This window comes from Streptomyces sp. NPDC048277, from assembly GCF_040652235.1.
Lineage (GTDB): Bacteria > Actinomycetota > Actinomycetes > Streptomycetales > Streptomycetaceae > Streptomyces.
Window position 1 is genome coordinate 113,057 of the sequence record NZ_JBEZLQ010000002.1, and the last position, 55,889, is coordinate 168,945.

The 55,889-nt window shown below is 71.3% G+C and carries 54 protein-coding genes and 2 pseudogenes (2 of these 56 running past the window's edge); 17 read left to right on the top strand and 39 right to left on the bottom strand.

Annotation, left to right across the window (positions count from 1 at the left end):
* The 3 genes from AB0D85_RS05165 to AB0D85_RS05175 all read right to left on the bottom strand — a co-directional run.
* Positions 1–158, bottom strand: the beginning of a protein-coding gene (locus AB0D85_RS05165; protein ID WP_362313804.1) for a PDR/VanB family oxidoreductase. Its footprint begins 871 nt before the window's first position; the window shows 158 of its 1,029 coding nt (coding positions 1–158); it begins with the start codon at positions 156–158; its stop codon lies off the left edge, out of view.
* Positions 158–1,063 carry a metal-dependent hydrolase gene (locus AB0D85_RS05170; RefSeq protein WP_362313807.1) on the bottom strand — a complete coding sequence of 302 codons (906 nt, stop codon included), beginning with the start codon at positions 1,061–1,063 and terminating at the stop codon, positions 158–160. The genes AB0D85_RS05165 and AB0D85_RS05170 overlap by 1 nt, the downstream gene beginning before the upstream one ends.
* A 95-nt stretch (positions 1,064–1,158) precedes the next feature.
* Positions 1,159–3,087, bottom strand: coding sequence for a hypothetical protein (locus AB0D85_RS05175; RefSeq protein WP_362313810.1), 1,929 nt, complete (start codon positions 3,085–3,087; stop codon positions 1,159–1,161).
* Between the two features lie 178 nt (positions 3,088–3,265).
* Between AB0D85_RS05175 and AB0D85_RS05180 the strand changes: the two genes are divergently transcribed.
* Entirely contained in the window at positions 3,266–3,673 is a 408-nt protein-coding gene (locus AB0D85_RS05180; RefSeq protein ID WP_362313813.1) for a hypothetical protein, read from the top strand.
* Positions 3,674–3,748: 75 nt separating this feature from the next.
* Here AB0D85_RS05180 and AB0D85_RS05185 read toward each other — a convergent pair whose 3' ends face one another.
* The 10 genes and pseudogenes from AB0D85_RS05185 to AB0D85_RS05230 form a co-directional block, all read right to left on the bottom strand.
* A complete protein-coding gene (locus AB0D85_RS05185; protein WP_362313816.1) occupies positions 3,749–5,293 on the bottom strand; it encodes a DUF1996 domain-containing protein in 1,545 nt (514 codons plus the stop codon).
* A 174-nt stretch (positions 5,294–5,467) separates the two neighbouring features.
* Positions 5,468–6,118, bottom strand: a complete 651-nt coding sequence (locus tag AB0D85_RS05190; RefSeq protein WP_362313819.1) for a response regulator transcription factor — start codon at positions 6,116–6,118, stop codon at positions 5,468–5,470.
* Positions 6,103–7,377: a sensor domain-containing protein gene (locus AB0D85_RS05195; protein WP_362313822.1), complete on the bottom strand. Its 1,275-nt coding sequence runs from the start codon at positions 7,375–7,377 to the stop codon at positions 6,103–6,105. The genes AB0D85_RS05190 and AB0D85_RS05195 overlap by 16 nt, the downstream gene beginning before the upstream one ends.
* Before the next feature lie 148 nt (positions 7,378–7,525).
* Complete coding sequence (locus AB0D85_RS05200) at positions 7,526–8,536, bottom strand: SDR family oxidoreductase (RefSeq protein WP_362313825.1); 1,011 nt, start codon at positions 8,534–8,536, stop codon at positions 7,526–7,528.
* Positions 8,537–8,601: 65 nt separating this feature from the next.
* Complete coding sequence (locus AB0D85_RS05205) at positions 8,602–9,204, bottom strand: winged helix-turn-helix domain-containing protein (protein ID WP_362313828.1); 603 nt, start codon at positions 9,202–9,204, stop codon at positions 8,602–8,604.
* A gap of 331 nt (positions 9,205–9,535) precedes the next feature.
* Positions 9,536–10,486 (bottom strand): hypothetical protein, encoded by a 951-nt coding sequence (locus AB0D85_RS05210; RefSeq protein ID WP_362313831.1) that lies wholly within the window; start codon positions 10,484–10,486, stop codon positions 9,536–9,538.
* A gap of 74 nt (positions 10,487–10,560) precedes the next feature.
* A complete protein-coding gene (gene glnII / locus AB0D85_RS05215; RefSeq protein ID WP_362313834.1) occupies positions 10,561–11,592 on the bottom strand; it encodes a glutamine synthetase in 1,032 nt (343 codons plus the stop codon).
* 300 nt (positions 11,593–11,892) lie between these two features.
* Positions 11,893–12,573: a hypothetical protein gene (locus tag AB0D85_RS05220; protein WP_362313837.1), complete on the bottom strand. Its 681-nt coding sequence runs from the start codon at positions 12,571–12,573 to the stop codon at positions 11,893–11,895.
* Positions 12,574–12,693: 120 nt separating this feature from the next.
* On the bottom strand, positions 12,694–13,062 hold the full coding sequence (locus tag AB0D85_RS05225; RefSeq protein ID WP_362313840.1) for an arsenate reductase family protein: 369 nt from the start codon (positions 13,060–13,062) through the stop codon (positions 12,694–12,696).
* Between the two features lie 205 nt (positions 13,063–13,267).
* A pseudogene (locus AB0D85_RS05230) lies at positions 13,268–13,660 on the bottom strand (helix-turn-helix transcriptional regulator); the annotation flags it as partial.
* 301 nt (positions 13,661–13,961) lie between these two features.
* On the opposite strand from AB0D85_RS05230, the gene AB0D85_RS05235 reads away from it, so the two are divergent.
* Together AB0D85_RS05235 and AB0D85_RS05240 are read left to right on the top strand one after the other, a co-directional pair.
* The gene (locus tag AB0D85_RS05235; RefSeq protein ID WP_362313843.1) at positions 13,962–14,276 is read left to right on the top strand and encodes a hypothetical protein; all 315 of its coding nucleotides are present in this window, start codon (positions 13,962–13,964) and stop codon (positions 14,274–14,276) included.
* Positions 14,277–14,471: 195 nt separating this feature from the next.
* Positions 14,472–15,849 (top strand): annotated as a pseudogene (locus AB0D85_RS05240) (DUF2252 domain-containing protein).
* A gap of 1 nt (position 15,850) precedes the next feature.
* Here AB0D85_RS05240 and AB0D85_RS05245 read toward each other — a convergent pair.
* The gene (locus AB0D85_RS05245; protein ID WP_362313846.1) at positions 15,851–16,567 is read right to left on the bottom strand and encodes an alpha/beta hydrolase; all 717 of its coding nucleotides are present in this window, start codon (positions 16,565–16,567) and stop codon (positions 15,851–15,853) included.
* A gap of 230 nt (positions 16,568–16,797) precedes the next feature.
* Here AB0D85_RS05245 and AB0D85_RS05250 point away from each other — a divergent pair, with 230 nt between their 5' ends.
* Entirely contained in the window at positions 16,798–17,085 is a 288-nt protein-coding gene (locus AB0D85_RS05250; protein ID WP_362313849.1) for a hypothetical protein, read from the top strand.
* Positions 17,086–17,103: 18 nt separating this feature from the next.
* Here the strand turns inward: AB0D85_RS05250 and AB0D85_RS05255 are convergent, their stop codons facing one another.
* The 8 genes from AB0D85_RS05255 to AB0D85_RS05290 form a co-directional block, all read right to left on the bottom strand.
* Complete coding sequence (locus AB0D85_RS05255) at positions 17,104–17,688, bottom strand: hypothetical protein (protein ID WP_362315167.1); 585 nt, start codon at positions 17,686–17,688, stop codon at positions 17,104–17,106.
* A 2-nt stretch (positions 17,689–17,690) separates the two neighbouring features.
* On the bottom strand, positions 17,691–18,611 hold the full coding sequence (htpX, locus tag AB0D85_RS05260) for a zinc metalloprotease HtpX (protein WP_362313852.1): 921 nt from the start codon (positions 18,609–18,611) through the stop codon (positions 17,691–17,693).
* Positions 18,612–18,758: 147 nt separating this feature from the next.
* Positions 18,759–19,016, bottom strand: a complete 258-nt coding sequence (locus AB0D85_RS05265) for a hypothetical protein (RefSeq protein WP_362313855.1) — start codon at positions 19,014–19,016, stop codon at positions 18,759–18,761.
* A 61-nt stretch (positions 19,017–19,077) separates the two neighbouring features.
* Positions 19,078–20,319, bottom strand: coding sequence for a cytochrome P450 (locus AB0D85_RS05270; RefSeq protein WP_362313858.1), 1,242 nt, complete (start codon positions 20,317–20,319; stop codon positions 19,078–19,080).
* A complete protein-coding gene (locus tag AB0D85_RS05275; RefSeq protein ID WP_362313861.1) occupies positions 20,316–21,299 on the bottom strand; it encodes an amidohydrolase family protein in 984 nt (327 codons plus the stop codon). The genes AB0D85_RS05270 and AB0D85_RS05275 overlap by 4 nt, the downstream gene beginning before the upstream one ends.
* Complete coding sequence (locus AB0D85_RS05280; protein ID WP_362313864.1) at positions 21,296–22,183, bottom strand: NAD(P)-dependent oxidoreductase; 888 nt, start codon at positions 22,181–22,183, stop codon at positions 21,296–21,298. The genes AB0D85_RS05275 and AB0D85_RS05280 overlap by 4 nt, the downstream gene beginning before the upstream one ends.
* Positions 22,180–22,518: an antibiotic biosynthesis monooxygenase family protein gene (locus tag AB0D85_RS05285; protein WP_362313867.1), complete on the bottom strand. Its 339-nt coding sequence runs from the start codon at positions 22,516–22,518 to the stop codon at positions 22,180–22,182. Before AB0D85_RS05285 ends, AB0D85_RS05280 begins: the two co-directional genes overlap by 4 nt.
* Before the next feature lie 242 nt (positions 22,519–22,760).
* A complete protein-coding gene (locus AB0D85_RS05290; RefSeq protein WP_362313870.1) occupies positions 22,761–23,942 on the bottom strand; it encodes an Ig-like domain-containing protein in 1,182 nt (393 codons plus the stop codon).
* Between the two features lie 607 nt (positions 23,943–24,549).
* On the opposite strand from AB0D85_RS05290, the gene AB0D85_RS05295 reads away from it, so the two are divergent.
* Positions 24,550–25,596, top strand: a complete 1,047-nt coding sequence (locus AB0D85_RS05295; protein ID WP_362313873.1) for a glycoside hydrolase family 19 protein — start codon at positions 24,550–24,552, stop codon at positions 25,594–25,596.
* 125 nt (positions 25,597–25,721) lie between these two features.
* Here AB0D85_RS05295 and glnA read toward each other — a convergent pair whose 3' ends face one another.
* A complete protein-coding gene (gene glnA / locus AB0D85_RS05300; protein WP_362313876.1) occupies positions 25,722–27,131 on the bottom strand; it encodes a type I glutamate--ammonia ligase in 1,410 nt (469 codons plus the stop codon).
* Between the two features lie 211 nt (positions 27,132–27,342).
* Here glnA and AB0D85_RS05305 point away from each other — a divergent pair, with 211 nt between their 5' ends.
* A complete protein-coding gene (locus AB0D85_RS05305; RefSeq protein ID WP_362313879.1) occupies positions 27,343–27,810 on the top strand; it encodes an RDD family protein in 468 nt (155 codons plus the stop codon).
* Between the two features lie 82 nt (positions 27,811–27,892).
* Here AB0D85_RS05305 and AB0D85_RS05310 read toward each other — a convergent pair whose 3' ends face one another.
* Positions 27,893–29,524: an FAD-dependent monooxygenase gene (locus AB0D85_RS05310; protein WP_362313882.1), complete on the bottom strand. Its 1,632-nt coding sequence runs from the start codon at positions 29,522–29,524 to the stop codon at positions 27,893–27,895.
* A 213-nt stretch (positions 29,525–29,737) separates the two neighbouring features.
* Between AB0D85_RS05310 and AB0D85_RS05315 the strand changes: the two genes are divergently transcribed.
* From AB0D85_RS05315 to AB0D85_RS05345, 7 genes are read left to right on the top strand one after another with little or no spacing between them, the layout of a single operon-like run.
* The gene (locus AB0D85_RS05315) at positions 29,738–30,808 is read left to right on the top strand and encodes a SchA/CurD-like domain-containing protein (protein WP_362313886.1); all 1,071 of its coding nucleotides are present in this window, start codon (positions 29,738–29,740) and stop codon (positions 30,806–30,808) included.
* A 53-nt stretch (positions 30,809–30,861) separates the two neighbouring features.
* On the top strand, positions 30,862–31,275 hold the full coding sequence (locus AB0D85_RS05320; protein ID WP_362313889.1) for a cupin domain-containing protein: 414 nt from the start codon (positions 30,862–30,864) through the stop codon (positions 31,273–31,275).
* Entirely contained in the window at positions 31,272–32,540 is a 1,269-nt protein-coding gene (locus tag AB0D85_RS05325; protein ID WP_362313892.1) for a beta-ketoacyl-[acyl-carrier-protein] synthase family protein, read from the top strand. Before AB0D85_RS05320 ends, AB0D85_RS05325 begins: the two co-directional genes overlap by 4 nt.
* Entirely contained in the window at positions 32,537–33,781 is a 1,245-nt protein-coding gene (locus tag AB0D85_RS05330) for a ketosynthase chain-length factor (RefSeq protein WP_362313895.1), read from the top strand. The genes AB0D85_RS05325 and AB0D85_RS05330 overlap by 4 nt, the downstream gene beginning before the upstream one ends.
* A 47-nt stretch (positions 33,782–33,828) precedes the next feature.
* Positions 33,829–34,080, top strand: a complete 252-nt coding sequence (locus AB0D85_RS05335; RefSeq protein WP_362313898.1) for an acyl carrier protein — start codon at positions 33,829–33,831, stop codon at positions 34,078–34,080.
* Between the two features lies 1 nt (position 34,081).
* The gene (locus AB0D85_RS05340; protein WP_362313901.1) at positions 34,082–34,561 is read left to right on the top strand and encodes an SRPBCC family protein; all 480 of its coding nucleotides are present in this window, start codon (positions 34,082–34,084) and stop codon (positions 34,559–34,561) included.
* Positions 34,562–34,595: 34 nt separating this feature from the next.
* Complete coding sequence (locus tag AB0D85_RS05345; RefSeq protein WP_362313904.1) at positions 34,596–34,928, top strand: TcmI family type II polyketide cyclase; 333 nt, start codon at positions 34,596–34,598, stop codon at positions 34,926–34,928.
* A gap of 78 nt (positions 34,929–35,006) precedes the next feature.
* Here AB0D85_RS05345 and AB0D85_RS05350 read toward each other — a convergent pair whose 3' ends face one another.
* The 6 genes from AB0D85_RS05350 to lipB all read right to left on the bottom strand — a co-directional run bounded on the left by AB0D85_RS05350 (position 35,007) and on the right by lipB (position 40,464).
* Positions 35,007–36,041 carry a methyltransferase gene (locus tag AB0D85_RS05350; RefSeq protein ID WP_362315170.1) on the bottom strand — a complete coding sequence of 345 codons (1,035 nt, stop codon included), beginning with the start codon at positions 36,039–36,041 and terminating at the stop codon, positions 35,007–35,009.
* 76 nt (positions 36,042–36,117) lie between these two features.
* Positions 36,118–37,200 carry a right-handed parallel beta-helix repeat-containing protein gene (locus AB0D85_RS05355; RefSeq protein ID WP_362313907.1) on the bottom strand — a complete coding sequence of 361 codons (1,083 nt, stop codon included), beginning with the start codon at positions 37,198–37,200 and terminating at the stop codon, positions 36,118–36,120.
* Between the two features lie 155 nt (positions 37,201–37,355).
* A complete protein-coding gene (locus tag AB0D85_RS05360; RefSeq protein ID WP_362313910.1) occupies positions 37,356–38,057 on the bottom strand; it encodes a DUF4191 domain-containing protein in 702 nt (233 codons plus the stop codon).
* A gap of 70 nt (positions 38,058–38,127) precedes the next feature.
* On the bottom strand, positions 38,128–38,325 hold the full coding sequence (locus tag AB0D85_RS05365; RefSeq protein ID WP_181806529.1) for a hypothetical protein: 198 nt from the start codon (positions 38,323–38,325) through the stop codon (positions 38,128–38,130).
* 249 nt (positions 38,326–38,574) lie between these two features.
* Complete coding sequence (gene lipA / locus AB0D85_RS05370) at positions 38,575–39,540, bottom strand: lipoyl synthase (RefSeq protein ID WP_362313914.1); 966 nt, start codon at positions 39,538–39,540, stop codon at positions 38,575–38,577.
* Between the two features lie 123 nt (positions 39,541–39,663).
* Positions 39,664–40,464, bottom strand: a complete 801-nt coding sequence (lipB, locus tag AB0D85_RS05375) for a lipoyl(octanoyl) transferase LipB (protein WP_362313917.1) — start codon at positions 40,462–40,464, stop codon at positions 39,664–39,666.
* Positions 40,465–40,720: 256 nt separating this feature from the next.
* On the opposite strand from lipB, the gene AB0D85_RS05380 reads away from it, so the two are divergent.
* A complete protein-coding gene (locus AB0D85_RS05380; protein ID WP_362313920.1) occupies positions 40,721–42,196 on the top strand; it encodes a regulator in 1,476 nt (491 codons plus the stop codon).
* A 361-nt stretch (positions 42,197–42,557) separates the two neighbouring features.
* On the opposite strand, the gene AB0D85_RS05385 is transcribed toward AB0D85_RS05380, so the two are convergent.
* Both AB0D85_RS05385 and AB0D85_RS05390 read right to left on the bottom strand, forming a co-directional pair.
* Positions 42,558–43,913, bottom strand: a complete 1,356-nt coding sequence (locus tag AB0D85_RS05385; RefSeq protein WP_362313923.1) for an NAD(P)/FAD-dependent oxidoreductase — start codon at positions 43,911–43,913, stop codon at positions 42,558–42,560.
* Between the two features lie 160 nt (positions 43,914–44,073).
* Positions 44,074–44,967, bottom strand: coding sequence for a TIGR01777 family oxidoreductase (locus AB0D85_RS05390; RefSeq protein ID WP_362313926.1), 894 nt, complete (start codon positions 44,965–44,967; stop codon positions 44,074–44,076).
* A 332-nt stretch (positions 44,968–45,299) separates the two neighbouring features.
* Here AB0D85_RS05390 and AB0D85_RS05395 point away from each other — a divergent pair, with 332 nt between their 5' ends.
* A complete protein-coding gene (locus tag AB0D85_RS05395; RefSeq protein WP_362313929.1) occupies positions 45,300–45,788 on the top strand; it encodes a GNAT family N-acetyltransferase in 489 nt (162 codons plus the stop codon).
* Between the two features lie 3 nt (positions 45,789–45,791).
* Here the strand turns inward: AB0D85_RS05395 and AB0D85_RS05400 are convergent, their stop codons facing one another.
* Complete coding sequence (locus AB0D85_RS05400) at positions 45,792–46,976, bottom strand: MarP family serine protease (RefSeq protein WP_362313931.1); 1,185 nt, start codon at positions 46,974–46,976, stop codon at positions 45,792–45,794.
* A gap of 190 nt (positions 46,977–47,166) precedes the next feature.
* Between AB0D85_RS05400 and AB0D85_RS05405 the strand changes: the two genes are divergently transcribed.
* Complete coding sequence (locus AB0D85_RS05405) at positions 47,167–48,015, top strand: peptidoglycan recognition protein (protein ID WP_362313933.1); 849 nt, start codon at positions 47,167–47,169, stop codon at positions 48,013–48,015.
* A 72-nt stretch (positions 48,016–48,087) separates the two neighbouring features.
* Entirely contained in the window at positions 48,088–48,327 is a 240-nt protein-coding gene (locus AB0D85_RS05410; RefSeq protein WP_362313935.1) for a hypothetical protein, read from the top strand.
* A 30-nt stretch (positions 48,328–48,357) separates the two neighbouring features.
* Here the strand turns inward: AB0D85_RS05410 and AB0D85_RS05415 are convergent, their stop codons facing one another.
* The 6 genes from AB0D85_RS05415 to lpdA form a co-directional block, all read right to left on the bottom strand.
* Positions 48,358–48,876, bottom strand: coding sequence for a DUF4240 domain-containing protein (locus AB0D85_RS05415; RefSeq protein ID WP_362315174.1), 519 nt, complete (start codon positions 48,874–48,876; stop codon positions 48,358–48,360).
* 56 nt (positions 48,877–48,932) lie between these two features.
* Entirely contained in the window at positions 48,933–49,922 is a 990-nt protein-coding gene (locus AB0D85_RS05420; RefSeq protein WP_362313938.1) for a WYL domain-containing protein, read from the bottom strand.
* Positions 49,923–50,126: 204 nt separating this feature from the next.
* Positions 50,127–52,829 (bottom strand): pyruvate dehydrogenase (acetyl-transferring), homodimeric type, encoded by a 2,703-nt coding sequence (gene aceE, locus AB0D85_RS05425; RefSeq protein WP_362313941.1) that lies wholly within the window; start codon positions 52,827–52,829, stop codon positions 50,127–50,129.
* A gap of 366 nt (positions 52,830–53,195) precedes the next feature.
* Positions 53,196–53,819: a GntR family transcriptional regulator gene (locus tag AB0D85_RS05430; RefSeq protein WP_362313944.1), complete on the bottom strand. Its 624-nt coding sequence runs from the start codon at positions 53,817–53,819 to the stop codon at positions 53,196–53,198.
* Between the two features lie 171 nt (positions 53,820–53,990).
* Positions 53,991–55,802 (bottom strand): 2-oxoglutarate dehydrogenase, E2 component, dihydrolipoamide succinyltransferase, encoded by a 1,812-nt coding sequence (gene sucB, locus AB0D85_RS05435; protein WP_362313948.1) that lies wholly within the window; start codon positions 55,800–55,802, stop codon positions 53,991–53,993.
* Between the two features lie 68 nt (positions 55,803–55,870).
* Positions 55,871–55,889: the final stretch of a dihydrolipoyl dehydrogenase gene (lpdA, locus tag AB0D85_RS05440; protein WP_362313951.1), read on the bottom strand. The gene runs 1,370 nt beyond the window's last position; the window shows 19 of its 1,389 coding nt (coding positions 1,371–1,389); its start codon lies beyond the right edge, outside the window; the stop codon is at positions 55,871–55,873.

Here is a 55,889-nt window from a genome sequence, read left to right on the forward strand (position 1 = left end):
ACCAGCAGCCGCAGTGCCCGGGAGCGCGGCTGCCCGGAGGTCGGCGGGTCCAGGGCCGGCATCGGCCACAGCGGGGAGACCTCGATACGGCGGCGCACGGCCCGCCTGACGAGCAGCGCGGCGCCCGCGACGGCGACGACGGTCCGCAGCCTCGGCATCACTCGGCCCCCTTCTCGGCGCGCTCGGCGGCCAGCGCGGCGGGGGAGGAGGCCAGGTAGGCGACGGCCTGCTCGGTGGAGCCCTCCTGGGAGGGGTGGTAGGCGCGGCCGAGGTAGCGGGGTATGGACCTGAGCATGTCGCCGGTGGCCGGCAGCGTGCCGCGCCTGCCCGCGCGATAGAAGTCCCTGAACCGGGCCCGGCCCTCGGTCAGCGTGGGGTCGTTCGCCATGAAGAAGCGGGCGCCGCGCTGCCACAGGAACACGATCGCCGTGAACGCCGTCGCCCAGGTCCGCGCCCGGCGCCGGTAGCCGCCGTCGAGGTGCATGAAGAGGTCGAAGGCCACCGACCGGTGCTCCACCTCCTCGGCGCCGTGCCAGCGCAGCAGGTCCAGCATCGTCGGGTCGGCACCGCGCCGGTCCAGCTCGTCGGCGTTGAGCACCCAGTCGCCGAGGAACGCGGTGTAGTGCTCGATCGCCGCGATCAGCGCGACCCGTTCGAGCAGCCACCAGCGGCGGGCCCTCCCGGGCGGCAGGGTCCGGTCGCCGAGCAGTTTCTCGAAGAACCAGTCGACCTGCGCGGTGTACGGCGCCGGGTCGAGCCCGAGCTCCTTGAGATGGGGCAGCACCTCGTCATGGGCCTGGGAGTGCATCGCCTCCTGCCCGATGAACCCGATGACGTCCGCGCGCAGCCGCTCGTCGCGGATGAGAGGCAGCACCTGCTTGTAGACGTGCACGAACCACCGCTCACCGGCGGGCAGCAGCATGTGCAGCACATTGATGGTGTGCGTGGCGAAGGGATCGCCGGGCACCCAGTGCAGCGGGGTGTCCTCCCAGGCGAAGGACACCTTGCGGGCCTGGAGCGCTATGTGCTCGGACCGCACCGGTTGCGGCTGCTTGTTGGACATGGCGTCAATGTACTGACGGGTAGGTGGCCTGAGAAGACCTGCGGCCCACCTTGTTTACGTCGATGTCAGCAAGGGGTGCGGTGAGCGAGGGACGCTCACCGCAGTCCGCTGATCTCCCGCCCGTCGTCCAGTGTGCCCTGCAGATCGGCCTGTGCCCCCTGCTTCGCCCTGGCCACCAGCAGCGTCCCCGATGCCGAGGCGGTGACCCCGCCGGTCGCCCGGATCGACGTGGTGTCGTGGCCGCCCGCGGCCAGCAGGTACCACCGGCCCGCCCGGGACTTCCACAACACCCCGGCCAGCACCTGCGGATCACGGGGACCGCACGCCGTCACATCGGCCCCCTTCGCGGTGACCGCCCCGTACTCGCTGCCCGGTGTGCGGAACTGCGCCAGCGACACCGTGCCGTCGCCCCGCCAGGTATCCGCACGGGTGCACACCCAGGACCCGGTGCCACCGGCGTCGGGCAGCGGCTGCTCGGCGAACGCCCACGCGTTCACGCCGCGCACCCCGGCGGAGCGCTCCGCGGCCAGCGAGCAGGCGAACGGCGCCCAGTCGCGCAGCGCCTTCGCCCCCGAGGCCTCACCGGTGTATCCGGGCCGGCCCGCGGTGAGATGGGCCGGCACCAGTTCGCCCAGGTCGGTCGCGAGGTGCACACCCCGCCCGTCGGTCAGCTGGAGCACGTTCCAGGACGTGCAGGTGCCCTGCTGCATCGCGGGGCTGGCCAGCGGCCCGGTCACCCCGTCGGCCAGCCCGAGGTCCATCGCCCCCGCGCCCGGCTTCATCAGGTCCCGCTCCGCCGCCCCGGTCACCCAGGGGGCGGTCAGATACCGGACGTTGCCGTCGGCGCGGCCGAGGACCAGCGCGCTCGCCTCGGCTCCGGTCGCGCCGTCGACGCGGGCGAAGTCCAGCGCCGCGCCCTCGGTGCCGGTCTTCGGCTCGGCGTAGCGGGCGATGCGCAGACCGTCGTAGAAGACCACCACCCGGGCGCTGTCGACGACGCCCGCGTACAGCAGCTGGGGCGGGCCGGCCGGGCCGCCGGTCTGGGTGCCCGGGGTCGCCGAGACACGGACCGTGGCGCCGGGGCGGGCCCAGACGGCGAGGGCGCGGCGCAGCAGCGCGGTGTCGCCGGTGAGCGCGCCGCGCGCGGGCCAGGCGGAGAAGTCGGTGCGGGCGGCGGTCTTCCAGGCGGCGGACGGGACCCGCGTCACCTGGGCGGGGTCCAGGGCGGCCTGGGCGGCCGCGTTCTGCGCGTACGGCGGGGCGGCCGCGCCGTCGGCTCCCCAGCCGCCGCCCGGCAGCGCGACCAGCGCCCCGCACACCGCGAGCGCGGCGACGGCGGCGAGCGCGGCCTTGGTGTGCCGGCGGCGCCGCATCAGATCGGTGGGCCGGGCCTGGAGGGAGCAGGGGTCGAACTCGGGGGAGTCGAGCAGCGGGTACTCGGCCGGGACGCCGTTCGCCTCGGCGAGCGCGCCCTCGGGGTGCGCCACCCCGGCGGCCCGCAGGATCTTGCGGACGTCGCCGTCGGGGAGCTGCTCCAGACCGCGCAGCGCGTAGGCCGCGCGCGCCGGGCCGGAGAGGCCGGCGAGGCGCTGGTCCAGGGCGAGTTCGTCGGCGCCGCCGGAACGCGGGAAGAGCCGGATGCCCCACACCTGGGGGAGCAGCGGCGGCAGCTGCGCGCGCTTGGGCCACGCGGTGAACCTCAGCGGCAGGCCCGCCTCCAGCGCCGTACGCACCACATGGAGGCGGACGAACGCGTACCCGGGGTCGGTGTCCCGCCCGGTCGACTGGGCCGGGATGACCGGACCCTGCCGGCGGCCCCGGGGGAGCGCCCGCTGGACCAGCGCGTGTGCGGTCAGGACACGGCGGCCCCGGGCGAGGCCCGGCGGCAGCACCAGATAGGCGAGCCGGACCAGCCGCGGGTAGTGCTCGACGAGGGCGGCCTCGGCCTGCTCCACGTCGACGGCCGGACCCGGGGCTCCGGCGGAGGCGGCTGCGTGACGCTGCGCTACATCCTGTGACTGCACGTCCTGAAGAACGAGCGACCCGTTGGTTGGTCACCGCCACACAGGTGACACTGGCGTCCGCGCACAGGGTGACACCGCCGTTCGCGCACGATGTGAGCCTTTCGCGCCCCACAGCCGTATCGAAGGGGACGGGCCCCCTAAGGCACCCCCGGGGCCAGCAATGCGACCGGAGGATCAGATGAGGTTGACCCGACCGATGTCCGCCGTGGCCGGCGCCGTGGCCGTACTGGCGCTGGCGGGCTGCGGAACCGGAGACAGCAAGGCGGAAGCCAAGGTGCCGGTCACCGCGACCGGCAGTCTGGAGAGCCTGGCCGCCAAGGTGAAGTGCACCCCGGACATGCAGATCGACTCCGACGAGGTCCGCCAGGCCATCTGCAAGACCTCCGCCGGCAAGTTCGTCTTCGCCACCTTCGCCACCGACCGCGGCCAGCGCGAGTGGATCAACGACGCCAAGGACTACGGCGGTTTCTACCTCGTCGGCCGCAAGTGGGTCGCCGTCGGCACCGACAAGGTGGTCAAGACGCTGCAGACCACCCTGGGCGGTGGGGAGGAGATCGGCACCAACCACGCGGCGCACAGCGGTTGATCCGCTCGCGGCACATACGAAAGCGGGCGGTGGGAGAATCCCACCGCCCGCTTCGTGCTATCGGCTAGCTAGCGCTCACTGGCACTTCTTGCCGGTGTTGATGCAGTTGGCGATGGTGGTCGCCAGGTTGTTCTTGAAGACCGCGATGAAGTCGTCGTGGTCGGTGGCCGCCTTGTGCAGCTCCTCCGGGAAGCCGTCCACCGCGTAGGCGTTCTTCACCTGGCCGTTGACGATGGTCGGCGGGGTGACCTTGTAGACCAGGCGCATCGTCAGCTGCGGGATCGCGACGAAGCCGTTGCCGCAGGTGCCGCTCGCGGGGTCCGCGAAGGCGACGTGCGTGCGGTGGTTGGCGCTGTCGATGTTCTTGCCGTCCCAGCAGCTCTGGAAGGCGAAGGTACGCACCACGTTGCTGCCCTGCGGGCAGATCGGGTACTGCTCGGTCAGCTGGACCTTGTTCTCGAAGCCGGTGCAGCTCCAGTGCGCGTTGGCGTTGGCCAGACCGTTGATCGTGGTCTTGGCGTCACCGGTGATGATGCGCAGGAACTGCGGCATCGCGGTGACCTTGCTGGCCGGGCTGCCGACGTACTTGATCTGCGCCTGGAGCGGCGTCAGGATCTTGCCGACGTTGCCTTCCTTGCCACCGCCGTCCGCGTTCTGGTCGAAGTCCTGCGTGCCGTCCTGGACACGGACCACCGGCCAGTAGTAGGCCGACAGGTCGCCCTGGTTCTGGCAGCTGGTCTGGTCCGCGATCAGCGTGTCGTTGGTGGCGAACGCGTTGACCTTCTGGTTGCCGACGTAGTCGTGCAGGTGGTGCGCGCCGTTGGTCACGCCGGGCGCCACGATGACGTTGTCGGTGTTGTGGTTCTTGTTCGCGTTCACACCGCAGCGGGTGGTGAAGGAACCGGTCGAGGCGTTGCCGCTGTTCTGCGGCTTGGCCTGGACGTTCGCGGCGACCTTCGTGATGTCCACGAAGTCCGCGGCGACCGGGCCGTTGCCCGCCTGCCCGCCGATGTTGGCCGGAGCGCTGGCGCTGGCACTCGGGGCGGCCGAGGCCGAGGCCTGCCCGTTGTTGCCGTTGTTGTTCTGACCACCGTTGTTGTTCTGGCCGCCGTTGTTACGGCCGCCACCCTGGCCCGCGGTGGTCTGGTCGACGCTCTGCGTGGTGCAGGCAGCGAGCTGCGACAGCGCGCTGTTGAACTGCCCGCCGACCCGCGTGACGTCGATCCGGATCCGGTCGATCGTGGCCGCCCGCTTCTCCTTCAGGGGGCCGACGATCGCGTTCTGTACGAAGTTCGCGTCGTTCGCCTGCGCCTGGCGGGTGGAGGCGAGCCGGGCGTAGGCCTCGGTGATCTGCTTGTCGAGGTTGGCCAGTTCGGTCGCCACCCCCTGCTTGGCCTTGTCCGGCACGCTCGTCAGCTTCTGGCCGACATCCGGGCAGGAGATCGTCGCGACCGTGGCGGCGGCGGCCTTCGTGTAGTTCTGGGCGGAGTTGTTCGACTCGTGCGCCGAAGCGTTCATCTGTGCCCAGAGCAGCCCGCCCCCGCCGAGCGCTATGGCCGCCGATGCGGCTATGGCCTTGACGGCCAGCGGCGAACGGCGTTTGCGTATGTTGCGTCCCATGGAACTCCTCAGACCTTCCTTGCGGGGCGGCATCGAGGCGCCCGACAGGAGTGAAGCGGCGCCCTCTCATACGCACCTCATCTCAGAGGTGTTCAGCCGCCTCACAAATTCATCAGATTTTTGTTACGCACTTGGGGCACAACTGCCGTTTGAGCTGCGGAAGTTCCGGGAAAATCAGCGGTCACGGTCAAGGTAGGCCAGCACCGCCAGGACACGCCGATTGTCGTCGTCCGACACCTCAAGTCCCAGTTTGGTGAAGATGTTGGAGGTGTGTTTGGCGATGGCCCGTTCCGTGACGACGAGCTGAGCCGCGATCGCCGCGTTCGAACGGCCCTGCGCCATCAGCTCCATGACCTCCAGCTCGCGCGCTGTCAAGCCCCCGAGCGGCCGGTCGTCCGCACGCCGGGACAGCAGCTGCTGGATCACCTGCGGGTCCATCGCCGTACCGCCCGCCGCGACCCGCCGTACGGCGTCCACGAACTGCTCCGCGTCGAACACCCGGTCCTTCAGCAGATACCCCACCCCGCCACTGCCGTCCGCCAGCAACTCCCGCGCGTACAGCTGCTCCACGTGCTGGGAGAGCACCAGCACCGGCAGCCCCGGCCGGTCCTGCCGCGCCCTGAGCGCGCACTGCAGCCCCTCGTCGGTGTGCGTGGGCGGCAGCCGTACGTCGACCACGGCCACGTCCGGCTTCAACTCGGCCAGGGCGCGGGTGAGTTCGGGGCCGGACTCGACGGCTGCCGCGATCTCGAAGCCGTAGGCCTCCAGCAGCCGGACCAGCCCGTCGCGCAGCAGGAACAGGTCTTCGGCTAGGACAACGCGCACGGAATCTCCATCGTGACCATGGTGGGACCGCCCGCGGGGCTGCCGACGGCCAGGACGCCGTCGAATGTACCGAGCCGCCGCTCCACCCCGGCGAGCCCGGACCCGGCGCCGATCACCGCGCCGCCCTTCCCGTGGTCGGTGACGGAGATCCGCAGCATGCCGTCGGTGTGGTGCAGGTCCACCCAGATCCGGTCGGCCCCGGAGTGCTTCACCGCGTTGGTGAGCACCTCGCTCACCGCGAAGTAGGCGGCCGACTCGACCGGCGCGTCCGCCCGCCCGGGCAGGTCCACGGTCACCTCCGTGGGCAGCGGCAGCCGCAGCGCCAGCGCCCGTACGGCGTCCCCCAGCCCGCGCTCCGCGAGAACCGGCGGATGGATCCCCCGGACCAGGTCGCGCAGCTCGCCCAGCGCCTCCACGGACGCCTGCCGGGTCTGCGTGAGGAGCTGCCTGGCCTTCTCCGGATCCTTGTCCATGAGCATCTCGATCGTCCCGAGGTCCATACCCATGGCGACCAGCCGGGCCTGCGCCCCGTCGTGCAGATCCCGCTCGATGCGGCGCAGCTCGGCCGCCGAGGTGTCCACCGCGTCCTTCCGGGTCTCGGTCAACACCCGTACCCGCTCGACGAGTTCGCCCTCCCCCGGGTCGAGGACGGCACGGGTGAGACGGAAGTGGGCGGTGAGCAGGCGCGGGCAGAGGTACCAGGCGCCGACCAGCAGCACGGCGGCGGTGGCCGCGGCCCCGAACTGGGTGGGCGGGCCGGAGACCGGCACGAAGCCGTACCAGTAGGTGCCGGCACCGTCCGCGAACACCCGCCACAGCCCGGCGGCCACCGCGAACCCCTCGAAGGGATAGAACAGCAGCACCGCCGGCAGCAGCGCGGTCAGGAACCCGGCCGTCATGTCCACGAACAGCCACAGCACGTCCCGCCCGACCTGCGGGTCCCGCAGCATCCCGAAGGTGCGGGTCCAGGGGTTGGCGTCCGGCGGCAGCGGCCGGTACGCCGACCGGATCCGCACCCCGCACCACTCGTACGCGAGCCGCCGCCGTACGTCCGCCACGTCCCGTACGCCGCCCAGGATCCAGGGGGTCGTGACGATGCCGACGCCGATCGGCACCAGCGCGACGGAGACCGCGGTCAGGGTGAAGCAGAGCACGGAGACCGGCAGGATCACCAGGGCCAGCACCAGCCCCCGCACCGCGGCGAGCAGAACCTCCCGGGCCCTGCCCCGGAAGCCGCCACTGTTCGTGTTCGTCGTCATGGCGCCAGTCTCGTGGACCGCCGGGAGGGAGGTCACTGGCCCGAAGCCCCGTCTGAGGGGGTGGTGCCAGATACACCCCGGGGACATGAAGCGCCCCCGAAGGGGCGCGGGGAACTGCGCGACCAGCCCCCACCGGCCCGCAGACGGATCACGACCCGAACTCTGAAACTCCAAGTACCCGATTCTCGACATCCGGGGAGAGCCCCACGGCCGTACGGTCCGCCCGCACCGGCGCCGTACCGCCGATCTCCCGCAGCCAGCGCCACGTGTCGGCCACGGTCTCCGATGCCGGGCGGCACGTCAGGCCCGTGGCCAGCGCCCGTGAGACGTCCACCCGGTGCAGGCCGTCGTAGTACTCGCTGTCCGGCGGCACCCACACCGGCAGCTGGGTCCAGGGCTCGATCCCGGCGGCGAGGATCGACTCCGCTTCCGTCCAGCGCAGTTCGGCGTCCGAGCCGGTGGCGTGGGCGCAGGCGGTGAGCAGCTCGCCCATCGTGGTGCGGCCGGGCGGGCCGACCAGGTTGTAGGGCCCGGACAGGCCCCGCTCGACCGCCCCCAGGGTCCACTCGGCGAGGTCGCGGGCATCCACGAACTGGACGGGCATCTCACGCGGGCCGGGAGCCAGTACCGGCCCGCCCCGCGCGATCCGGTTCAGCCACCAGGGCAGCCGGCCGACGTTCTCGTACGGGCCGAGGATCAGCCCGGCCCGTACCAGGATCGAACCGTCCGCCCCGAAGGACTCGACGGCGGCCAGCTCACCGCCCCGCTTGTCCCGCGCGTACTCGGTGCGGTCCGCGTCGGCCGCGGCCCCCGCCACCAGGGGCGCGTCCTCGGTGTAACCGGCCGGCCGGGGCCACTGGTAGACCGAGCAACTGGACACGTACGCGTACCGTCCGGCGCGGCCCCGCAGCAGCCGCGCCGTCTCCCTCACCGCCCGGGGCGCGGCCGACCAGGTGTCGACGACCGCGTCCCACCCGGTGCCGTCGGCGAGGGCGGCGAGACCCTCGGGAGCGGTGCGGTCGCCGTGCAGCGACCGCACCCCCGGCGGGGGCCGGTGGCGGCCCCGGTTGAAGACGGTCACCTCCCAGCCGCGCCCGACCGCCGCCTCGACGACGGCCCGCCCCACGAACTCCGTACCACCCAGCACGAGAAGTCTCATGCCGGTGATCGTGCCCGGACGGGGCGGCGGACGTAACGGCGCTCTGCCGAGGGCAGAGCGGCCCGTCATCGGCCGGTCGGCGGGGTGTACTTGTAGCCGACCCGGCGGACCGTCTGGATCGCGCCACGGTGCTCCGCGCCGAGCTTGCGGCGCAGCCGGGCGACATGGACGTCGACCGTGCGGCCGTCGCCGACATGGCCGTAGCCCCAGACCGTGGTGACCAGCTGGTCGCGGGTGTGCACCCGGTTCGGGTACGCGACCAGGTGGGCGAGGAGCTCGAACTCCAGGTAGGTGAGGTCGAGTTCACGCCCGCCGACCTGGGCGGTGCGCTGCACGGTGTCGACGGTGACGAGCGGCCGGGCGCCGGCCGGTCCCGTCGCCGGGTCCGGTTCGGCGGTCGCCTCCGGCTGGTCCGGCCGGTCCGGTACCGCGACCGGCAGGAACGGCGGCTGCTGGTCCGCCGGGACCAGCACCAGGTAGCCGATCATCGGCGGCCGGCCCGGCAGGGCCGGCAGGGTGTGCTGCGGGGCGGGCAGCCAGGTGGCGCCCGGCGGCAGGAAGTCGGCCATGTCCACGACCTCGTCCCGGTCGACGGCACGCAGCCGGTGCCGGCCGGGGGAGGAGGGGGCGAGGGCGGAGGCGGGGGAGAGAGAACGAGTGGTCGCCATGAGACGTCAGCTCTTTCACGCGAGGAGTTCGTCGGTCGGGACGACGGCCGCGATTCGTGGTCGGGCGCGCCGGGGAGACGTACTGCGTTTCGCGCTGGCCGAAGGCCGGGGTGTACGGCTTTAGAGGGCCCGCGCGTTCATCGCGCGGCAACACACCCGGTCGAAGTCGTGGTGCTGACGGGAAGGCCAGAAGGGCTCGAGGTCATGGCGACCCGTCGCGGTGTACTTCTGGAAGCTGGCCATGCGCCCATTGAAGCAGACACAGCCCGGAAACAGGACCCTTCTCTCACTGCTTGGACGCGTCCCCGGCGTGACGTCGACCTCGCACATCTCATCCCACCAGGCGTTTGTGCCAGGTCAGCCGGGCGAGCTCGATCGCCTTGTCCGGATTGCCGTCCCACACTGCGGACAGCCCGGCGGAGCCGAGCGCGGCGACGACCTGCCGGCCGACGGCGGTGGTGGTCGCGGCGGAACCGTCGAAACCGCCGTAGTAGAGGGTGAGTCCACGGCCCTCGGCCGCGGCGCGGGTGCCCTGGTGGTGGAAGAAGACGAAGCCCCGGGTCGCCCCCGCGTCCTCGGCCTCGGCGCCTATCTCGGTCATCCCGCAGGAGCGGCAGCAGGTGAAGTCCTGGCGGGCGACGACGCCTTCGCGCTCCAGGGCCGCGAACGCGCGCGTCAGCCGGTCCGGGTCGGTGAGCCCGGTCCACGCCCGCTGCTCCGCCAGCCGCTCCACCCAGAGCCGTTCGACGATCTCGCGCGCCTGGGCCGGGGAGACCGGCGGCGCACCGTCCCGGTCGGCCTCCCCGTCGCCGTCCTCCATCAGGTACACGGTCTCCTGCACCAGCCGGTCGATCCCGAGGTAGCCGTCCCGGAGCAGCGTGCGCACATGGTCCTCGGCGCGGGCCGCCACCCCGGGCGCGAGCGCGGGCGTCTCCTCGCGCGGCGGTGTCCCGACCGGCGCCCAGTCCACGCCCGCGTCCCAGCCGTCGTCCTCGTGCGCCCAGTCGACGAGCAGGTCCGCCGCCCGCTCCGGGTCCGTGAGGTCCGTACCGAAGAACTCGTCCGCGCCGCACCGGTGTTCGAGGCGGTAGTCCCCGCCCTCCTCGTGCCACACCTGCGCGAACACGTTCGGCAGGTCCGGGATGCGCTGCGCGACGAGGAAGCGGTTCCCGGCCCCGCCCAGCCCCCGCACCGCGGCCCGCAGCTCGTCCGGCGAACTCCACACGTACGTCTGCCCGTTCTCCGTCCGGGCGTTGACGGCGAGCACCTCGTCGATCTCCATGGCGTCACGATGACATACGAAGAGGGGCGCCCACCGCGTACGGTGGACGCCCCTTCCGAGGAACTGTCCGTGGATCAGACCTGGTCGGCCTTCTCCAGGGCGGAGCAGCAGGTGTCGACGATCAGCCGCGTCACGACGTACGGGTCGACGTTGGCGTTCGGGCGGCGGTCCTCGATGTAGCCCTTGCCGTCCTTCTCGACCTGCCACGGGATACGCACCGAGGCACCGCGGTTGGAGACGCCGTAGGAGTACTCGTTCCACGGGGCGGTCTCGTGCAGACCGGTCAGGCGGTCGTCGATGCCGGCGCCGTAGTTCTTGACGTGGTCGAGCGGCTTGGAGCCCTCGCCGAGCGACTCGCAGGCGGTGATGATCGCGTCGTAGCCCTCGCGCATCGCCTTGGTGGAGAAGTTGGTGTGCGCGCCGGCGCCGTTCCAGTCGCCCTTGACCGGCTTGGGGTCGAGGGTGGCGGAGACGCCGAAGTCCTCGGCGGTGCGGTAGAGCAGCCAGCGGGCGACCCACAGGTGGTCGGAGACGTCCAGCGGGGAGACCGGGCCGACCTGGAACTCCCACTGGCCGGGCATGACCTCGGCGTTGATGCCGGAGATCGCGAGACCCGCCTTGAGGCAGTTGTCCAGGTGCGCCTCGACGATCTCGCGGCCGAAGATCTCGTCGGCGCCGACACCGCAGTAGTAGCCGCCCTGGGGGGCCGGGAAGCCGCCCTCGGGGAAGCCCAGCGGGCGGGAGCCGTCGAAGAAGGTGTACTCCTGCTCGATGCCGAAGATCGGCTCCTGGGCGGCGAACTTCTCCGCGACCTCGGTCAGCGCGGCACGCGTGTTGGAGGAGTGCGGGGTCATGTCGATGTCCAGGACCTCGCACAGGACGAGGATGTCGTCGCCGCCGCGGATCGGGTCCGGGCAGGTGAAGACCGGCTTCAGCACACGGTCCGAGGAGTGCCCCTCGGCCTGGTTCGTGGAGGACCCGTCGAAGCCCCAGATCGGCAGCGCGTCGAGACCGGCGGGGGCACCCGCGATGATCTTCGTCTTCGAACGCAGCTTGGCCGTCGGCTCGGTGCCGTCGATCCAGATGTACTCAGCCTTGAAGGTCACGGGCCACATCCTTCGGGGGTGGGTCGGGCGCACTTGCGGGTGCTGGTTTCCAGTGCTGCGGCGCTACGGCACTGGGGCGCCACCGCTTTCTGCCCGGCAGCCTGTCAACAGGCGATTTCCCGATCATTGCTCGAATGTGAACCCCGTGTTACCTGGTGGTTCTGTGGTGCGACTCACGTTGTGAGGCCGGGGAGGCCGGGGTACGGAGCCCATTTCGGGCGCCGTACGCGGCCGCTTCCGGTCGGCCGCCGGCTGTCCCTCCGTAAGAGCCGGCGGCCTTGTTCCGCTCCGTTCTTCCGGTCAGCCGACCTTCTCGATCAGCGCGCGGCGGATCAGGAACTTGCCCGGCTCCCGGACCTGTTCGAAGGCCGCGTTGTTGAGCAGGGCGCAGCTGCCGGAGACCGAGGTGACCTTCACCGTCGTGGACTTGTTGTTGTCCAGGTTGGTGACCTTCAGTGTGGTCCCGGCCGGGAACTGGTTGCTGGACGCCGCCGGGGCGCCGGCCTCGCCGGAGAGGGTGACGGTCGAGCCCTTGCAGACCTGCTGGCCGGAGGCGGCAGCGGCGCCGCCGCCGGTGGTGCCCGTGGCCGCGCTCTGCGAGGGAGTCGCGGTCTGCTGTCCCGCCTGCGCGCCGCTCGTCGCCTGGGAGCCCTGAGCCGACTCCCCAACGACGCAGCCGGCCGCCTTCTGCTGGACCTGGATCTGCTGGATGACCGCCTGGCGGTTGGCGATCCGGGCCGCCGACTGGGCGTCCGGGTTCGCCTGCTGTCCGGCGATGAACTTCTGGTTGTTGCCGAGGGCCGTGGCCAGCCCCTGGCAGACCGTCGAGTCCGCCGCCGACGACAGTGTCCTGGCGTTCTGCGGGGTCTGCGCGGCGTTCGAGGTGGACGCCAGGGCGAAGGCCCCGCCGCCCGCCACCGCGGCGGCACTGACGAGCAGTGCGATCTTCTTCTTCGTACTGACGGTTCTCCTACGCGACATGCGCGCCTCCTGAGAGAGGTGGGGGAGCGTACGCCGCTATGTACGAGATGCCGAACAGTGTTACTCAGCGGTTACGGGGGTCGCCGAAGTGGCCTGCGTCACAGCTGTGTTGAAGGTTGTTCAGTTCTTGCCCCTGGCCAGCGCTTCTTCCACGGCCTCATTGCTCCGGGCGACGATCGCCGTCCCGTCGTCGGCGGTGATGATCGGCCGCTGGATGAGCTTGGGGTGCTCGGCGAGGGCGGTGATCCAGCGGTCGCGCGCCGCCGCGTCCCGTGCCCACTCCTTCAGCCCCAGCTCCTTGGCGACCGCCTCCTGGGTGCGGGTGATGTCCCACGGTTCGAGCCCGAGCCGGTCGAGTACGGCCCTGATCTCGTCCTCGCTCGGTACGTCCTCCAGGTAGCGGCGGACCGTGTAGTCGGCCCCCTCGGCGTCGAGCAGGCCGATCGCGGTGCGGCACTTCGAGCAGGCGGGGTTGATCCAGATCTCCATGCCGGAAACGGTAGCGGTCAGCCGGTCAGCAGCTGTGTCCCGACGACGTTCAGGAGTGCCAGACGGTTGCCGGCTGGTCATGAGGGAGCGCACGCGAGGGTGGTTTGACTCGATCGTGTGCTGGTCGGCGTCCGGGCTTGCGGTGGCCTGGGCTGTTCGGGGCGTGCGGCTGAGTGGGCTCACCGCTGCTCGGTCCGAAGGAACGGTTGGCGAGCGGCTGGGTCCAGGCGGCGTCGAAGACGGCGACGGGTGTGCCGGTCAGCCGGTCCGGCATGCGGTGGACGCCGGGGCCGATGCGCCGCGGGACCGCGCCGGGACCCGGCGGGGCGAGGCCGGCCGGGCGGAAGAGGTGGGCCCGCTCGTCCTGGGTGAGCCGCAGGGCGCGGGCCAGGGCTTCGACGACCTGGGGCGAGGGCTTGGCGGCGCGTCCCTGTTCCAGCCGGATGATGTAGTCGGCGGAGATACCGGCCGGCTGGGACAGCTCCTCGCGGCGCAGCCCGGCCGCGCGCCTGCGTCCGCCCGCGGACAGGCCGACGGCCTCGGGCGGGACGTGATCGCGCCAGTGACGCAGGGCCGCGCCGAGCTCTGTGGTCGCCATGCCCCCCGATTGTGCCCAGGGGGCGTTCGCCTGTCCTGGTACTGCGGTTCCCGGGGAAACACGGGGACGGCGTCGGCGCCGGTGCCCGAGTCATCGCCGCGGGCCGCTCTGTTCGAATTTCCGGAGGTGCTGCGCGGGCCTCTCGTGTCCATCCCGTCCCATCCGAAATACCCTGCTCCACCTGGGATGTTGATGTCCTTTCGGGCTGCCTGAATGTCAGTGGTCGCCAGTACACTGGAAGCAGTGTTCGAGAGGGTCGCCGGGGTGTCCGGGGGCACTCTGACCGCGACAGGAGGATGCCTTGCCCGCTGCCGCACTGAAGCCGAAGCCGTTGCCGAGCCAGTCCACCGCCAAGCGTGCCGTCCTGCTCGACTCGCCCTACGCACCGGCGGAGAAGCGCCCGCTGCCGGCCGGGCGGCCCCGCGAGTGGTACGTCACGCACAACCGCCGCCTCAAGGCCATGCGCCTCGCCATCGCCCTGCTCGACTCCGGCGTCTACCTGCCCAACCAGGCGCGCAACGAGACGATACGGAGCACGGCGGAGAGCGTCGGGATCCACCCGCCGTCGGACACGACGTGCCACATGGTGCGGGCGCTGATGCGTTACTCGCGGTGAGCCGGTGGTGCCGGGTGCCGTGTGTCTGCACGGCGCCCGGTGCCTTTGCCCGCACAGCTCCCCGCGCCCCTTACGGGGCGTCCGGTGGGTTCCCCGTCACCTGTTCGCCGGGCTCCGCATGCGGGTGGCCCGGCGTGTCGCTTTCACTGCGATCAGCAGGTGAAGGAGGGAGCAGTCGACCGAGGGGAGCGACGTATGGCCACACCCACCGACCGTGCCGCCCGTGGCAAGGCCGCCCGTAAACGTGCCCCCCGCTCCGCGCACCGCTTCTGGCTGCCGTCCGTGGACCGGCCCGAACCCGTCGCCGTACTGGAGCGGCAGGGCCGTGACCGGGTGCCCGAGCTGCTGCCCATCCGGTACGGGCGGATGGCCGGCTCGCCCTTCGCGTTCCTGCGCGGCGCGGCCGCCGGTGGGGGCACCTCCCGCTCGAGCGAAGCCGAGAGTGGGGGAGGCCGCCGACCTCGCCGCCCAGCCGCACACCGGGCTCACCGTACAGCTGTGCGGGGACGCCCATCTGCTGAACTTCGGGCTGTACGCCTCCCCGGAGCGGAGCCTGGTCTTCGACCTCAACGACTTCGACGAGACGTTCCCCGGGCCCTTCGAGTGGGACGTCAAACGGCTCGCCGTCTCCGTGGCCGTCGCCGCCCGCGAGAACGGGCACAGCGATGTGGAGGCCCGCGGCGCGACCCGCGCGGCCGTGGCCGGGTACCGGACGGCCATGCGGCGGCTGGCGGGACTCGGGGAGCTCGACGTCTGGTACGAGCGGATCGACGTCGGCAGCCTGCTGCCCCTGGTCCGCTCCACGCGCCGCCGCTGCCGGCTCGAGGACAGCCTCGCCCGCACCCGGCGCCGCACCAGCCTGCACGCGCTCGGCACACTCACGGAGGTGGTCGGCGGACGGCGCCGCATCATCCAGGACCCGCCGCTCCTCGAACCCGCCGGCGCGTCCGACATGGCCTCGCTGCGCAAGATCTTCAGCGACTACCGCTCCACCCTCGCCGAGGAACGCCGGCTCCTCCTGGACCGCTACCGCTTCGTCGACGCCGCCCGCAAGGTCGTCGGCGTCGGCAGTGTCGGCACCCGCTGCTTCATCGTGCTCCTGGCCGGCCGGGACGCCGACGACCCGCTGTTCCTGCAGATCAAGGAGGCCCGGACGTCCGTACTGGAGCGGCATCTGCCGAGCGGGCCGTACGCCCACCCGGGCCACCGGGTCGTCGCCGGGCAGCGGCTGCTCCAGGCCGCCGGGGACATCTTCCTCGGCTGGACGACCGGCCCCCAGGGCCGCGCCTTCTACTGGCGTCAGCTGCGCGACATGAAGGCCTTCGCCGAGGTCGCGGCCATGGACCCGAAGGGCCTGCGCGGCTACGTCGCCCTGTGCGGTACGACCCTCGCCCGCGCCCACGCGCGCTCCGGTGACCGCATCGCCATCGCCGCCTACCTGGGCGGCACCGACACCTTCGACCACGCGGTCACCGACTTCGCCCTCGCCTACGCCGACCAGACCGCCACCGACCACGCCGCCCTCGACGCGGCCGTCACCGCGGGCGTCCTGTCGGCGGCGCCGGGGGTCTGAGTCAGGCGTGCGGCTCCAGGAGCATGGCCGCGAACTCCCGCCGGTCCTCCGGGTGGTCGTGGAACCACAGTCCCAACCGGTGCTCCGCGTCCGGGAGTTCGAAGCGGGAGTAGCGGGAGCCGGTGGCGAGGGCCTGCTGGACGGCCGCGGTGACCGCCGGCGGGATCACCGCGTCCGTGCCCGGGACCGCGAGCACCGAGCGGCCCGCGTAGGTGCGCAGCACCTCGAGTGCGGGGGAGGCGCGCCAGGCGTCCGGGGTGCGGATGAGTTCGGTGAAGCGGCCGGTGCCGTCGCCGAAGGGGAGGTCCCAGGCCTCCGCCGGGTAGACCGCGGGTGAGCAGAGGCCGATCGCCGAGACCCGGTCGCCGTAGTGCCGTACGAGATCCGCGACCGTCTGGCCGCTCATGCTGAAGCCCACCAGGACCAGGGGGCTCTCCGGCGGCACCTGCGCGTCGATCACCGCCGTCGCCTGCCCGAAGCGGCGGCGCAGGCTCAACTCCCGCAGTGTGCCGGTGCTTTCGCCGTGCCCCGAGAAGTCGAAGGCCAGGGCCCGGCAGCCGTGGGCGGTGAACTCCGCCAGCACCGGGCGCAGTCGCTTCTCGTTTCCGTTGCCCGCGCCGTGCAGCAGGACCGCGGTGGGGCCGTCGGCACCGGGTGCTCGCACCCCGCTGAGCCGCTCGCCGTCGTACGCGCACGTGAAATCGATGAGTTCAGCCATGACGCACATTCACGCACGCGTGCGCCGCGCCCGAAAACGGGGTGCACGCCCAGTGACCGTCCGCCTACGCTGGACACGCGTTGCGGAGTCGTCCACCACCGCTTTCCGCAGGGGCGTCCGCACCCCGGGGGCTGGGGGCTACTCTGCTACGCACCGACGGACGGCCGCCCGTCCCCCGCGTGCCGTCGGATCCGTCGACCGCTCACACACCCACGCCACGGAGGCCCGTCATGGGCACCTTTGTCCTATCCGGAACAGTCGTTCTGGTCATCCTCGGATTCGGGAACCACAACTGGTGGCTCGCAGCCGTCGCCCTGCTCTTCCTGTACGTGCAGTACGGGCGGGGCTCGTCGTCGACATCCTCCTCGGGCGGTTCGCCGTCCGGCGGGGGCGGGGGCATGGCCGGCGACTACAAGACGTACCGCGACCGCCGGGACCAGCAGGCCAAGTGGGAGCGCCGCTACCGTCGCGAGCGCCCCATGGAGTCCCGGCGTCAGCAGAACGAGAAGGGGAAGTAGGCGGGTGCTCCCGGCCGGTCAGAGGCCGGGGGCACCCCACACCGGGAACCAGCGGCTGAGGTCCGGCTCGGTCCGCAGGTCGTTCGCGAGCGCCGCCTTCACCTGCAACTCCAGTGCGCTGTCCCGCCGTTGACCGGATCCGGGCAGCGGGGCGAAGGGGTAGAAGGTGCCCCGCTTGTAGAGATAGACGAGCGCGAGCCTGCGCCCGCGCTCGTCCTCGAAGGCGGCCAGGGAACAGAGCAGCTGCGGGCCGAAGCCGTTGACCTCCATCGAGCTGTTCACCGCGTGCAGGTCGTTGACCAGCTGCGGGAGCTGGTCGGGGGTGCGCCGGGAGACCAGCCAGGAGTACCCGTAGTCGTCCTGGTGCAGTTCCACCGGCGGTCCGCTGCGGTCCGCGTCCGCGTCGAGCAGTGCCTGGACCTCCCTGTGCGTCTGTTCGAAGGCCGCGCCCTCCACCGTGGCGAAGCACACCGCGCCCTCGCCGGTCGGCGTGAAGCCGGCCGCGGCCTCCAGGGTCACCGCCGCCGACGGCAGCGCGAACAGCTGGTCGAGGTCGGGTGCGACGGGTTTCGTACGGCCGAGCAGGATGTCCAGGAGCCCCATGCTCACCCGGCCTTCCCGGGCGTCGCCGCCTCACCCAGCTCCGCCGAGATCCGCCCCAGCTGCTCGAGCCGCTGCTCCAGGGTCGGGTGGGTGGAGAAGAAGCGCTCGATGCCGGGTTCCTTGCCGGTCGCCGGGGTGAAGTAGAAGGCGTTGAAGGCCTGGGCGGTGCGCAGGTCCTTGGTGGGGATCCGGGCGATGTCGCCGGACACCTTGGTGAGCGCCGACGCCAGCGCGGAAGGCCGGCCGGTCAGCTGGGCGGCCGCCCGGTCGGCGGCCAGTTCCCGGTACCGGCTCAGCGCCCTGATCAGCAGGAAGCTGATCGCGTACACGGCCGCGGAGACACCCATCACGGCGGCGAAGACGATGGCGGTGTTCTGGTCCCGCCGGCCCCCGCCGAAGAGCTGCGAGTAGAACGCGAACCGCACGATCAGCCCCGCGATCACGCCCAGGAACGACGCGATCGTGATCACGGCGACGTCCTTGTGCGCCACGTGCGACAGCTCGTGCGCGAGCACACCCTCCAGCTCGGCGGGCTCCAGCCGCCGCAGCAGCCCGGTGGTCACACAGACCACGGCGTGATCGGGATTCCGTCCGGTCGCGAAGGCGTTCGGCATGTCCATATCGGACACGGCGACGACGGGCTTCGGCATGTCGGCGATGGCACACAGCCGGTCCACCACCGCGTGCAGCTCGGGATACTCCTCCCGCTCCACGACCCGCCCGTGCATGGCGAACATCGCGATCCGGTCGGAGAACCAGAACTGCGCCACGAACATCGCGCCCACCAGCACCACGACCAGCAGCCACGACTTCAGCAGCACGATCAACGCGGCAACGAAGCCGACGTACAACAACCCGAGCAGGAACAGCGTGATCGTCATCCGCACGGTCAGCCGCCGGTCGCTCCGGAAGCGGCTCTGCATCTTGCATCACCCCGCAGTCAGGCACTCGTCCCGCTGTCCAGTGTGCACCTGTGCGGACCCATGAGGAGGTTCCGAACGTCCCTAGTAGCGGCAAAAGGTCCCTGTGAGCCCCCGGTCCTCTTCCGCCCCCTTCTCATCCGACCCCTTCTAGTACGGCGACCGCGTCTGTATGTACCCCAGCAGCAGGATCACCGCCGCCACGCATCCCAGCACCAGCGCCGTCGACGCCCAGGACGACCGCCGTGGCGTCACCGGGCCGGGGTCCGCCCGGAACGGCGCCGGGTCCGGCGGGTTCTCCTTCCAGCGGGCCGCGAGCATCCGCGCCCGCGCGGACGGTTCCTTGTGCTCGGCCCGGTCGGCCCAGCGCAGGTCGAACTCGCGCTCCTCGTCGTCCTCCGGTGACATGCCGCCCCCCCCGTTTCGAACGCCAGTACCCAGGAACGATACGACGGCGCCCCCGCCCTGGTCACCCGACAGGATCGAGCACGACCGGAAGCTCCGCGAGGCCGCGGAAGGCCGGGAAGGGAACCTCCAGCCATCGCGTCTCGGCGCGGGGGTCGGCCAGAGCCATCCTCGGGAACCGGTCGAACAGGACGGTGAGCGCCAGCTGCATCTCCAGCCGGGCCAGCGGGGCTCCCAGGCAGTAGTGGCTGCCGTGCCCGAACCCGAGATGCGCGTCCTGCCCATGGCCCGGACGCATCACGTTCAACTCGTCCGGGGCGTCGAACTTCAGCGGATCGCGGTTGGCCGAACTGATCGCGACCTGGACCAGGGCGCCCTTGGGAATCCGGGTCCCGCCGTACTCCACGTCCTCGGTCGCGTAACGGAACGTCCCGCTCTCCACGGAGCTGTCGTAGCGCACCAGTTCCTCGACCGCGGCACGCATCAGCTCCCCGTTCTCCCGCACGGCGCGCAGCTGTCCGGGATGGGACAGAAGGTGATGCACGGCGTTGCCGATCATGTAGGCGGTCGTCTTGTGACCCGCGAACATCAGCAGGAACGCCGTGGAGACCAGCTCGTTCTCGGTCAGCCCGCCGTCGCCGTCCCGGACCGCGGTGAGCGCGCTCAGGAGATCGTCACCCGGACGCCTCCGCTTGGCGGCGACGAAATCCGAGAAGTACGTGTGCAGATCCCTCTCCGCCTTCTGCTGGGCCCGCCTGGCCTCCTCGTCGAAGCCGCTCCGGGCCACCGTGTACGACAGGTTCTGCATCCACGACCGCTCCTGGGGCGGTACGCCGAGCAGATCGCAGATCACGATGATCGGCAGCGGGAACGCGAAGGCCGGCAACAGGTCGAAGGGCTCCCGGGCCGGGCACTCGTCGAGCAGGCCCCGAACGACGTCCTGGATCTTCGGCCGCAGAGCCTCCACCCGCCGCAGGGTAAATGCGGAGTTGACCAGCCTGCGCAGCCGCATGTGCTTGGGCCCGTCGGAGTTGAGCATGTTGTCGTCCAGCGCGACGGACGAATCACCGAAGATCCTCCGGTAGGCGTCCATCGCCCCGTACATGTCCTTGCTCAACCGCGGATCCGCCAGGGCGGCCCGCGCGTCCTCGTACCGGGTGATCAGGTACGTCTCGTTGCCGTGCGCCGGTCTCATGGGGCAGACCGGGGCCGCGTCGCGGAGCCGGGCGTAGACCGTGTGCGGGTCCCGCCGGAACTCCGGGGTGCAGCGTTCGGCCGCGGTGACGGCCTCTTGCGTGGTGGTCACGGACGACTCCCGAGGTCGAAGACGGCCTCGGCGTTGCCACCGAGGACGAGCTGCTGCGCCGCCGTGTCGACCGGCAACTTCTCGATCATGCGGATCTGCTCCTCCAGCGGCACGGCCAACGGCGGTGAGTCGGTACCGAACAGCATCCGCTCGGGCCCCAGCACCTCCGCGTTCAGGCTCAGATGCGCCGGACTGCACGGGCTCGTGTCGACGTACATGCGCCGCAGCGCCGCGACCGGGTCGACGGCCGGTGCCCGGGCCGCCGACGGGGCCGGGGCCGCCTCGGGCCGGCCGGAGGGCGCCGCGCCGCCGGCCCAGTGCCGGGGACGCGCCGCCGTCTGCAGACGCTCCGGCAGCAGCGCCATCGCGCCGCCGCCGGTCGCACCGATCAGCCGCAGATCCGGGTACTTGTCCAGCCACCCCGCGAAGGCGATCATGGCCATGCCCATGGTGACGTCGCCGAACCGGCCGATCTGCTCGACGAAGCCCATCTCGTCGACCCGTTCCGTGCCGACCGGTTCGGCCGGGGCGTGTACCAGGACCGGCACCCCCGCCTCCGCGGCCAGCGCGAAGAAGGAGTCGGCGCGCGGGGAGCCGAGCAGCTCCCCGTGGACGCTGGACGTGGTGATCAGACCGACGAAGGCCGGGTCCTCCAAGGTCTCCCGCACCCCGTCGAGGTGATCGTCGTCGCCGAACGGGTTGGCGTACACATAGCCGCGCAACTGGTCGGGGAACCTGGCGATCAGCCCCGACATCCAGGCGTGGAAACGGCGCAGCCGGTCTCGTGGTTGCGCGTAGTTGTCCACGCCCGGTACCCGCGCCATCGCTCCGGCCCCGACGGGGCTGCCGATGATGGTGAGGTCGATGCCGGCCTCGGCGCGAGCGGCGAGCATGCCGTCGACGTCGGTCAGGCTCGGGGGCATGGGGAAGCGTTCGGCCGCCTCCGGCGGGGACAGATGCCCGTGGATGTCGATGATCACGTGTCGCTACCCGGTTTCGGTGTGAGTGCGCGGGTGACCGCGGCACAGTCCTGGTCGCCCAGTCCCTGCTCGGTGGCACGGACGTGGGTCTCTGCCGCGGCGGTCGCCAGCGGCAGACTCAGGCCGACTGCCGCCGCCTGCTTGGTAGCGAGCATGAGGTCCTTCGCCATCAGCCGCAGCCGGAAGTCCGGCTCTTCGAAGCGGCCGGAGCCCAGGCGCCTCGACTTGAACGCCATGACCGGGGAGGCGAAGCCGCTGCCCGCGATGGTCTTGAGGACCAACGTCCGGTCCAGGCCGCAGGCGGTCGCCAGTTCGGTGACCTCGGCCAGGGCCTGCACCTCGATGCCCATCAGGAGGTTGAGGCACAGTTTCATCCGCATGCCGGAACCGAGTGCGCCCAGATGGACGACCTCCTTGCCCAGCGCCTCCAGCAGCGGGCGGCAGGCGTCGAACGCCGGCTCCTCGCCGCCGACGAAGAGCCGCAGCTCACCGTCACGGGCATGGTCACGGTTGCCGAGCATGCCGACGTCCACGACCGAGGGGATGTCTCCGGCGATCTGGAGGACCTCTTCGGGGGAGACGGTGCTGGCGCAGATCAGGACGCCGGGGTAAGGGCCCTTGGACAGGACGCCGCCGGGTCCGCGCAGCACGGAGCCGAGGGCTTCGCCGTCGGCGACGACGCAGATGGCGGCGCTCGTGCCCGCGACGGCGTCGGCGGGGTGCGGGGCGACGAAGGCGCCTGCCTCGGCAAGCGGTTCGGCCCGCTCGGGGGTACGGTTCCAGACCCGGACCTGTGTTCCCCGGTCGAGGAGGCGGGTGGCCAGGCCGGTGCCCATCGTGCCGAGCCCGAGTACGGCGACGGGGCCGTCGGCGGTGCGCGTCATGACGTCACCCCCTGGGTCTCCTTGACGACTCTGAACCGCAGCGACTGCGTCGAGTCGACCCACTGGCGCAGCGGAGCCACCAGCGCGCGGTGCTCCGCGCTCTGCTGCCAGGCGAAGAAGTGCTCGGCCGTCTGCCACTCGCTGGTGATGACCCACTGCCGGGAGCCGTCCACGGGCGCCCCCAGCCGCTCGACGATGTGACCGGGGGTCCGGGCGACGGACTTGCGGAGCTGGTCGTACAGATCCAGGAATCGCTGCTCGCCGCCCTCGATCACTCGGACGGTGAAGACGACGCTCAGCCTGTCGGCGGGCCGGCCGTTGTTCCTCGTGCCCATGTCTCCTCCTGAAGGTGAGATCCGGCAGGACACGACTCCCACGGCCTCATGTCCCCCGTGCGGACGCAACTCCGAATGGGGCACCGGTCAAGGGAGACAAGGGGACAACGGTCTGTGATTGCTCCGTTCGGGGGAGTGACGAGGCGGTGCGTTTCGCCGGCCGCCGGGCGCGGACGGCCGCACCCGAATGGGCGCCGGACCGGGAGCATTCCCAGTGCAGGCGCCCGTGCGGCGAGACGGTGTCAGCCGGTCGCGCTGCCCGAGACCCACTCGCTCCACGGCATGTTCCAGTCGCCGAGGCCGTTGTCCGGGGCCAATGTGGTCTTGTCCGCGGAGTTCTTGACGATCACGACGTCACCGATCATCGAGTTGCCGAAGAACCACGCGGCGGGCTGCCTGCCGTCGCCGCCGCCCTTGACGTCCTTCAGGCCTATGCAGCCGTGGCTGGTGTTGACCTTGCCGAAGACCGAGTCGGCACCCCAGTAGTTGCCGTGGATGAACGTGCCCGAGGCGGTCAGCCGCATGGCGTGCGGTACGTCGTCGATGTCGTACGCGGGCTTGCCGTCCTTCTTCATGAGGCCGACGCTCGCACCGTTCATGTGGGTCTGCCCGAACTTCTCGGAGATGACCATCCGGCCGTTGTACGTCGGGTGCTCGGGGCTGCCGGACGAGATCGGGATGGTTTTGATCGCCTTGCCGTCCCGTACGACGGTCATCTGCTTCGTCCCGGCGTCGACCGTGCTGATCTGGCTCCGGCCGATCTTGAACGTGACCGTCTTCCGGATGCCGTGGCGGGTGAGCTTGACGGTGACGGTGGAGCCGGGCTTCCAGTAGTTCTCGGGGCGGAAGTCCAGGCGGTTGTCGTTGAACCAGTGACCGACGATCCGCTGCCCGCTGCTGGAGCTGACCTGGATCTGGGACTCCACGGCGGCCTTGTCGCCGATCGCCTTGTCGAAGGAGACCGTGACCGGCATTCCCACGCCGACGGTCGAGCCGTCCTCGGGGGAGAGGTGCCCGATGAAGTCGTTGGCCGGAGAGACCGTGGTGATCGTGGCGTTCCCCGTGACGGAGCGGCCCTTGGCGTCCTCGGCATCTGCGGCGACCTGGTATCTGGCGGCCCGCTCCAGCCGGCCGTTCGACGTCCAGGACGTGCCGTCCGCGGACAGGGTGCCCGGAATCTCGGCACCGGTCGCGACGGCGGTCATGGTCACCTTGGTGAGCGTGCCGTTGCCGACCGTGACCTTGACGGGGTCGTTGATTCCGACGCCGTGGGCACCTTGCCCGGGCGTGATCTTTATTCGGGCGTCGGAGGCGTCCTGGGCGGCCGCCTGATTCCCGGTGGTGTCGCCGCTGGTGGCAGCGTTGCTGGTGCCGCCGAGGGCCGTGAGTGCGAGTGCGCCACCGAGTACGCCGGCCGTAGCCATCAGCCTGGTGTGTCGCTTACCTGGTGTGATCAAACGCTTCTCCCATGCCACTGGTCGTTGAATCCCTGGAGCGGGTTACCGGAGGAGTGGCAACCGGCATCAAAGAACCATTTTTATGCGTTCATGCATCTCAAATGGACCAATTGTGGCGAACTCCACGCGCCGAGAGGGCTTCGCCATGGCGACACGGAGGCGAGGACCTCGCCGCGACCGACACCCGGCCCGCCATCGGGCCGCGGTCGGGGTCCTGGCCGCGCGGTGGATCTGCGGATCGCAATCCCGGCGGACGTCCTGGATCGGCGGCCACGGCTCCGCAGGCGGGATCCGGGCGAGCGCCGTGCGTGATGTCGGGAACACGTCGAGGCCGCGGGCGGGCTCGCCCCTGTCGGAGTCCGCACTGATCCCCGGTACGAACCGGGCCGGGTCGAGCCGCGGGGCAAGGGAAGTGGGCATTGGTCATGTCCTCATAAGAGTCCTCGCCTGACCCTTGACTGGTCTGGACCAATCGCGCTTTGCTGCTGGGGTCACCACTCACCCCCTACCTCTGGAGTGGCAGATGAGCACAGCCATGCCCGGCGAGCCTCGCAAGCGTCCATATGGCAGGTGCATGACAGTCCTGCTGACCGTCCTGGCCTGCCTCCTGGGCGCGTTCACCGTCCTCGGCGCCGCGAGCCCCGCGACAGCGGCGGACTGCGCCGCGGCCTGGAGCTCCGGCGCGGTCTACACCGGCGGCATGACCGCCTCCTACAACGGCGACAACTGGCAGGCCAAGTGGTGGACACAGGGCGAGACGCCCGGAGTCGCCGCGGTCTGGGCCGACCAAGGAGCCTGCGGTGGCTCCAGCGGGGGAGGCACCGGCGGCAGCTGCAACTACCCCGCCTGGGTGGCCGGACAGTCCTACACGACCGGCGCCATCGTGCGGTACACCCCCAACGGCCAGTACTACATCGCCACCCACGACAACCCCGGATACGACCCCACCATCAGCACCTGGTACTGGTCCCCCTACACCTGCACCGGGGGCTCCGGCGGAGGCGGCACGGGCGGATTCGTGGTCAGCGAAGCCCAGTTCGGCCAGATGTTCCCGAACCGGAACTCCTTCTACACCTACAGCGGCCTGGTGGCCGCGCTCGGCGCCTACCCCGGATTCGCCACCACCGGCAGCACCACCGTGCAGAAGCAGGAGGCCGCGGCGTTCCTGGCCAACGTCGACCACGAGACCGGCGGCCTCGTCTATGTCAACGAGGTCGACCAGTCCGGGAACTACTGCGCGAGCGAGCCCTACGGCTGCCCCGCCGGCACCTACGCCTACTACGGACGCGGCCCGATGCAGCTCAGCTGGAACTTCAACTACAAGGCCGCCGGCGACGCCCTCGGCGTCGACCTGCTGGACAACCCCGGCCTGGTTGCCTCCGACTCGGCGATCTCCTGGAAGACCGGCCTGTGGTACTGGAACACCCAGACCGGCCCCGGCACGATGACCGGACACAACGCCATGGTCAACGGCGCGGGCTTCGGCGAGACCATCCGCAGCATCAACGGCAGCATCGAGTGCAACGGCGGCAACACCGCCGAGATGCAGGACCGCGTCAACGACTACCTCGCCTTCACCTCCATCCTCGGCGTCCCCGCAGGCTCCAACCTCACCTGCTGACCGCCACCCATGGGAACGTCCGATGACGAGGGCAGTCCCGAACATGCGTCGGTGCAGGTCAACGAACTGTTGACCTGCACCGGCACACTCCGCTCATACCCGCATCTCTGCAGGTCGGAATCGACTTACACGTCGAAGTACAGCTCGAACTCGTGCGGGTGCGGACGCAGCTGCAGCGGGGCGATCTCGTTGGTGCGCTTGAGGTCGATCCACGTCTCGATCAGGTCGGGCGTGAAGACGTCACCGGCGAGCAGGAACTCGTGGTCGCGCTCCAGGGAGTCGAGAACGGCCGGGAGCGAGGTCGGGACCTGGGCGACGTTCGCGTGCTCCTCGGGAGCCAGCTCGTAGAGGTCCTTGTCGATCGGCTCGGCCGGCTCGATCTTGTTCTTGATGCCGTCCAGGCCCGCGAGCAGCAGGGCCGAGAAGGCGAGGTACGGGTTGCCGGAGGAGTCGGGCGCGCGGAACTCGACACGCTTGGCCTTCGGGTTCGAACCCGTGATCGGGATACGCATCGCGGCGGACCGGTTGCGCTGCGAGTACACCAGGTTGATCGGCGCCTCGAAGCCCGGGACCAGACGGTGGTACGAGTTCACCGTCGGGTTGGTGAAGGCCAGCAGCGACGGGGCGTGCTTCAGGATGCCGCCGATGTAGTAGCGGGCGGTGTCCGACAGACCCGCGTAGCCGGCCTCGTCGTAGAAGAGCGGCTGGCCGCCGGTCCACAGGGACTGGTGGACGTGCATGCCCGAGCCGTTGTCGCCGAAGATCGGCTTCGGCATGAAGGTCGCGGTCTTGCCGTTGCGCCAGGCCACGTTCTTCACGATGTACTTGAAGAGCTGCAGGTCGTCCGCCGCGGCGAGCAGCGTGTTGAACTTGTAGTTGATCTCCGCCTGGCCGGCGGTGCCCACCTCGTGGTGCTGGCGCTCGACCTGGAGGCCGGACTTGGCCAGCTCCAGGGAGATCTCGGCGCGCAGGTCGGCGAAGTGGTCGACCGGCGGGACGGGGAAGTAGCCGCCCTTGTAGCGGACCTTGTAGCCGCGGTTGTCCTCGAGGGCACCGGTGTTCCAGGCGCCGGCCTCGGAGTCGATGTGGTAGAAGCTCTCGTTCGCCGAGGTGGCGAAGCGGACGCTGTCGAAGACGTAGAACTCGGCCTCGGGGCCGAAGTACGCGGTGTCCGCGATACCGGTCGACGCGAGGTAGGCCTCCGCCTTCTTCGCCACGTTGCGCGGGTCACGGGAGTACTGCTCGCCCGTGATCGGGTCGTGGATGAAGAAGTTGATGTTGAGCGTCTTGTCCCGGCGGAACGGGTCCACGCGGGCGGTCGACAGGTCCGCGCGCAGCGCCATGTCGGACTCGTGGATCGCCTGGAAACCACGGATCGACGATCCGTCGAAGGCGAGCTCCTCGTCCGGGTCGAACGCCTCGACGGGCAGCGAGAAGTGCTGCATGACGCCCGGCAGGTCGCAGAAACGGACGTCGATGAACTTGACGTCCTCGTCCGCGATGAACTTCTTGGCCTCGTCGGCGTTCTGGAACATCCAGCTCCTCCTACTCCCGGCCGTTCCCGTGCCGGGGTGGTAGTTCGTTCGTGCGGCCAGTGCGGTGGCACACGCTGTCCTCGACACTAGGGACGGGTGATTTCTCGGGCGTGACCCATTTGTTTCGCTGAAGTTAACCGGCCCTGTTCCACCGTAGCCCCCGGACACCCCGCCGGAACAAGGGCGCACACCCGCGCAGTACCGTTGACGGGTGGACAACAGGCAAGCAATCGGATCGTGGCTCTCCGGACCCCGCGCGGCCATGGAAGAGGCGGGCGCGGAGTTCGGGTACCGGGGCGAGCAGCTCGGTCTGCCGGAGCAGGGACCGGGCTCCATCGCCCGCCCCGGCAGGCGGCTCGGTGCGCTGGCCGTGGACTGGGCGCTGTGCGTCCTGATCGCATACGGCCTGATCACCAAGGGCAACAGCCCGGCCACCAGCAACTGGGCGCTGCTCATCTTCTTCGTCCTGGGCGTCCTCACCGTGGGCACGCTCGGCTACACGCCGGGCAAGCGGCTGTTCGGCCTGCGGGTGGTGGGCGTCGGGACGGGCCGGGTACAGCCGCTGCGCGCCCTGGCCCGCACGCTCCTGTTGTGCCTCGCGATCCCGGCGCTGGTGTGGGACCGGGACGGCAGGGGGCTGCACGACCGGCTGGCGAGGACGGTCGAGGTCCGTATCTGACTGCGGGTGCGTGGGGGCTGGTCGCGCTCACGCGGCGGTAGCCGCATATCGATACAGTCCCGCGCCCCTGACGGGGCGCCTTTCACCTCTTCCGCAGTACCTGCCCCAGTACCTCCCGCAGTTCCGCCTCCGCGTCTCCCTCCGCCGGGCCCGGGGAGCGCCAGGCCACGTAGCCGTCGGGGCGTACCAGTACCGCGCCGTCCGCCGTCGTGCCGTGGGCCGTCGCCCAGTCGGCGTCCTCAGTGTCGTACACAAGATCCCCCGCCGCCCCGATGCCGTACGCGTCCAGTCGTACCCGCTCCGTGTCCGCGATCCGGCGGGCCGCCGTGTGCCAGGCCGAGCCCGCGGAGCTGAGCAGGACCAGTGAGCGCTCGTAGAGGTCGAGGGTGGAGACGCGTTCGCCCGCCCGGCGCAGCCACAGATGCGGCGCCCGGCTGCCCGGCTGCCCCGTCAGGTTCATCCCGTCGGGGACGACCGGCTCCGCCGGGTCCGCGCCCAGCACCGCGCCCTTCGGGTAGCGGTAGCCGAGGACGATGTTGAGGATGCCGCCGCGGTTGCCCGCGCCGATGCCGGGGGCCGGTGCGAAGCCGGGGTGGCTGTGTTCCACCGAGCGGGCGGAGGCACGGGCGCTGGTGGCGAGGGCGACCGGGCGGCGCTCGGCGTCGTAGGAGTCCAGGAGCCCCGGGCCCGCCCAGCCGTCGAGGACCGCCGCCAGCTTCCAGGCCAGGTTGTGGGCGTCCTGGATGCCGGTGTTGGAGCCGAACGCGCCGGTCGGGGACATCTCGTGCGCGGAGTCGCCGGCCAGGAAGACCCGCCCGGACGAGTACCGTTCGGCGACCCGCTCGGCCGCCCGCCAGGACGCGCGGCCGGTGACCTCGACATCCAGGTCGGGGACGCCCACGGCACGGCGGATGTGCCGGGTGAGCCGCTCCTCGGTGAACTCGTCGAGGGTTTCGCCGCGTTCGGGGTGCCAGGGGGCGTGGAAGACCCAGCGCTCCTTGTTGTCGACGGGCAGGAGCGCGCCGTCCGCCTCGGGGTCGGTGAGGTAGCAGCAGATGAAGCGGCGGTCCCCGACCGTGCCCGCCAGCAGCTTGGAGCGGAAGGTGATGCTGACGTTGGCGAACAGGTCGCCGGGGCCCGTCTGGCCGACGCCCAGACGGCCCCGGACGGGGCTGCGCGGGCCGTCGGCGGCGACCAGGTAGTCCGCGCGGACGGTGTACATCCGGTCGGAGTCACGGTCGCGGACGTACGCCGTCACTCCTTCGGGGTCCTGTTCGAAGGACTCCATCTCGTGGAAGTAGCGCAGCTCGCCGGTGAGGGACTCGGCCGATCGACGGAGCACGGGTTCGAGGTCGTTCTGGCTGCACAGGCACCAGCCCGTCGGGCTGAACCTCGCGAGTCCGCCGCCGGGGTCGATCTCCTTGAACAGCCAGTCGCCGGCGTCGCCGACCAGCGTCGGGGTCTGCAGGATGCCGTGGTTGTCGGCGAGGAGTGAGGCCGCGGTCCTGATGTCGGCCTCGATGCCGGCCTTCCGGAACAGCTCCATCGTGCGCACGTTGTTGCCCCGGCCGCGTGGATGGATCGAGGTCCCGGAGTGTCTCTCGACGAGCATGTGCCGTACGCCCAGTCGGCCCAGGAAGAGGGACATGGACAGGCCCACGAGGGAGCCGCCCACGACGAGGACGGGGACCTGGTGATCGGTTTTCCGGTGCATCGGGCACTCCAGAGGCGGGTGGTGGTGCGTCAGGTGCGTCGGAACTTCCATGCCCCTTCCGGGCCCCTCCGGCAGGGGTTCCGCGTGCTCAATCACCCACCTGGTTCACGCGAGTCGCGCACTTCGAAGGACCGGCACAGGATCAAGAAGCGCTGACGCCGCGTCATCGGCGAAGGCGCCCGCCGCTGCCCCCGCGAAGGAGATGTGCGAAGCATGACGACGATCTCGGAAAAGGTTTCGAAAAACCCGAGCCGAACGACCCGCCCGGTGTCGAAACGGGTCTCCCAGTCCGTCTTCGACGGCTCCCGGCTCCGGGTCGTCCTGCTGGTGGACGTCTACGACGGCGCACAGCAGCAGTTCCTGGAGGCCTACGAGCAGCTGTGCAACCAGGTCGCCCAGGTGCCCGGCCATGTCAGCGACCAGCTCTGCCAGTCGATCGAGAACCCCTCGCAGTGGCTGATCACCAGCGAGTGGGAGAGCGCCCCGCCGTTCCTCGCCTGGGTGAACAGCGAGGAGCACGTGGAGATGGTGAAGCCGCTGCACAACTGCGTCCGCGACACCCGGTCGCTGCGCTTCCACGTCGTCCGCGAGACCGGCGGCCCGTCGGCGGACGCCGTGCGCGTCCTGCAGGCCGAGCCGCGGATGGGCGACGGAGTGATCCGGCACGCGCTCACCTTCACGGTCCGGCCCGGCAGTGAGGCCGAGGTCGCGAGGATCCTCGCGGACTACGCCTCGCCCGAGGCGAAGGTCGACGACGCCACCCGGCTCTGCCGCACCTCCCTGTACATGCACGGCAACCGGGTCGTGCGGGCCATCGAGGTGCGCGGCGAACTGATGGCCGCCCTGCGCCATGTCGCCCGGCAGCCCGAGGTACGGGCCGTCGAGGAGGCCATCAACCCCTACCTGGAGCAGGAGCGCGACCTCAACGACCAGGAATCCGCACGGGTGTTCTTCACCCGGGCGGCGCTGCCGGCCGTCCACCACGTCAGCGCCGACGAGCTGGCCGAGGGCGAGCGCCACGCGCTGTACTACCCGGCCCGCCCCGGCTGCGGGATGCGGCTGGCCGAGCTGCTCGCGCAGCACGACGAGGCCGCGGCCGAGGACCCGGCGAGCCCGGTGCTGCACAGCACGATCTTCCAGCGCGACGACGTCGTCGTACGGCTGGTCGAGCACCGGCCCGGCACGCCCGTGGACGCCACCCCGGCCCGTGCCCTGACCGCCCTGCTGGACGGCGACGCGGTGCGGATGCAGCTGATCACCGACCGCCGCTCGCCGGACGCCTGACCCCGACCACCGCCGCATCAGACCACGGCATCACATTCACGGAGGAGTACGTGATGAAGCCCATTCCGAAGATCGTGGACCTCAGCGAGGTCGAGCCCAACACGCGGCGTGGCGGCGATCTGCGCGCCATGCTCACCCCCGCCACGGTGGGCTCCACCAGCGGTTTCCTGGGTGTGGCCATCGTGCAGCCGGGCGACCGCATCGCCGAGCACTACCACCCGTACTCCGAGGAGTTCGTGTATGTCGTCTGCGGCGAGCTGGAGGTCGACCTCGACGGCGAGCCGCACCCGCTGCGGCCCGAGCAGGGGCTGATGATCCCCATCAACATGAAGCACCGCTTCCGCAACGTGGGCGATGTCGAGGCGCGGATCGTGTTCCACCTCGGCCCGCTGGCCCCGCGCCCGGCCCTGGGCCATGTCGACACCGAGGAGACGGAAGCCGTCGCCGTGGGGCAGGTCCGGTCGTGACCCGGCGCGTGGCGGTTACGGGCATAGGCATCGTGGCTCCGGGGGGTGTGGGCGTACCGGCGTTCTGGGACTTGCTCGCCGCCGGCCGGACCGCGACGCGCGGCATCACCTTCTTCGACCCCTCCGGCCTCCGGTCGCGGATCGCCGCCGAGTGCGACTTCGACCCGGCGGCGCACGGCCTGGACGCCGAGGAGATCGAACGGGCGGACCGGTACATACAGTTCGCCCTGGTCGCCGGTGACGAGGCGGTCCGGGACTCCGGTCTCGACCTGGGCCGGGAGGATCCCTGGCGGGTCGGGGTGTCCCTGGGGACCGCGGTGGGCGGCACCACCCGCCTGGAGCACGACTACGTCCTGGTCAGCGCCGCCGGCCGGCACTGGGACGTGGACCACCGGCAGGCGGGACCCCAGCTGCACCGGGCGTTCTCCCCGAGCACCCTCGCCTCCGCGGTGGCGGAACGATTCGGCGCCCAGGGTCCGGTACAGACCGTCTCCACCGGCTGCACCTCGGGCCTGGACGCCGTCGGCTACGCCTTCCACACCGTCCAGGAGGGCCGCGCCGACATCTGCATCGCCGGTGCCTCGGACTCCCCGATCTCACCCATCACCATGGCCTGCTTCGACGCGATCAAGGCCACCTCACCGAACAACGACGACCCCGAGCACGCCTCCCGCCCCTTCGACAACCGCCGCGACGGGTTCGTCATGGGCGAGGGCGGCGCGGTGCTCGTCCTGGAGGAGGAGGAGCACGCCAAGGCCCGCGGCGCGCACATCTACTGCCTCCTGGAGGGCTACGCCACCTTCGGCAACGCCTACCACATGACCGGACTCACCAGCGAGGGCCTGGAGATGGCCCGCGCCATCGAGACCGCCCTGGACCACGCCCGCCTCGACCCCACCGCCATCGACTACGTCAACGCGCACGGCTCCGGCACCCGGCAGAACGACCGCCACGAGACCGCCGCCGTCAAGAAGGCGCTCGGACAGCACGCGTACTCGACGCCCATGAGCTCCATCAAGTCCATGGTGGGCCACTCGCTCGGCGCCATCGGCGCGATCGAGGTGGTGGCCTGTGTGCTCGCCCTGGCCCACCAGGTCGTCCCTCCCACCGCCAACTACGAGACCCCCGACCCCGAGTGCGACCTCGACTACGTGCCGCGCGTCGCCCGCGAACGGCCCCTGAGCGGTGTCCTGTCCGTGGGCAGCGGGTTCGGGGGCTTCCAGTCCGCGGTGATCCTGACCCGGCCGAGAGGAAGGACACGATGAGCGAACCCCATTCTCGGCGGGCGGCTGTCACCGGCATCGGTGTCGTAGCGCCCAACGGAACCAGCACCGAGACCTTCTGGAAATCCGTCCAGGAGGGCCGCAACGTCCTCGACAAGGTGACCCGCGACGGCTGCGAGCACCTGCCCATGAAGGTGGCCGGAGAAGTCCGCGACTTCGACCCGGCGGCCGCCGTCGAGGAACGCCTCATCGTCCAGACCGACCGCTTCACGCACTTCGCGATGGCCGCGGCCGACCTCGCCCTGGAGGACGCCCGGCTCGGCCGCGCCGACACCGACGGCTCGCCGTTCGACGTCGGTGTGGTCACCGCGGCCGGCTCCGGCGGCGGCGAGTTCGGCCAGCGCGAGCTCCAGCAGCTGTGGGGCAAGGGCAGCCGGTTCGTCGGCCCCTACCAGTCCATCGCCTGGTTCTACGCGGCCAGCACCGGCCAGATCTCCATCCGGCGCGGCTTCAAGGGCCCCTGCTCGGTGGTCGCCGCCGACGAGGCCGGCGGCCTGGACGCCCTCGCCCATGCCGCCCGCGCGGTGCGCCGGGGCACGGACGTCATCGTGGCCGGCTCCACCGAGGCGCCGATAGCTCCGTACTCGGTGGTGTGCCAGCTCGGCTACGAGGAGCTCAGCCGGGAGGCCGACCCGGCCCGCGCCTACCGCCCGTTCACCGAGCAGGCCTGCGGATTCGTGCCGGCCGAGGGCGGCGCCATGCTCGTCGTCGAGGACACCGGCTCGGCCCGGGAACGCGGACTGCCCGTGCGGGCCACCCTCGACGGACACGCGTCGACCTTCACCGGGGCCTCCCGGTGGGCCGACTCCAGGGCCGGGCTCGCCCAGGCGATCCGCGGCGCCCTCGCCGAGGCCGGCTGCGCCCCGGAGGAGATCGACGTGGTCTTCGCCGACGCCCTCGGCGTACCGGAGGCCGACCGGGCGGAGGCGCTGGCCATCACCGACGCCCTCGGCGCGCACGGCAGACGCGTGCCGGTCACCGCACCCAAGACCGGGATCGGCCGGGGCTACTGCGCGGCCCCCGTCCTGGACACCGCCGCCGCGGTGCTCGCCATGGAACACGGGCTGATCCCGCCCACCCCGGGCGTCTTCGACATCTGCCACGACCTCGACCTCGTGACCGGCAGCGCCCGCGCCGCCGCACCACGTACGGCGCTGGTCCTCAGCCGGGGACTCATGGGGTCGAACTCGGCACTCGTGCTGCGCCACGGCGCGGCCGGGTGATCCGGACAACCAGCTGCTGACCGGCAGCGAAGGAAGAAGGAGTTCCTATGAGCATCACCGTGGACGAACTGTCCCAACTCATGAAGAAGGCCGCCGGCATCACCGTCTCCCCGGCCGACCTGCAGGACCGGGCCGACAGCGGCTTCGACGCCTTCGGTGTCGACTCGCTCGGCCTGCTCGGCATCGTCGGCGAGCTGGAGAACCAGCACGGCGTGCCGATGCCGGTCGACGCCGAGCGGTGCAGGACGCCGCGCCAGTTCCTCGACCTCGTCAACAGCGCCATGCCCGCGGGAGCCTGACATGACCGGACACACCCAGAACGAGATCACCATCGCCGCGCCCGTCGACCTGGTCTGGGACATGACCAACGACGTGGCCAACTGGCACCAGCTGTTCAGCGAGTACGCCAGCGCCGAGATCCTCGAGGAGGTGGGCAACAAGGTCACCTTCCGGCTCACCATGCACCCCGACGAGAACGGCAAGGTGTGGAGCTGGGTCTCCGAGCGCGAGGCGGACCGCGCCCACCTGCGCGTCAAGGCCCGCCGCGTCGAGACCGGCCCGTTCGCGCACATGGACATCCTCTGGCAGTACGAGGAGGTCCCCGCCGGCACCCGGATGGTCTGGACCCAGGACTTCGCGATGAAGCCGGACGCCCCCGTCGACGACGACTGGATGACCGACAACATCAACCGGAACTCCAAGGTCCAGATGGCCCTCATCCGGGACAAGATCGAGAAGGCCGCCACCGGCCGCCGCCCCGACCCGGCCCTGGCCGACTGAGCCGGCCGCCGGGAAGACAGGAACGGAGACACACGTGCACCAGGCCCTGATCGTCGCCCGTATGGCCCCGGGCTCCGCCCCCGACATCGCGAAGGTGTTCGCGGAGTCCGACCGGGGAGAGCTGCCGCAGCTCGTCGGGGTCACCCGGCGCAGCCTCTTCCAGTTCGGTGATGTGTACATGCACCTCATCGAGTCCGAGCGCGAGCCGGGACCCGCCATCGCCAAGGTCACCTCGCACCCCGAGTTCAGGGACGTCAGCGACCGTCTCCAGGCGTACGTCAGCGCGTACGACCCGGAGACCTGGCGCTCCCCGAAGGACGCGATGGCCCAGCGCTTCTACCTCTGGGAGCGCGCCGGCGTCGCCTGAACCGCCCGCCGTGCAGCCAACGGTGCCGGACCCGCGTACGACGTGGGCCCGGCACCGGCGTTGTACGGGGGCCGCCGCTCAGGCGGGCACCGTGCAGTCGAAGGCGTGCAGATACGGGTTGACCGGCTCGATGTCACGGACGTTCAGCCCCGCGTCGGTCAGCCGGCGCACCATGCTGTCGGTGGTGTGCTTGGCCCCGCCGACGTTCAGGAGCAGCAGCAGGTCCATGGCCGTGCTGAACCGCATCGACGGAGTGTCGTCGACCAGGTTCTCGATGACCACGACCCGGGCCCCGGGCCCGCCCGCCGCGATGACATTGGCGAGCAGCCGCGCGGTGGACTCGTCGTCCCACTCCAGGATGTTCTTGATGATGTAGACGTCGGCCCCGACCGGCACGGCCTCCCGGATGTCCCCGGGCACGATGCTCGTCCGGTCCGCGAGGTCGCCGCCCTCCCGCAACCGGGGCAGGGCCTTCTCCACCACCCGGGGCAGATCGAGCAGATAGCCCTTCATCGCCGGGTACTTGTCCAGCAGGCACGCCACCACGTGCCCCTGGCCGCCGCCGAGATCGGCGACCGACCGGCTGCCGGACAGGTCGAGCAGCGCGGCGACCTCACGGGCCGACTGCTCGCTGGAGGTGGTCATCGCCCGGTTGAAGACGTCCGCCGATTCCGGCGCGTCCTCGTTCAGGTAGACGAAGAACTCCTTGCCGTAGAGGTCCTCGACGACGTTACGGCCGCTCTTCACCGCCTCGTCCAGCTTCGGCCAGGCGTCCCAGGTCCACGGCTCGGTGCACCACAGGGCGATGTACCGCAGGCTGTGCGGGTCGTCCTCGCGCAGCAGCCGGGAGGTCTCCGTGTGGGCGAACGTCCCGTCCGGCCGCTCGGCGAAGACGCCGTAGCAGGACAGGGCGCGCAGCAGCCGGCGCAGCGGCTTGGGGTCGGTCTTCACCGTGGACGCCAGGCTCTCCACGGTCATGGGGGCGTCGCCGAGCGCGTCGGCGACACGCAGCCGGGCGGCCGCGCGGACGGCGGCGGCACACGCCGCCCCGAACACGAGCTCTCGCAGCCGCATCGACGGCGGCGGTGCGCCCTCCGTCTGCGACTCCTTCAGCGGCGCCGAGAGGTCGCGTGCTGGTGCGGTCATGTGCCGCCTTCCTTCCTTGTGAGGGTGTCGTACGTCCCTGCGGTCAGCACAGACCAGCGGGCTTGGACTTCTTGCAGCTGTTGCTCTGGAAGGCGTTGCCGTGCTTGACGGCCTCCTGGTTGATGAGGTCGGCGGGGGCGTTGCCCGACAGCTTGTTGCGGGTGATCTGGTTCTTGTCGCTGCTGACCTTCACGAAGCTCTTGACGATCACGACACCGCCCGAGAACGGGGACTTGCCGGAGTTTCCGGTGACCGTGTTCCCGGTCACCAGGGTGTTCTCGGTGCCCGTCAGGACGATGCCGGAGCCCTGCAGGAAGGCCAGCCGGGCGGTCTTCTTGCAGTACTTGTTGTTCTTCACGACCTGGTTGTCGGCGACGGTCAGGTGACCCGCCTTCGGCTTGTTCTCGTCACCGACGACGAACACGCCCGCGCAGTTGCCGGTCACGGAGTTGTCCGAGACGGTGAGGTCGCGCAGCCGGCGCACGGTGACGCCGATCCGGTTCTTCTCCAGGAGGTTGTGCTCGACGACCGTGCCGAAGGTGTCGGTGGCGCCCTTCTCCGCGGTGACGGAGTTGGCGAGGAACAGGCCCGCGTCGCCGTTGCTCCGGGCGACGTTGTACCGGTAGGTGCTGTGCACCGAGCGCTCCTCGGCGAGGCCCCACTGACCGTTCTTCACGGCGGACACGCCGTGCACGTTCAGGTTGGCCGCGCCCACGGCCATCACGCCGATCCGGGAGAACCCGGTGACGGTCATATGGGCGATGGTCACGTCCTCGACCGGCTGCTTCTTGGTGCCGACCACGCAGATGCCGTTGCCCATCTCCGCGCAGGACTTCTGGGCGGCGGCCGTCATCTTGCCGACCTTGACCTTCTTGGCCGGCTTGAGCACGGTCCCCGGGCCCACGCCGCGCAGCGTGAGTCCGGGGGTGGTCACCTTGACGCTCTCGCGGTAGGTGCCGGCCATCACGACGACGGTGTCGCCGGGAGCGGCGGCGTTCACCGCCTTCTGGATGGACTCACCCGGGTGCACCACGAGGGTGCGGTGGTCGGCGGACGCAGGGGCGGCGCCGAGGGAGCCGCACAGGGCGGCAGCACAGGCGAGGTATGTGATATGGCGTTTTGTCACATTGGGAAGGCTAGGAGCGAATGACCCGATAACCCGCCGTATGGGCCGTTCGGTGGCGTGTCACCGCGCCCCAAAGGGGCGCGAGGAACTACGCGAGAAACCACGAAGGCGCGGCGGTCGCAAACGCAACCACCGCGCCCCGAGCTCTTGGGCGACTACCGCCCCCGAGGCCCACCCTTGGGCATCCGCATCCCCTTGGGCATCGGCCCCTTCGGCAGCGGCATGTTGGACATCAGGTCCCCCATCGCCCGCAGCCGGTCGTTGGTCGCCGTCACCTGGGGGCCGGCGAGCACGCGCGGGAACTTCAGCATCGTCGTGCGCAGCTTCTTCAGCTCGACCTGGCCCTCGCCCGTGCCCACGATCACGTCGTGCACCGGGACGTCGGACACGATGCGGGCCATCTTCTTCTTCTCGGCGGCCAGCAGGGTCTTCACCCGGTTCGGGTTGCCCTCGGCGACCAGCACGATGCCGGCCTTGCCGACCGCCCGGTGCACCACGTCCTGGCTGCGGTTCATCGCCACCGCGGGTGTCGTCGTCCAGCCCCGCCCGATGTTGTCCAGCACCGCGGCCGCGGCGCCCGGCTGGCCCTCCATCTGGCCGAAGGCCGCCCGCTCGGCCCGCCGGCCGAAGACGATCGCCGTCGCGAGGACGGCGAGCAGCAGACCCAGGATGCCCAGATAGACCGGGTGGCCGATCAGGAAGCCGATCACGAGGAAGACGGCAAGGGTGCCGAGACCGACACCCGCAAGTACAAGACCGATCGTCTTATCGGCCTTGCGGGTCATCTTGTACGTCAGGACGATCTGCTTCAGTCGTCCCGCATTCGCAGCGTCCGCTGCGGGTTCCTTCCTCGCCATGCCCCGAAGTCTACGTGGCCCCGGGAGTGCCGACGACGGCAGTGCCCCGGGAAGGTCCGGGGGAGGGGTGTCAGGAGCGGCCGGCGGCCTGCTCCAGGAACCGCTGCGCCTCGACGCGGTCCTTGGCGCGACGGCGGTCCTCGAGGACGGAGGTCCAGGCGTTCTGGCGGGCGGTGCGCTGGCCGCCGCTCATCAGAAGCGACTCGACGGCGCGCAGCGCGTCGGTGAAGGACGGGATGGCGGTGGCGCGAACGGGCGCGGCCTGCATGGTGGTGGTCCCTTCGCGAAGTGGGTGTATGTGCAGTGATACCAGGCTCACTGCTTGGTGTTACCAGGGCGTGACCGACCGGTCAAACACCAATGAAGCCTTGATACGTGGGCTGAAAAAGCTGACGCGGCCCTGACGTACGCCCTCATCAGCGAGGACGGTCAGGACCGCGTTCATTCGGTCATTACTGACCAGTAGCAGCTTGTGCGCGAATTCACACGCTCGGCGCCACGGGCTGTCGCCGGGTCGTCAGACCGCCTGTACGGCGACGAAGGCGCCGCGCTTCTCGACGGCCATCCGGTAGAGCCGCCCGGCCCGGTAGGAGGAGCGGACCAGCGGCCCGGACATCACACCGGAGAAGCCGATCTGCTCGGCCTCCTCCTTCAGCTCCACGAACTCCTGCGGCTTGACCCAGCGCTCCACGGGGTGGTGCCGGACGCTCGGGCGCAGGTACTGCGTGATGGTGACCAGCTCGCAGCCCGCCTCGTGCAGCTGGCGCAGCGCGTCGCTGACCTCCTCGCGGGTCTCGCCCATGCCGAGGATGAGGTTGGACTTGGTGACCAGGCCGTAGTCGCGGGCGGCCGTGATGACCTTGAGCGAGCGGTCGTAGCGGAAGCCGGGGCGGATGCGCTTGAAGATCCGGGGGACCGTCTCGACGTTGTGCGCGAAGACCTCGGGGCGGGCGGAGAAGACCTCGGCGAGCTGCTCCGGGACCGCGTTGAAGTCGGGGGCGAGGAGTTCGACCTTGGTGCGGCCGTCCGCGCGCTCCGCCGTCTGCTGGTGGATCTGCCGGACCGTCTCCGCGTACAGCCAGGCGCCGCCGTCCGCCAGGTCGTCGCGGGCGACGCCGGTGATGGTGGCGTAGTTCAGGTCCATGGTGACCACGGACTCACCGACGCGGCGCGGCTCGTCGCGGTCCAGCGCCTCGGGCTTGCCGGTGTCGATCTGGCAGAAGTCGCAGCGCCGGGTGCACTGGTCGCCGCCGATGAGGAAGGTCGCCTCGCGGTCCTCCCAGCACTCGTAGATGTTCGGGCAGCCGGCTTCCTGGCAGACCGTGTGCAGGCCCTCGCTCTTCACGAGGTTCTGCATCTTCGTGTACTCGGGGCCCATTTTCGCCCGGGTCTTGATCCACTCGGGCTTGCGCTCGATGGGGGTCTGGCTGTTGCGGACCTCCAGGCGCAGCATCTTGCGTCCGTCGGGTGAGACTGCGGACACGACCGGCTCCCTAGCGATTGATTCTTCGGCGTTCCCAAGGGTACGCCCGTGGATTTGCATGCCCGGCGCTGGTGACGGCCCCGCCGGAGGCTGCCTTTGTGGTCAAGTGCCGGGCGGGCCGGTTTATGCCGCCGATGCCTTCTCGATCACCCTCGGCTTCAGCTCCGCGTTCTCCAGGACGTCCCTCAGATGGCGCTCCGCCACCGGCAGGACCTCCTCGATGGTGATGTCCCGGCCCAGTTCGGCCGCCAGCGAGGCCACCCCCGCGTCCCGGATGCCGCACGGGATGATCCGGTCGAACCACTTGTTGTCCGGGTTCACGTTGAGCGCGAAGCCGTGCATCGTGACGCCCTTGGCGACCCGGATGCCGATCGCGGCGATCTTCCGGTCCTCGCGCCGCTGGCCGGCGTTGGAGGGCGCGTACTCCGGGCCGTTCAGACGCGGGTCGAACTCCTCGTCGTGCAGCCGCGGGTCGAAGTCGAGGGAGAGTCCGCCGAGCACAGGCCGCTGCTCGACCGGGTCGCCGAGGACCCATACACCGCTTCTGCCCTCGACCCTGGTGGTCTCCACGCCGAACTCCGCGCAGACGCGGATCAGCGCCTCCTCCAGCCGCCGTACATGCGCGACCACATCCACCGGGCGGGGGAGCTTCTGGATCGGGTAGCCCACCAGCTGGCCCGGGCCGTGCCAGGTGATCTTGCCCCCGCGGTCCACGTCGACGACCGGGGTGCCGTCGAGCGGTCGCTCGTTGTCCGCGGTGCGGCGGCCCGCCGTGTACACCGGGGGGTGTTCGAGCAGCAGCACCGTGTCGGGGACCTCGTCGGCGAACCGCGCCGCGTGCACCCGGCGCTGCTCGTCCCACGCCTCCTGGTACTCGACGGCATCCGCGCCGAACCCCATGCGGACGAACCGCAACTCACTCACGGCAAGCGCCTCCCTCGGCGACAAGGCGATAAATGCGTCAGGCACGTAACGCGCCCAAGCCACTGTACGTCCGCCCGGCGCGCGTCAGCCCTGGGGGCAATCCTCACACGATCGGATGAATGAACGTCGAAGTGTGCGATCGACTGCTCACTCTCCGCTACATTCGCGCCGTCCATGAGCGCCAAAAGGGCTGCTCACCGGCAATCCGGGCACAAGCGACCCAGCTGAGCCCAGAAGGCAGGAGACCGCACCGCAGATGACGGACCGACCCGCGCAGCGCACCCCCAACCGACAGCTCGCCGCGCTCATCGCAGAAGCAGGGTTCTCCAACGCGGGTCTGGCCCGTCGCGTCGACCAGCTAGGTCTCGAACACGGCCTGGATCTCAGATACGACAAGACATCCGTCACCCGGTGGCTACGCGGTCAGCAGCCCCGGGGCACCACCCCCGCCCTGATCGCCGAGGTCTTCACCCGGCGTCTCGGCCGCCGGCTGACCGCCCAGGACCTCGGCCTCGACGCGTGCGCCCCGGTGTACGCCGGGCTGGAGTTCGCGGCGACCCCCGAGGAAGCCGTCGACATCGTCAGCGGGCTGTGGCGCAAGGACTCCGGCAGCCATGCCGAGCTCCGCAAGATCGCGTTCACCCCGGCCGGGCTCGTGGTGCCCAGCCGGGACTGGCTGATCGGCCGCGCGGACGACAGGGTGGCCCGCGGTGAGCCGGCCGCGCCGGTCGCCGCCGCCCGGGTGCCGGCGCAGCTCCGCCCCGCCGGGGCGCCCAAGCAGCCGGCCCTGCCGGGGCGCCCGCGCGGGCAGGCCGAGCGCGGACCCGGCCAGAAGGTCACCGGCGGCGACATCGCCGCGCTCCGCTCGGTGGGCGAACTGTTCCGCTCCCTCGACGACCAGTACGGCGGCGGACACGCCCGGCAGGCCCTGGTGCGCTACCTGGAACACGAGTGCGAGCCGATGCTGCGCGGCATGTACGGCGAGCAGACCGGCCGCAGACTGTTCGGGGCGGCCGCGGACCTGACCCGGCTCGCGGGCTGGACGTCGTACGACATCGCGGCGCACGGTCTCGCCCAGCGCTACTTCGTCCAGTCCCTGCGGCTCGCCCAGGCGGCGGGGGACCGGGCCTACGGTTCCTACGTCCTGGTCACCATGAGCCGCCAGGCCGTCTACCTCGGCCACGGCCGGGAGGCGGTGCAACTGGCGCGGGTGGCCCAGCAGGGCGTCGGCACCAGCGCCCCACCGGTCGTCCAGGCGCTCCTCCACGCGGCGGAGGCGCGCGCCCACGGGGTCCTCGGCGAGGTGCGGGCGTGCACGGGCGCGCTGGTCCGCGCGGAGCGCGCGCTGGAGGCGGCCCGACCCGGCGACGAGGTGCCCTACTGGGCCCGGTTCTTCGACGAGGCCCAGCTCGCCGACGAGTTCGGCCACTGCCACCGGGACCTGCAGCAGTTCCGCGCGTCCGCGCAGCACGCCGAACGCTCCCTGCAGCTCCGTGCGCCCTCCTACGCCCGCAGCCGGCTCTTCTGCCGCGTCGTCCTCGCCACGGCCCGCCTGGGCCTCGGCGAACTCGACCAGGCATGCGCGCTCGGGGTGGAGGCGGCGGGGGCGGCGGCCGAGATGCGCTCGGTCCGCGCGACGGAGTACGTCAAGGACTTCGAACGCCGACTGGAGCCGTACAAGGACGCAGCACCGGTCAAGGGGTACCGCGACAAGGTCGCTGCGCTGGGCTAGGGCGCGGGGCGCGGGGCGCGGGGCGCTGGGCTTGGGCCGTCGGCCACGGTGCGGGCGCTTGGCCGGGCTGTGGCCGTCGTGTTGCCGGGCCGGGCGTTGTGCTCGGCTTTGGACGACGGGCTGCTGGACTGGGCGAGCCGACTTTCGACTCGGCTCGACTCTCCGCCCTTCCCTTCCTCCCAGCACCTCCGCTCTTCTCTGCCGCTCACCTCATCCCGCCGCGACGGTGGTCAGCCACGGCGGTGTTGTCCGGCGGTGCCGAGCCGGGCGTCGGCCACCCGCCGTTGGCGGTTTCGGTTGTGTGTCTGGTGCTGCGCCGTCGTGGCTTGTCGCGCAGTTCCCCGCGCCCCTGGAGGGGCGCTTACGCCGCTCGGCGTTGCATTGGTTCCGCCCTGTTCAACGAACCCGATGCGTCCAGGTCCGCCAATATCGCCGCCGTTGCCCTGTGGGCCGAATGCAGGGCTCCCTGGACCGTGCTGGTGTCCCTGTGGTCGCCGCAGACGTAGAGGCCGGCCAGGAGGCGGACCGGGCGGCGGAGGTCGTGTGGGGGGCGCATGGCCGGGATCGCCTCGGGGGTGTGGTGGACCGCGAGGGTCTCCCAGCGGCGCGTCGACGTGCCGTAGAGGCGGGAGAGGTGCATACGGACCGCCGTGTCGATGTCCGAGGGGGGCGTGCCCAGGACCGTCGAGGAGATCAGGGCCCGGCCCTGCGGGGCCCGGCTCGGGTCGATGTTGCTGACGACCGAGGTGTGGGAGACGGGGCCGCTGCGGTCGGCGTCCAGGAGGAGCGACGTGCCGGTCGTGAGCGTCACCGGGTCGTCCGTGGTGTGGTGGACCACCGTCACCTGGTGGAAGTCCGGGACGCGCAGCCCCGGGAGCAGTTCGGCGGCGGCTCGGGCATCGGTCGCGAGGAGCACCGCCCGGCAGCGGATCTCGCCGTGCTCGGCGGTCGTCACCGATGTGGTGGAGACGGAGGTGACCCGTACGCCCGTGTGAACCGTGCCGGGCGGCAGGGCGCGGGCGAGGAGGTCGGGGAGGACCTCGGCGCCGCCCTCCGGCACGCACAGGCGGCCGCTCGCGAAGGAGCGCAGGGCGAGGTCCGCGCAGCGGCTGGACGTCGTCAGACCGGGGTCGCAGAGCAGCGCCGCGAGCAGCGGACGCAGGAAGCCGTCGATCGTGCGGGCGGGCACCCCGCGCTCCGCGAGGGCGTGCGCGGCGGGGAGTTCGGGGCGGGCCAGGAGCCGTTCCACGGGGGTGGCGGCGATACGGCCCAGCGCCGCGCCCAGGCGTGCCTGGTCGACCGCGCCCCCCATCGGCGCGGTCGCCCGTGCCGGGGCCACCGCCGAGCCCCTGGGGGCGCTTGCCAGGGCGCGCACGGCATACAGTGCGCCCCTCGCGCTACCGCCGCCCGCCGGAGCGCCGGCCCGGTGCCTGCGCCCGTCGCGATGCAGCAGCACGCCGGGCGCGAACCGGCGCAGAACCAGGGCGTCCAGTCCCGGCGTGAGGCGTAGCTCCGGGTAGGACGTGGACAGGAGCTGGCCGATCCGGTCGAGCCGGAAGCCGTCGACCTTCTCGGTCGACATCCGGCCGCCGACGTAAGGGGCGGCCTCCAGGACCGCGGTCGTTACTCCTGCGCTGTTCAGCCGATGAGCCGCGGAGAGTCCGGCGACACCGGCTCCCACGATGACGACGTCCGCCTGGTACGCGGGCTCATGCACGAGGCCCCTCCTCGATTGCGCGTCCGGTGGAGACGTGATGCCCCCAACCGGCTCCGGGGATACCCGAGTTCGGGTCGAGGTTAAGGCGGTGATCGGTCAAGGGCAGTCGCGCATGAACAGGGCACGGTCGCACAACGGTCGCATACGGTCACAGGTGTCGTCAGGCCGCTCGGATCGCGTCCTCGATGCCCGGGAACGCGAACGTGAACCCCGACTCCAACAGCCGCTTCGGCACCACCCGTTGACTGCCCAGCACATCCCCCGCCAGCTCGCCCAGCGCGGCGCGCAGCACGGGCGCGGGCACCGGGAAGAGGGCCGGGCGGTGCAGCACCCGGGCCATCGCCGCGGTGATCTCACGGTTCGTCTGGGGGTGCGGCGCGGTGAGGTTGAAGGGGCCCGCCAGGCCCTCGGTGTCCATCAGGAACCTGATGGCGGCCACCTCGTCGTGCAGCGCGATGAACGACCAGTACTGGCCGCCGTCGCCCAGCCGGCCGCCGAGTCCCGCCCGGAAGAGCGGGAACAGCCGGCCCCAGGCCCCGCCGCCGCGGGCGACCACCAGGCCCGTGCGCGGGAACACCGTCCGTACGCCCGCCTCCTGCGCCGGCGCCGCCGCGTCCTCCCACTCCACGCAGAGGGAGGGCAGGAAGCCGTCGCCGGGCGGTGCGTCCTCGTCCACGATCCGGTCGCCGGTCTCGCCGTAGAAGCCCATCGCGCTGCCGCTCACGAACACCCGCGGCGGCTCCGGAATCGCCGCCACGGCCTCGGCGAGCGCGGCCGTGCCGAGGACCCGGCTGTCCCGGATCTCGCGCTTGTACGCGGGCGTCCAGCGCCGGTTGCCGATCCCGGCCCCGGCCAGGTTCACCACCGCGTCGCAGCCGGCCAGCCCGGCCGTGTCCACGTACTGTCCCTCGGGGTCCCAGCAGACCTCGCCGGCGCCGTGGGCCGCGCGCCGCACCAGACGGACCACCTCATGCCCGTCCGCCCGCAGGGACCGCACCAGGGCGCTGCCGATGAGGCCGGACGCACCGGCCACCGCGATACGAGAACGTTCCATGCGCCCCAGCATGCCCGCGCCCACGACGGAAAACCCGATGGGCCCCCGGCGCGGCCCGGCTTAGGGGGTGTCTGGCGGATCAGGTCGGCTGAGAGAAGCAGCGCTTCTTGGCCGACCGGGAGCGGGGTCTGGTGCGTGCGGCTGCAAGGCGGAGGAGGCGTAGCCCATCAGCCGCTGCCGCGGCGGGCGATGCGGTGGGGGCACCTCCCGGCCGAAGGCTGGGGGACGTCGGCGAGTGACGACAACGCCGCTGGGGGTGCCCCCTCTGGGGGAGTGCGTGCCAGGGCCCGCGACGCCGACAGGATCCGCCGGGCACCCCCTAAGGTGACGGCATGGCAGATCCGTACATACGCACCGCCCTGCCCGACGACGAGGAGGAACTCGCGCTCCTCGACCGGGTCACCTGGTCCACCCTGCACGCGGTGACCCCCGAGCCGCAGCCGCCGTATCCGCCGTACTTCGACGAGCGCCACACCCCGGACCAGTTCCTGGTCGCCGAGCTCGACCGGCGGATCGTCGGCTACATCCGGCTCGCCCGTCCCACCCCGGTCGCCGCCAACGCGCATGTGCTCCAGGTGCAGGGCCTCGCCGTCGCCGAGGAGGCGCGCGGCCGGGGCGTGGGGCGCATCCTCCTCCGGGCCGCCGTCGAGGAGGCCCGGAGGCACGGCGCCAGACGGCTCACCCTGCGCGTCCTCGGGCACAACACCCCGGCGCGCAAGCTGTACGAGGCCGAGGGCTTCGCCGTCGAGGGCGTGCTGCCCGAGGAGTTCCTCCTCGACGGGCGGTACGTCGACGACGTGCTCATGGGGCGGACGGTGTGACGGTCAGGACGTGATCAGGTCGCCGGTGTCCACCGGCCGGGTCGCGTCCGCCCCGCGCTGCGCGTCGCCGGCCACCTCGCCGGCCGTCAGGACGTACCCCGTCTCGTTGTCGGACGTGGAGCGGGCGAACACCACGCCGTACACCTTGCCGCCCGTGGTCAGCAGCGGGCCGCCGGAGTTGCCGGGGCGGACCGTGGAGCGGATCGAGTAGATCTCCCGGGTCACCATCGAGTCGCTGTAGATGTTCTGCCCCGTGGCCCGCACCCTGTTCGCCACCGTGGCCGCCTGCAGGTTCAGGTCGCCGTCCTGCGGATACCCGGCGACCACCGCCGAGTTGCCGCGCGCCGCGGTGGTGTCGAACCTCAGCACCGGCGCACGCAGCTCCGGCACGTACAGCACCGCCACGTCCCGGTCCGGGTCGAACAGGACGACCGACGCGTCGTACGCCGGTCCGACCCCGCCGATCCGCACGGTCGGGTTGTCGATGCCGGCCACCACGTGGGCGTTGGTCATCACATGCTCCGGCGCGTACACGAACCCGCTGCCCTCGCGGCCCTGGGTGCCGGAGGACCCCTCGATCTTGACCGTGCTGCGCTTGGCCGCGTTCGTGGCTCTCGCCGTGACGTTGTCCCCGGAGGGCTTGGCGACCTGGGCCGTCGACTCGTTCTCGAACGGGTTGAAGACCTGCGGGAAGCCCGCCTCGGTGAGCGCCGAGGTGGCCCGCGAGAACCAGACCGGGGTGGTGTCCGGCATGGTGTTCTGCACCGCGCCGAGCAGCTTCGAGTCCCGTATCGCCGTCGTCACCGCGGGCGACGAGGACGCGCCGAGCACGCTCGCCGCCACCCAGGCCACGATCAGCACCGCCACCGAGTTGGCGACCGCCCCGCCGATCCCGTCGGCCACCCGCAGCGGCCCCTGGTCCAGCTCGCGGCGCAGCCGCAGCGCCAGCCGCCCCGCCAGCTCGTGCCCCACCACCGCCGGCACCAGCACCGTCAGCACCGCGACCACGGTCGCCGTCGCCGACCCGCGCGTGACCAGTTCCATCACCCACGGCAGCACCCACACGCCGATCACCGCACCGCCGACGAACCCGGCCAGCGAGACGCAGCCGGCCACCAGCCCGCGCCGGTAACCGGATGTCGCGTAGACGAGGACCAGCAGTACGACCACCAGGTCGAGCACGTCCACGGAGCCGCCTTTCTCTCGGTGCCCTTAATACGGCCGGGACAGGTCCAGTGATCAGTTCCCGCGCGCGGGAACCTCGGGAACAGGCCACGCACGCGTGTACCCCCTAAAACGCCCCGGACCGGGACGATGGTTCCACCAGGTGGCACACCACACATCGCGGGCCCGGTGGATCAACCCGAGAGTGGGTGCCATGCGTGTCTTCCCCAGAGCGGGGCGGCGCACCAGGATCACCCTCCTGACGCTGCTCGGCTGTCTCCCCGGCCTCACCGCCGTCCTCGCGCTGGTGCTGTCCGCCCAGGGCGTCGACCGCACGGTCGCGATCCACCTCGCCGCGCCCGCGCCCGCCAGCCCCGCCGGCCGGTACCGGGCACCCCGGCCGCGCATCGTGCCGCGCTCGGTCTGGCTGGACGCCACGGTCGGCCGCACCCAGCCGCCGCCGCGCTACGACGACCGGGTCGTCGCCGTCTTCGTGCACCACACCGACTCGCCCAACGGCTACTCCTGTGCCCAGGCGCCCGAGATCATCCGCCGCCTGTACACCGGCCAGACCGGCGACCGCGCATGGGACGACATCGGCTACAACTTCCTCGTCGACCGCTGCGGCACCATCTACGAGGGCCGCGCGGGCGGCGTCGAGCGTGCCGTCACCGGCGCCCACACCCAGGGCTTCAACCACCGCACCGCCGGCATCGCCGCCCTCGGCACCTTCACTGCCGGGGCACCCGTGCCACGCGCCATGACCGACTCGATCGCCGCCCTCGCCGCCTGGAAGCTCGGCCTGTCCGACGTCGACCCGCGCGGCACGGCCCACCTGGTCTCCAGCAACGGCCTCAGCCGCTACCAGGAGGGCACCGCCGTCGCCCTGCCCGCGGTCGCCGGCCACCAGGACGGCTACCGGACCAACTGCCCCGGCGCCGCCCTCACCGCCCACCTCCCGGAGATCAGGCAGACGGCGGCCCGGCTGCAGGGGCGGGTGCCGCCGACTCCGGCGCGAACCCCCCGGGGAACACCCGCCGCAGTGTCCACAGGAACGCCATAGGCGGCACGCAGGCTGCTCAGATCCCCGCGTCCTACTGTCATGGACATCAGCAGCCGACTGGAGGTGGGGATCATGAACAGCAGTCGTACCGAAGCCCGTACGGAGAGCGCGGAGAAGGCCGGTTGGGTCAGGTCGTCCCGGGGCCCCTGGGCCGTGGTCTGCGCGGTCGTGACGGTCGTCCTCGGCCCGGCCGCGGTCACCGCGTCCGCCCTCGACCAGGCCAACGCGGCGCCGATGCACCACGCGGTCAAGGCCGAGCAGACGCAGGCGTACATCCCGACGGACCTGACCCGTCGCCGTACCGCCGCGTGAGCCCCGTGTGACGACCGCTTCCTGACGGGCTCACTCCTTGAAGCGGTCCCACAGCTTGGGGAACCGCTCGGCGAGCACCCGCTCGTTCTCGAAGTCGACCGGGGCGCCCTCCGGTTCGGAGGGCGCGGGAGCGATGCCGAGGTCCGGCGCCACGGTCCCGGTGAGCTGCTCGTACGCCTCGTCCGCCGCGTACCCCAGCTCCTCGCCGTCGCCGTCGACCTCCTCGTCGAAGTCGTCCAGCAACTCGGCCAGCGCGTCCGGGTCGTGCACGGCGCCCTCGTAGACGTCCCGGCCCTGGCCGATCAGCCAGCACCGGAAGAAGTCGAACGCGTCGTCGCTGGCCCCGTCGAGCAGGACCCAGGCGGCACCCCACAGGTCCCAGCGGTAGGCGCGGTTGTAGCGGGCCTCGAAGTGACGGGCGAAGTCCAGGACCAGGTCCGGCTCCAGCTGGAGCAGCCGGTCGACGAGCAGGTCCGCCTGGTCCTCGGGGTCGCCCTCGGCGGCCTCGCGGGTGGCGTCGACCAGCTCCCAGAACTCCGTCTCGTCCATCACGGGTCCAGCATCGTGCCTGTGCGCCGGGGGCGCACGCGGAGTGGTGCGGATTGTTATCCGCCGTCACCCGGCCGCGCGTAGAGCGCCGCCAGCCGTGCCGCGTCGACCGCGAAGCGGGCCCTCAGCTCCGGTGGCGCCAGCACCTCGGCCTCCGGCCCCAGCGCGGTCAGCTGGCCGTGCGCGACCTCCGCGTTCTCCACCGGCAGGGTCACCGTCACCCACCCCCGCTCGTCCGGGGTCCCGGCGCCCGCGAGCGCCTGCCGCGCGGCGACCGGATCGACGGCGTACGACAGCCTGCGCACGCCGATCGCGGACAGCCGTACCACCACCTCGGCGTGCAGCAGCGACCGCGCGAACTGCTCCGCGCGCTGGTCCCAGAACCCGGGCAGGTCGAACTCCTCGTCCCGCCCGAACCGTTCCTCACGGGCCTCCACGGAGCTGAACCGGTCGATGCGGTACACCCGGTAGGAGTCGCTGTCCGCGACCCGTGCGCACAGGTACCAGACCCCGGCCTTCAGGACGAGCCCGTACGGCTCCAGTTCCCGCCGTACCTCCGACTCCCCGCGCCGGTAGCGCGCGACGACCCGCCGGTCGTCCCACACCGCGTCGGCGACCGCGGGCAGCAGCGCGGGGGTCTCCGGCTCGGTGAACCAGTTGGGCGCGTCGAGGTGGAACCGCTGCGCGGCCGTACGGGACGCGTCGCGCAGGGACGGCAGCAGCGCGGCGGACACCTTCAGCCGGGCCGCACTGGCGGCGTCCTCCAGCCCCATCTCCCGCAACGCGCCGGGCACGCCGCTCAGGAACAGCGCCTCGGCCTCGCTGCGCCCCAGCCCCGTCAGCCGCGTCCGGTACCCCCCGACCAGCCGGTACCCGCCCCCGCGCCCCCGGTCCGCGTACACCGGCACCCCCGCCTCCGACAGCGCCTGCGCGTCCCGTATGACGGTCCGCTCGGACACCTCCAGCTCGGCGGCGAGTTCGCCGGCGGTCATGGCGGACCGGGTCTGGAGGAGGAGCACCATTTTGATGAGACGGGCGGCGCGCATGCGTCTCATGATGCCGGGGCGCACCGGCGGCGTGGGCCGGACGCAGACCGGCACCGCCGGAAACCGCCGTCGCGGCAGAGCGCCGCCGCGGTGGGGGACGGACGCCGGGGTCGAAACCCGGTCGTCCTTCCCCGCCGCGACGGCGCCCAGCCACAACGCTGCGGTCCGGCGGTGCCGAACTGGGCGAAGCGACAGCCGATCCGCCTACAGCCCGTACTTCTCCCGCGCTTCCTTCACCGCGGTCGCCTTGACCTCGCCGCGCCTGGCCAGCTGGGCCAGCGCCGCCACGACGATCGACTCGGCGTCGACGCCGAAGTGCCGGCGGGCCGCGTCACGGGTGTCGGAGAGACCGAAGCCGTCCGCGCCCAGCGAGGACCAGTCCTGCTCCACCCACTGCGCGATCTGGTCCGGGACCTGGCGCATGTAGTCGGACACGGCCAGCACCGGGCCCTCGGCACCCTGCAGCGCCTGGCGGACGTACGGGACGCGCTCCTCGCCGCGCAGCAGGGCCGCGTCGGCCTCCAGCGCGTCCCGGCGCAGCTCCGTCCAGGAGGTCGCCGACCAGACGTCGGCCGCCACGCCCCACTCCTCGGCGAGCAGCCGCTGCGCCTTCAGCGTCCAGTGGATCGCCGTACCGGAACCGAGGAGCTGGATGCGCGGGGCGTTGGCCGGGACGGTCACGCCCGCGGACTCCGCCGTGTTGAAGCGGTACAGGCCCTTGACGATGCCCTCGTCGATACCGAGCCCGGCCGGCTTCGCGGGCTGCGGGAGCGGCTCGTTGTAGACGGTCAGGTAGTAGAAGACGTTCGGGTCCTCGCCGGGGGCCGGCTCGCCGTACATCCGGCGCAGACCGTCCTTGACGATAGTCGCGATCTCGTAGGCGAACGCCGGGTCGTACGACAGCGCGGCCGGGTTGGTCGCGGCGATGACGGGGGAGTGGCCGTCCGCGTGCTGGAGCCCCTCGCCGGTCAGCGTCGTACGACCGGCCGTCGCACCCACCAGGAACCCGCGGCCGAGCTGGTCGCCGAGCTGCCACATCTGGTCGGCGGTCCGCTGCCAGCCGAACATCGAGTAGAAGATGTAGAACGGGATCATCGCCTCGCCGTGCGTCGCGTACGCGGTGGACGCGGCGATGAAGTCGGCCATCGAACCGGCCTCGGTGATCCCCTCGTTGAGGATCTGGCCGTTCTTGGCCTCCTTGTAGTACATCAGCTGGTCGCGGTCGACCGGCTCGTACGTCTGGCCCTTGGGCGAGTAGATGCCCAGCGACGGGAACAGGCTCTCCATGCCGAAGGTGCGCGCCTCGTCCGGGACGATCGGCACCCAGCGCTTCCCGGTCTCCTTGTCCCGGACCAGGTCCTTGACGAGCCGGACGAAGGCCATGGTCGTCGCCACGTTCTGCGAGCCGGAGCCCTTGTCGAAGGAGGCGAAGGCCTTGTCGGCGGGGGCGGGCAGCGGGGCCAGGGCGTGCGTACGGCGGGCCGGGGCGGGACCGCCGAGGGCGGCGCGGCGCTCCTGGAGGTAGCGGACCTCGGGGGAGTCGGCGCCGGGGTGGCCGTAGGGCACCACACCGTCGACGAAGGCGCTGTCCGGGATCGGCAGCTCCAGCAGCTCCCGCATCGTCTTGAACTCGTCCACCGTCAGCTTCTTCATCTGGTGGTTGGCGTTCTTCGACGCGAAGCCCTCGCCCAGGGTGTGGCCCTTGACGGTCTGGGCCAGGATCACGGTCGGCGCGCCCTTGAACTCGACGGCGGCCTTGTAAGCGGCGTAGACCTTGCGCGCCTCGTGACCACCGCGCGAGAGGTGGAAGCACTCCAGGATCTTGTCGTCGCTCAGCAGCTTCGCCATCTCGGCGAGCGCCGGGTCCTTGCCGAAGAAGTCGGCGCGGATGTAGGCGGCGTCGCGGGTCTGGTACGTCTGCACCTGGGCGTCCGGTACCTCGCGGAGGCGGCGGACGAGGGCCCCGGTGGTGTCGAGCTGGAACAGCTCGTCCCAGGCCGTGCCCCAGAGGCTCTTGACGACATTCCACCCCGCGCCGCGGAACTGGGCCTCCAGCTCCTGCACGATCTTGAAGTTGGCGCGGACCGGGCCGTCGAGACGCTGCAGGTTGCAGTTGATGACGAAGGTGAGGTTGTCCAGGCCCTCGCGGGACGCGAGTGCGAGCGCCGCCGTCGACTCGGGCTCGTCCATCTCGCCGTCGCCGAGGAACGCCCAGACGTGCGAGGAGGTGAGGTCCTTGATGCCGCGGGCCGTCAGGTACCGGTTGAAGCGGGCCTGGTAGATGGCCGAGAGCGGGCCGAGGCCCATGCTCACCGTCGGGAACTCCCACAGCCAGGGCAGGCGGCGGGGGTGCGGGTACGACGGGAGGCCGTTGCCGCCGGCCTCCTGGCGGAAGTTGTCGAGGTGCGCCTCGGTCAGCCGGCCGTCGAGGAACGCGCGGGCGTAGATGCCGGGGGAGGCGTGGCCCTGGATGTAGAGCTGGTCACCGGAGCCGTCCCCCTCCTTGCCCTTGAAGAAGTGGTTGAAGCCGGTCTCGTACAGCCAGGCCGCGGAGGCGAAGGTGGCGATGTGGCCGCCGACGCCGTGTTTGCTGCCCCGGGTGACCATCGCGGCCGCGTTCCAGCGGTTCCACGCGGTGATCTTCCGCTCCATCTCCTCGTCGCCGGGCACGGCGGCCTCGGCGGCGGTGGGGATGGTGTTGACGTAGTCGGTCTCCAGCAGCTTCGGCAGCGCGATGCCGTCCGCTTCGGCGCGCTCCAGCGTGCGGCGCATCAGGTACGCGGCGCGGTGCGGCCCGGCCTCCCTGGCCACGGCGTCGAGTGAGGCCTGCCATTCGGCGGTCTCCTCCGGGTCCCGGTCGGGGAGCTGGTCGAGCGCGCTCGGCTGGATGGCCTGGGGGTCGGTCATGTCGCCGCCTTCCTCAGTCGAAGGGGGTTCCCTCATCGGTAAGGGGTTCTTCGGGGTGCCCTTGGTCTTTGGCAGGACAGGGCTGAGGGCCCGGGTGCGAGCCCGTCGGCGACTCTAACTCCCTGATCGATGATCGATCAAAGGGTTGAGGGGCAAAACCTCTCGATTCCGAGAAAGTCGGCACGGCGTGCCTCCGGCGGTGGCACCGGGTGACGTGATCAAGGCGACGTTTATGCAGGTGAGACGGTGTTTGAGCGGGGGAGCGCTCTTGTGTGGGGAGGTGCGGGTGGCTGGGCGGGTGCCGCGCCGTCGTGGCTGGTCGCGCAGTTCCCCGCGTCCCTGAAGGGGCGTTTGCGCCCCGGTAGTTCACGGTCTCGGGGCGCAGCCCAGGACGTGGGCCTTCACGATCTCGGCGATCCGCGGGTCGCGGCGCTGGAACGCGGCGACCAACTCCTCGTGCTCCTCGGCGTACGACTGCTGCACCGTCCCCAGCCAGCGGATCGACAGCGCCGTGAAGACCTCGATGCCCAGGCCCTCCCACGTGTGCAGCAGGACCGAGTTGCCGGCCGCCCGGACCAGCTCACGGTGGAAACCGACCGTGTGGCGGACCTGGGCCGTGCCGTCGGCGTTCCGGTCGGCCTCGTAGAGCGCCGCCACATGCGGTTCGAGCGCCGAGCAGTCCTCCGCCAGCCGCTCCGCCGCCAGCTCCGCCGCGATCGCCTCCAGCCCGGCCCGCACCGGGTAGCTCTCCTCCAGGTCCGCCGCCGTCAGGTTCCGCACCCGCACGCCCTTGTTCGGCGCCGACTCGATGAGCCGGAGGGACTCCAGCTCGCGCAGCGCCTCCCTGACCGGTGTCTGGCTGACCTCCAGCTCCGTGGCGATCCGCCGCTCCACGATCCGCTCGCCCGGCTTCCAGCGCCCGCTGACGATTCCCTCCACGATGTGCTCGCGGATCTGTTCGCGCAGCGAGTGGACGACGGGCGCGGTCATGGGAGCTCCTTAAGGGCGTTTGACGTTTAGACAATAAGGCCGGACCGCCTTTCGGGAGAGGCGCGCGGGGGCGCTTTCGCGCAGGTGAGACGAGACTTACACGAACACCGAGACGACGGTGCCCCGCCCGGAAGAACTCCGGGCGGGGCACCGTGCAGGACCTTCGAAGGCTTACAGACCGAGCTCGACCTCGAACTCGCCCGCCTCCAGGATCGCCTTGACGGCCGTCAGGTAACGGGCCGCGTCGGCGCCGTCCACCAGGCGGTGGTCGTAGGACAGCGTCAGGTACGTCATGTCGCGGACGCCGATGACCGTGCCCTCCTCCGTCTCGATGACGGCCGGACGCTTGACCGTGGCACCGATGCCGAGGATCGCGACCTGGTTCGGCGGCACGATGATCGTGTCGAACAGCGCGCCGCGCGAGCCGGTGTTGGAGATGGTGAAGGTCGCACCGGACAGCTCGTCCGGGGTGATCTTGTTGCCGCGGACCTTGCCGGCCAGGTCGGCCGTGGCCTTGGCGATACCGGCGATGTTGAGGTCGCCGGCGCCCTTGATGACCGGGGTCATCAGGCCCTTCTCGGAGTCCACCGCGATACCGATGTTCTCGGTGTCGAAGTAGGTGATCGTGCCGTCGGCCTCGTTGATCCGGGAGTTGATGACCGGGTGGGCCTTCAGCGCCTGGGCGGCGGCCTTGACGTAGAACGGCATCGGGGAGAGCTTGACGCCCTCACGGGCCGCGAACGAGTCCTTGGCCTGGGTGCGCAGGCGCATCAGACGGGTCACGTCCACCTCGACGACCGAGGAGAGCTGCGCCTGCTCGTGCAGCGCCTTGACCATGTTGTCGCCGATGACCTTGCGGATGCGGGTCATCTTGACGGTCTGGCCGCGGAGGGGGGAGACCTCCAGCGCCGGAGCCTTCTTGGCGGCGGCGGCGGCCGGAGCGGCAGCGGCCACGGGGGCCGGAGCGGCGGCGGCGGCCTTCGCGGCCTCGGCGGCGGCGAGCACGTCCTGCTTGCGGACGCGGCCGCCGACGCCGGTGCCCTTGACGGTGGCCAGGTCGACACCGTTCTCGGCGGCGAGCTTGCGCACCAGCGGGGTGACGTAGGCACCCTCGTCGACCGGGGCGGCCGGGGCCGGCGCCGGGGTGACGGGGGCGGCGGCCACCGGCGCGGGGGCCGGAGCGGCCGGAGCCGGAGCGGCGGCGACCGGGGCGGGCGCCGGAGCGACCGGGGCCGGGGCGGGCGCGGGAGCCGGGGCCGGGGGAGCCACCGGGGCGGCCGGAGCCGGAGCCGGAGCGGGGGCAGCGACAGGCGCCGGGGCCGCAGCGGCCGGGGCGGCCGCCGGAGCGGCACCCGGGGCGCCGATGACGGCGAGCTTGGCGCCGACCTCGGCGGTCTCGTCCTCGGCGACCACGATCTCCAGCAGGACACCGGCGACCGGCGCCGGGATCTCGGTGTCGACCTTGTCGGTGGAGACCTCGAGCAGGGGCTCGTCCTCCGCGACCTCCTCGCCGACCGACTTCAGCCAGCGGGTGACGGTGCCCTCGGTGACGGACTCACCGAGCGCGGGCAGGACCACGTCCGTGCCGGACGCGCCACCGGCGGCCGGAGCGGCGGGGGCAGCGGCGGCGGGGGCCGGGGCGGGGGCAGCGGGGGCCTCGGCGACCGGCGCGGGGGCCGGGGCGGCCGGAGCCGGCGCGGCGACGGGCTCGGCGGCCGGGGCCGGAGCGGCAGCGGGGGCGCCGGTGCCGTCGTCGATGATGGCCAGCTCGGCGCCGACCTCGACCGTCTCGTCCTCGGCGACCTTGATCGAGGCCAGGATGCCCGAGGCGGGGGCCGGGATCTCGGTGTCGACCTTGTCGGTCGACACCTCGAGCAGCGGCTCGTCGGCCTCGACGCGCTCGCCCTCGGCCTTCAGCCAGCGGGTGACAGTGCCCTCGGTGACGCTCTCGCCGAGCGCCGGAAGGGTTACGGAAACCGCCATGGTTTCGGTTGCTCCTTACGAATTGCGGAAGTCTGTGTTCAAGCGGAGTCGCTTGTGTCGACCGAGGGTCAGTCGTGCGAGTGCAGG

Coding starts and splice junctions, on each gene's coding strand:
- AB0D85_RS05360 (WP_362313910.1), bottom strand. CDS start 38,057: ATGGCGAGGAAGGAACCCGCAGCGGACGCTGCGAATGCGGGACGACTG.
- AB0D85_RS05380 (WP_362313920.1), top strand. CDS start 40,721: ATGACGGACCGACCCGCGCAGCGCACCCCCAACCGACAGCTCGCCGCG.
- AB0D85_RS05180 (WP_362313813.1), top strand. CDS start 3,266: ATGAGGTTGACCCGACCGATGTCCGCCGTGGCCGGCGCCGTGGCCGTA.
- AB0D85_RS05430 (WP_362313944.1), bottom strand. CDS start 53,819: ATGACCGCGCCCGTCGTCCACTCGCTGCGCGAACAGATCCGCGAGCAC.
- AB0D85_RS05255 (WP_362315167.1), bottom strand. CDS start 17,688: ATGGGGCTCCTGGACATCCTGCTCGGCCGTACGAAACCCGTCGCACCC.
- AB0D85_RS05365 (WP_181806529.1), bottom strand. CDS start 38,325: ATGCAGGCCGCGCCCGTTCGCGCCACCGCCATCCCGTCCTTCACCGAC.
- AB0D85_RS05330 (WP_362313895.1), top strand. CDS start 32,537: ATGAGCGAACCCCATTCTCGGCGGGCGGCTGTCACCGGCATCGGTGTC.
- AB0D85_RS05320 (WP_362313889.1), top strand. CDS start 30,862: ATGAAGCCCATTCCGAAGATCGTGGACCTCAGCGAGGTCGAGCCCAAC.
- AB0D85_RS05200 (WP_362313825.1), bottom strand. CDS start 8,536: ATGAGACTTCTCGTGCTGGGTGGTACGGAGTTCGTGGGGCGGGCCGTC.
- AB0D85_RS05390 (WP_362313926.1), bottom strand. CDS start 44,967: ATGGAACGTTCTCGTATCGCGGTGGCCGGTGCGTCCGGCCTCATCGGC.
- aceE (WP_362313941.1), bottom strand. CDS start 52,829: ATGACCGACCCCCAGGCCATCCAGCCGAGCGCGCTCGACCAGCTCCCC.
- AB0D85_RS05210 (WP_362313831.1), bottom strand. CDS start 10,486: ATGGAGATCGACGAGGTGCTCGCCGTCAACGCCCGGACGGAGAACGGG.
- AB0D85_RS05335 (WP_362313898.1), top strand. CDS start 33,829: ATGAGCATCACCGTGGACGAACTGTCCCAACTCATGAAGAAGGCCGCC.
- AB0D85_RS05220 (WP_362313837.1), bottom strand. CDS start 12,573: ATGTCGCGTAGGAGAACCGTCAGTACGAAGAAGAAGATCGCACTGCTC.
- AB0D85_RS05410 (WP_362313935.1), top strand. CDS start 48,088: ATGAACAGCAGTCGTACCGAAGCCCGTACGGAGAGCGCGGAGAAGGCC.
- AB0D85_RS05295 (WP_362313873.1), top strand. CDS start 24,550: ATGACAGTCCTGCTGACCGTCCTGGCCTGCCTCCTGGGCGCGTTCACC.
- AB0D85_RS05290 (WP_362313870.1), bottom strand. CDS start 23,942: ATGGCTACGGCCGGCGTACTCGGTGGCGCACTCGCACTCACGGCCCTC.
- AB0D85_RS05205 (WP_362313828.1), bottom strand. CDS start 9,204: ATGGCGACCACTCGTTCTCTCTCCCCCGCCTCCGCCCTCGCCCCCTCC.
- AB0D85_RS05185 (WP_362313816.1), bottom strand. CDS start 5,293: ATGGGACGCAACATACGCAAACGCCGTTCGCCGCTGGCCGTCAAGGCC.
- AB0D85_RS05170 (WP_362313807.1), bottom strand. CDS start 1,063: ATGTCCAACAAGCAGCCGCAACCGGTGCGGTCCGAGCACATAGCGCTC.
- AB0D85_RS05195 (WP_362313822.1), bottom strand. CDS start 7,377: ATGACGACGAACACGAACAGTGGCGGCTTCCGGGGCAGGGCCCGGGAG.
- AB0D85_RS05340 (WP_362313901.1), top strand. CDS start 34,082: ATGACCGGACACACCCAGAACGAGATCACCATCGCCGCGCCCGTCGAC.
- AB0D85_RS05405 (WP_362313933.1), top strand. CDS start 47,167: ATGCGTGTCTTCCCCAGAGCGGGGCGGCGCACCAGGATCACCCTCCTG.
- AB0D85_RS05285 (WP_362313867.1), bottom strand. CDS start 22,518: ATGGGCACGAGGAACAACGGCCGGCCCGCCGACAGGCTGAGCGTCGTC.
- htpX (WP_362313852.1), bottom strand. CDS start 18,611: ATGCAGAGCCGCTTCCGGAGCGACCGGCGGCTGACCGTGCGGATGACG.
- AB0D85_RS05395 (WP_362313929.1), top strand. CDS start 45,300: ATGGCAGATCCGTACATACGCACCGCCCTGCCCGACGACGAGGAGGAA.
- AB0D85_RS05310 (WP_362313882.1), bottom strand. CDS start 29,524: ATGCACCGGAAAACCGATCACCAGGTCCCCGTCCTCGTCGTGGGCGGC.
- sucB (WP_362313948.1), bottom strand. CDS start 55,802: ATGGCGGTTTCCGTAACCCTTCCGGCGCTCGGCGAGAGCGTCACCGAG.
- AB0D85_RS05415 (WP_362315174.1), bottom strand. CDS start 48,876: ATGGACGAGACGGAGTTCTGGGAGCTGGTCGACGCCACCCGCGAGGCC.
- AB0D85_RS05250 (WP_362313849.1), top strand. CDS start 16,798: ATGGGCACCTTTGTCCTATCCGGAACAGTCGTTCTGGTCATCCTCGGA.
- AB0D85_RS05280 (WP_362313864.1), bottom strand. CDS start 22,183: ATGACGCGCACCGCCGACGGCCCCGTCGCCGTACTCGGGCTCGGCACG.
- AB0D85_RS05420 (WP_362313938.1), bottom strand. CDS start 49,922: ATGCGCGCCGCCCGTCTCATCAAAATGGTGCTCCTCCTCCAGACCCGG.
- AB0D85_RS05265 (WP_362313855.1), bottom strand. CDS start 19,016: ATGTCACCGGAGGACGACGAGGAGCGCGAGTTCGACCTGCGCTGGGCC.
- AB0D85_RS05245 (WP_362313846.1), bottom strand. CDS start 16,567: ATGGCTGAACTCATCGATTTCACGTGCGCGTACGACGGCGAGCGGCTC.
- glnA (WP_362313876.1), bottom strand. CDS start 27,131: ATGTTCCAGAACGCCGACGAGGCCAAGAAGTTCATCGCGGACGAGGAC.
- AB0D85_RS05315 (WP_362313886.1), top strand. CDS start 29,738: ATGACGACGATCTCGGAAAAGGTTTCGAAAAACCCGAGCCGAACGACC.
- AB0D85_RS05225 (WP_362313840.1), bottom strand. CDS start 13,062: ATGGAGATCTGGATCAACCCCGCCTGCTCGAAGTGCCGCACCGCGATC.